This is a genomic window from Streptomyces sp. NPDC004788, from assembly GCF_053601115.1.
The window spans coordinates 1-57,671 of record NZ_JBSGBF010000020.1 but is presented as its reverse complement, the minus strand read 5'-3'; the positions used below and the strand labels follow the sequence as shown (position 1 = coordinate 57,671).

The 57,671-nt window shown below is 73.8% G+C and carries 45 protein-coding genes and 1 pseudogene (1 of these 46 running past the window's edge); 24 read left to right on the top strand and 22 right to left on the bottom strand.

Annotated elements, in window-relative coordinates; all coding sequences use genetic code 11:
- The 3 genes in view from ACWEJX_RS11975 to ACWEJX_RS11965 are tightly spaced (at most 3 nt apart) and all read left to right on the top strand, a layout consistent with a single transcriptional unit that may run on beyond the window.
- A protein-coding gene (locus ACWEJX_RS11975; protein ID WP_451607357.1) for a ferritin-like domain-containing protein crosses the window boundary here: on the top strand, positions 1-2,773 show its 3' portion. The gene continues 422 nt to the left of window position 1, outside the view; only the last 2,773 of its 3,195 coding nucleotides appear in the window; the start codon falls outside the window, past its left edge; its stop codon occupies positions 2,771-2,773.
- A gap of 3 nt (positions 2,774-2,776) precedes the next feature.
- Positions 2,777-4,669: an FAD-dependent monooxygenase gene (locus tag ACWEJX_RS11970; RefSeq protein WP_451607356.1), complete on the top strand. Its 1,893-nt coding sequence runs from the start codon at positions 2,777-2,779 to the stop codon at positions 4,667-4,669.
- A complete protein-coding gene (locus tag ACWEJX_RS11965; RefSeq protein WP_451607355.1) occupies positions 4,666-5,922 on the top strand; it encodes a cytochrome P450 in 1,257 nt (418 codons plus the stop codon). Before ACWEJX_RS11970 ends, ACWEJX_RS11965 begins: the two co-directional genes overlap by 4 nt.
- Here the strand turns inward: ACWEJX_RS11965 and ACWEJX_RS11960 are convergent.
- Positions 5,909-6,130, bottom strand: a complete 222-nt coding sequence (locus ACWEJX_RS11960; protein ID WP_451607354.1) for a hypothetical protein — start codon at positions 6,128-6,130, stop codon at positions 5,909-5,911. The genes ACWEJX_RS11965 and ACWEJX_RS11960 overlap by 14 nt on opposite strands.
- A gap of 300 nt (positions 6,131-6,430) precedes the next feature.
- Between ACWEJX_RS11960 and ACWEJX_RS11955 the strand changes: the two genes are divergently transcribed.
- On the top strand, positions 6,431-8,386 hold the full coding sequence (locus tag ACWEJX_RS11955; protein ID WP_451607353.1) for an amino acid transporter: 1,956 nt from the start codon (positions 6,431-6,433) through the stop codon (positions 8,384-8,386).
- Between the two features lie 40 nt (positions 8,387-8,426).
- Positions 8,427-9,242 carry an SGNH/GDSL hydrolase family protein gene (locus ACWEJX_RS11950; RefSeq protein ID WP_451607352.1) on the top strand — a complete coding sequence of 272 codons (816 nt, stop codon included), beginning with the start codon at positions 8,427-8,429 and terminating at the stop codon, positions 9,240-9,242.
- A gap of 140 nt (positions 9,243-9,382) precedes the next feature.
- On the opposite strand, the gene ACWEJX_RS11945 is transcribed toward ACWEJX_RS11950, so the two are convergent.
- Genes ACWEJX_RS11945 through ACWEJX_RS11925 form a run of 5 tightly spaced genes read right to left on the bottom strand, consistent with a single transcriptional unit; the run spans position 9,383 to position 14,727 of the window.
- Positions 9,383-10,195: an ABC transporter ATP-binding protein gene (locus ACWEJX_RS11945; protein ID WP_451607351.1), complete on the bottom strand. Its 813-nt coding sequence runs from the start codon at positions 10,193-10,195 to the stop codon at positions 9,383-9,385.
- Positions 10,192-11,205 carry an ABC transporter ATP-binding protein gene (locus ACWEJX_RS11940; RefSeq protein WP_451607350.1) on the bottom strand — a complete coding sequence of 338 codons (1,014 nt, stop codon included), beginning with the start codon at positions 11,203-11,205 and terminating at the stop codon, positions 10,192-10,194. The genes ACWEJX_RS11945 and ACWEJX_RS11940 overlap by 4 nt, the downstream gene beginning before the upstream one ends.
- A 5-nt stretch (positions 11,206-11,210) precedes the next feature.
- Positions 11,211-12,119: an ABC transporter permease gene (locus ACWEJX_RS11935; RefSeq protein WP_451607349.1), complete on the bottom strand. Its 909-nt coding sequence runs from the start codon at positions 12,117-12,119 to the stop codon at positions 11,211-11,213.
- Positions 12,116-13,069 (bottom strand): ABC transporter permease, encoded by a 954-nt coding sequence (locus ACWEJX_RS11930; protein ID WP_451607348.1) that lies wholly within the window; start codon positions 13,067-13,069, stop codon positions 12,116-12,118. The genes ACWEJX_RS11935 and ACWEJX_RS11930 overlap by 4 nt, the downstream gene beginning before the upstream one ends.
- A gap of 44 nt (positions 13,070-13,113) precedes the next feature.
- Entirely contained in the window at positions 13,114-14,727 is a 1,614-nt protein-coding gene (locus tag ACWEJX_RS11925; RefSeq protein WP_451607386.1) for an ABC transporter substrate-binding protein, read from the bottom strand.
- Between the two features lie 167 nt (positions 14,728-14,894).
- Here ACWEJX_RS11925 and ACWEJX_RS11920 point away from each other — a divergent pair, with 167 nt between their 5' ends.
- Positions 14,895-15,920 (top strand): LacI family DNA-binding transcriptional regulator, encoded by a 1,026-nt coding sequence (locus ACWEJX_RS11920; RefSeq protein ID WP_451607347.1) that lies wholly within the window; start codon positions 14,895-14,897, stop codon positions 15,918-15,920.
- Positions 15,921-15,956: 36 nt separating this feature from the next.
- Here ACWEJX_RS11920 and ACWEJX_RS11915 read toward each other — a convergent pair whose 3' ends face one another.
- Positions 15,957-17,591 carry an amidohydrolase gene (locus tag ACWEJX_RS11915; protein ID WP_451607346.1) on the bottom strand — a complete coding sequence of 545 codons (1,635 nt, stop codon included), beginning with the start codon at positions 17,589-17,591 and terminating at the stop codon, positions 15,957-15,959.
- Positions 17,592-17,715: 124 nt separating this feature from the next.
- Between ACWEJX_RS11915 and ACWEJX_RS11910 the strand changes: the two genes are divergently transcribed.
- The 3 genes from ACWEJX_RS11910 to ACWEJX_RS11900 all read left to right on the top strand — a co-directional run bounded on the left by ACWEJX_RS11910 (position 17,716) and on the right by ACWEJX_RS11900 (position 21,294).
- Entirely contained in the window at positions 17,716-18,426 is a 711-nt protein-coding gene (locus ACWEJX_RS11910; protein ID WP_451607345.1) for a TetR/AcrR family transcriptional regulator, read from the top strand.
- A gap of 144 nt (positions 18,427-18,570) precedes the next feature.
- Positions 18,571-19,968 carry an NAD(P)/FAD-dependent oxidoreductase gene (locus tag ACWEJX_RS11905; protein ID WP_451607344.1) on the top strand — a complete coding sequence of 466 codons (1,398 nt, stop codon included), beginning with the start codon at positions 18,571-18,573 and terminating at the stop codon, positions 19,966-19,968.
- Positions 19,969-20,094: 126 nt separating this feature from the next.
- On the top strand, positions 20,095-21,294 hold the full coding sequence (locus ACWEJX_RS11900) for a sialidase family protein (RefSeq protein ID WP_451607343.1): 1,200 nt from the start codon (positions 20,095-20,097) through the stop codon (positions 21,292-21,294).
- Between the two features lie 6 nt (positions 21,295-21,300).
- On the opposite strand, the gene ACWEJX_RS11895 is transcribed toward ACWEJX_RS11900, so the two are convergent.
- The 4 genes from ACWEJX_RS11895 to ACWEJX_RS11880 form a co-directional block, all read right to left on the bottom strand.
- Positions 21,301-21,507, bottom strand: coding sequence for a cold-shock protein (locus tag ACWEJX_RS11895; protein WP_451607342.1), 207 nt, complete (start codon positions 21,505-21,507; stop codon positions 21,301-21,303).
- Positions 21,508-21,596: 89 nt separating this feature from the next.
- The gene (locus ACWEJX_RS11890) at positions 21,597-22,640 is read right to left on the bottom strand and encodes a M4 family metallopeptidase (RefSeq protein ID WP_451607341.1); all 1,044 of its coding nucleotides are present in this window, start codon (positions 22,638-22,640) and stop codon (positions 21,597-21,599) included.
- Positions 22,641-22,765: 125 nt separating this feature from the next.
- The gene (locus tag ACWEJX_RS11885) at positions 22,766-24,184 is read right to left on the bottom strand and encodes a glycoside hydrolase family 6 protein (protein WP_451607340.1); all 1,419 of its coding nucleotides are present in this window, start codon (positions 24,182-24,184) and stop codon (positions 22,766-22,768) included.
- A gap of 135 nt (positions 24,185-24,319) precedes the next feature.
- Complete coding sequence (locus tag ACWEJX_RS11880) at positions 24,320-25,198, bottom strand: glycosyltransferase family 2 protein (protein WP_451607339.1); 879 nt, start codon at positions 25,196-25,198, stop codon at positions 24,320-24,322.
- A 517-nt stretch (positions 25,199-25,715) separates the two neighbouring features.
- Between ACWEJX_RS11880 and ACWEJX_RS11875 the strand changes: the two genes are divergently transcribed.
- From ACWEJX_RS11875 to ACWEJX_RS11840, 8 genes are all read left to right on the top strand, one after another.
- Positions 25,716-27,095 carry a sugar transferase gene (locus ACWEJX_RS11875; RefSeq protein ID WP_451607338.1) on the top strand — a complete coding sequence of 460 codons (1,380 nt, stop codon included), beginning with the start codon at positions 25,716-25,718 and terminating at the stop codon, positions 27,093-27,095.
- A gap of 34 nt (positions 27,096-27,129) precedes the next feature.
- Entirely contained in the window at positions 27,130-28,239 is a 1,110-nt protein-coding gene (locus tag ACWEJX_RS11870; protein ID WP_451607337.1) for a Gfo/Idh/MocA family protein, read from the top strand.
- Positions 28,236-30,380: an aminotransferase class I/II-fold pyridoxal phosphate-dependent enzyme gene (locus tag ACWEJX_RS11865; RefSeq protein ID WP_451607336.1), complete on the top strand. Its 2,145-nt coding sequence runs from the start codon at positions 28,236-28,238 to the stop codon at positions 30,378-30,380. The genes ACWEJX_RS11870 and ACWEJX_RS11865 overlap by 4 nt, the downstream gene beginning before the upstream one ends.
- Positions 30,377-31,093: an acetyltransferase gene (locus ACWEJX_RS11860; RefSeq protein WP_451607335.1), complete on the top strand. Its 717-nt coding sequence runs from the start codon at positions 30,377-30,379 to the stop codon at positions 31,091-31,093. The genes ACWEJX_RS11865 and ACWEJX_RS11860 overlap by 4 nt, the downstream gene beginning before the upstream one ends.
- Positions 31,093-32,208, top strand: coding sequence for a DegT/DnrJ/EryC1/StrS family aminotransferase (locus ACWEJX_RS11855; RefSeq protein WP_451607334.1), 1,116 nt, complete (start codon positions 31,093-31,095; stop codon positions 32,206-32,208). The genes ACWEJX_RS11860 and ACWEJX_RS11855 overlap by 1 nt, the downstream gene beginning before the upstream one ends.
- Before the next feature lie 71 nt (positions 32,209-32,279).
- Positions 32,280-35,534 carry a DUF4082 domain-containing protein gene (locus tag ACWEJX_RS11850; protein WP_451607333.1) on the top strand — a complete coding sequence of 1,085 codons (3,255 nt, stop codon included), beginning with the start codon at positions 32,280-32,282 and terminating at the stop codon, positions 35,532-35,534.
- Positions 35,535-35,565: 31 nt separating this feature from the next.
- Positions 35,566-36,612, top strand: coding sequence for a glycosyltransferase family 2 protein (locus ACWEJX_RS11845; RefSeq protein WP_451607332.1), 1,047 nt, complete (start codon positions 35,566-35,568; stop codon positions 36,610-36,612).
- Between the two features lie 47 nt (positions 36,613-36,659).
- The gene (locus ACWEJX_RS11840) at positions 36,660-37,268 is read left to right on the top strand and encodes an acyltransferase (RefSeq protein ID WP_451607331.1); all 609 of its coding nucleotides are present in this window, start codon (positions 36,660-36,662) and stop codon (positions 37,266-37,268) included.
- 24 nt (positions 37,269-37,292) lie between these two features.
- Here ACWEJX_RS11840 and ACWEJX_RS11835 read toward each other — a convergent pair whose 3' ends face one another.
- Positions 37,293-37,928 carry a hypothetical protein gene (locus tag ACWEJX_RS11835; protein ID WP_451607330.1) on the bottom strand — a complete coding sequence of 212 codons (636 nt, stop codon included), beginning with the start codon at positions 37,926-37,928 and terminating at the stop codon, positions 37,293-37,295.
- Between the two features lie 77 nt (positions 37,929-38,005).
- Between ACWEJX_RS11835 and ACWEJX_RS11830 the strand changes: the two genes are divergently transcribed.
- Together ACWEJX_RS11830 and ACWEJX_RS11825 are read left to right on the top strand one after the other, a co-directional pair.
- The gene (locus ACWEJX_RS11830; RefSeq protein ID WP_451607329.1) at positions 38,006-40,027 is read left to right on the top strand and encodes an O-antigen ligase family protein; all 2,022 of its coding nucleotides are present in this window, start codon (positions 38,006-38,008) and stop codon (positions 40,025-40,027) included.
- A complete protein-coding gene (locus ACWEJX_RS11825; RefSeq protein WP_451607328.1) occupies positions 40,027-40,977 on the top strand; it encodes a glycosyltransferase family 2 protein in 951 nt (316 codons plus the stop codon). Before ACWEJX_RS11830 ends, ACWEJX_RS11825 begins: the two co-directional genes overlap by 1 nt.
- Here the strand turns inward: ACWEJX_RS11825 and ACWEJX_RS11820 are convergent.
- From ACWEJX_RS11820 to ACWEJX_RS11780, 9 genes are all read right to left on the bottom strand, one after another.
- Entirely contained in the window at positions 40,956-41,747 is a 792-nt protein-coding gene (locus tag ACWEJX_RS11820) for a glycosyltransferase family 2 protein (protein ID WP_451607327.1), read from the bottom strand. The two genes, ACWEJX_RS11825 and ACWEJX_RS11820, sit on opposite strands and share 22 nt — an antisense overlap.
- Complete coding sequence (locus tag ACWEJX_RS11815; protein WP_451607326.1) at positions 41,747-42,409, bottom strand: class I SAM-dependent methyltransferase; 663 nt, start codon at positions 42,407-42,409, stop codon at positions 41,747-41,749. Before ACWEJX_RS11815 ends, ACWEJX_RS11820 begins: the two co-directional genes overlap by 1 nt.
- A gap of 94 nt (positions 42,410-42,503) precedes the next feature.
- Positions 42,504-43,586, bottom strand: coding sequence for a hypothetical protein (locus ACWEJX_RS11810; protein WP_451607325.1), 1,083 nt, complete (start codon positions 43,584-43,586; stop codon positions 42,504-42,506).
- A gap of 1 nt (position 43,587) precedes the next feature.
- Complete coding sequence (locus tag ACWEJX_RS11805; protein WP_451607324.1) at positions 43,588-45,129, bottom strand: oligosaccharide flippase family protein; 1,542 nt, start codon at positions 45,127-45,129, stop codon at positions 43,588-43,590.
- 15 nt (positions 45,130-45,144) lie between these two features.
- A complete protein-coding gene (locus tag ACWEJX_RS11800) occupies positions 45,145-45,996 on the bottom strand; it encodes a chain length determinant protein (RefSeq protein WP_451607323.1) in 852 nt (283 codons plus the stop codon).
- Between the two features lie 192 nt (positions 45,997-46,188).
- Positions 46,189-47,313: a non-hydrolyzing UDP-N-acetylglucosamine 2-epimerase gene (wecB, locus tag ACWEJX_RS11795; RefSeq protein WP_451607322.1), complete on the bottom strand. Its 1,125-nt coding sequence runs from the start codon at positions 47,311-47,313 to the stop codon at positions 46,189-46,191.
- 5 nt (positions 47,314-47,318) lie between these two features.
- Complete coding sequence (locus ACWEJX_RS11790; protein WP_451607321.1) at positions 47,319-48,575, bottom strand: nucleotide sugar dehydrogenase; 1,257 nt, start codon at positions 48,573-48,575, stop codon at positions 47,319-47,321.
- Complete coding sequence (locus ACWEJX_RS11785; protein WP_451607320.1) at positions 48,575-49,354, bottom strand: WecB/TagA/CpsF family glycosyltransferase; 780 nt, start codon at positions 49,352-49,354, stop codon at positions 48,575-48,577. Before ACWEJX_RS11785 ends, ACWEJX_RS11790 begins: the two co-directional genes overlap by 1 nt.
- Positions 49,351-50,532 carry a hypothetical protein gene (locus ACWEJX_RS11780; RefSeq protein ID WP_451607319.1) on the bottom strand — a complete coding sequence of 394 codons (1,182 nt, stop codon included), beginning with the start codon at positions 50,530-50,532 and terminating at the stop codon, positions 49,351-49,353. The genes ACWEJX_RS11785 and ACWEJX_RS11780 overlap by 4 nt, the downstream gene beginning before the upstream one ends.
- Before the next feature lie 454 nt (positions 50,533-50,986).
- On the opposite strand from ACWEJX_RS11780, the gene ACWEJX_RS11775 reads away from it, so the two are divergent.
- From ACWEJX_RS11775 to ACWEJX_RS11755, 5 genes are all read left to right on the top strand, one after another.
- Positions 50,987-52,273: an MFS transporter gene (locus ACWEJX_RS11775; RefSeq protein WP_451607318.1), complete on the top strand. Its 1,287-nt coding sequence runs from the start codon at positions 50,987-50,989 to the stop codon at positions 52,271-52,273.
- The gene (locus ACWEJX_RS11770; protein WP_451607317.1) at positions 52,270-53,313 is read left to right on the top strand and encodes a TolB-like translocation protein; all 1,044 of its coding nucleotides are present in this window, start codon (positions 52,270-52,272) and stop codon (positions 53,311-53,313) included. The genes ACWEJX_RS11775 and ACWEJX_RS11770 overlap by 4 nt, the downstream gene beginning before the upstream one ends.
- 265 nt (positions 53,314-53,578) lie before the next feature.
- Entirely contained in the window at positions 53,579-54,244 is a 666-nt protein-coding gene (locus ACWEJX_RS11765; protein ID WP_451607385.1) for a response regulator transcription factor, read from the top strand.
- On the top strand, positions 54,244-54,888 hold the full coding sequence (locus ACWEJX_RS11760; protein WP_451607316.1) for a DUF4255 domain-containing protein: 645 nt from the start codon (positions 54,244-54,246) through the stop codon (positions 54,886-54,888). Before ACWEJX_RS11765 ends, ACWEJX_RS11760 begins: the two co-directional genes overlap by 1 nt.
- Positions 54,881-56,905, top strand: a complete 2,025-nt coding sequence (locus ACWEJX_RS11755) for an ATP-binding protein (protein WP_451607315.1) — start codon at positions 54,881-54,883, stop codon at positions 56,903-56,905. The genes ACWEJX_RS11760 and ACWEJX_RS11755 overlap by 8 nt, the downstream gene beginning before the upstream one ends.
- 75 nt (positions 56,906-56,980) lie before the next feature.
- Here ACWEJX_RS11755 and ACWEJX_RS11750 read toward each other — a convergent pair.
- Positions 56,981-57,671 (bottom strand): annotated as a pseudogene (locus ACWEJX_RS11750) (hydrolase); the annotation flags it as partial.

Here is a 57,671-nt window from a genome sequence, read left to right as displayed (position 1 = left end):
CCGGGGCCGCTCGCACGACTCGGGTCATGTGTGCCTGGGTGACGTGACCGGCTTCCAGCCGCCGCGCTGGCATGCCTTCGGCCCCTCGCCCGCCGTGCTGCACCAGTTCGCGGTCCCGGCGGGTCCCGCACTCGACTGGCCCGAGGGCCCGGGCCCCGGCGGCTGCTCCCCGGCGGCGACGGCGCTGCGGGCCGCCGCCGAGGCGTACGGCGGGCTCCTGGTGCAGTTCACCCTGGAGGCCGCCGGTGAGCCGGGGAGCCCGGGGCACGGGTACGGGGGGCCCGGCGACGCCCCGCAGCAGTGGCGGCTGCGCGGGGTGATCGCCCCCTGGCGGCCGGAGGAGCCGCGCACGCATCCGGCGGGCCGGCTGCTCGTCCCGTACGGCGGGGCGCGGCGGGACGCGCGGATCTGCTCCGTGCGCGTGTCGGACGGCGAGGCCGTGTTCAACCTGCCGTTCGGCCGGCCGGGGAACGGTGGCGGCGGGGAGCTCGCGCTGCGTACGGCCGGCACGGACGAGCTGGTCGCCGTGCTGCCCGCTGCCGGACCGGACGATCCGCTGGTCGTGGCGGTGCCGGTGACCGGGCCCGGCGGCTCCCGGGCCGCCGACGAGGGGCTGTGCCTGGTGGGCACGGACGGCACCGGCGAGCACGTCGTGTGGCTGCGGGAGCGCGAGCGGGTCGTCGTCACCGACGAGGCCGCGCTGCTGGTCGAGCACCCGGACCGGGAGCGCGGCGAGGACCATGCCGTGGAGGTCGCGGTGCGGGCGAGCGTACGGGGCCGGCCGGCGGCTCACGAGACCGTCGTCGTCCGCCAGTTCGCCAACCCCCGGGCCCTGCCCGGCGCGCGGAGCGAGGACCTGGTGATCGTGGAGCTGCGCCCGGGCCGGCTCACGGACGGAAAGGACGGCGATCCGGAGGCGCAGCCGGCGGAGTTCGAGGACGTGTGCCGGCTCGTGACCGACGAGCGGGGGCGGGGCTGGTTCACGCTGCGCGGAGCGCGCGCCGGGACGGCGCGCCTGCTGCTCACGGCCGACGCCGGCGAATTGCCGCCCTGCCCGGGCGAATCGTCCGGCGCATCGCCGGCCTCGGTGGCGTACGACGACGGGGACGCGCTCGGCTGGTGGGCGGGGGCGGGCGGGGCGCACGTCCGGGTGCTGCCCGACGACTGGCAGCTCGACGCCGTACTGAAGGAGGAGGCGACCTTCGAGCTGCTGCACCGGGAGGTGTTCGCGGTCTACGAGCAGCTGTACCCGTTCATGCGCGACGAGGTGTTCAGCCTCGCGGACCGGTGCAAGGTCGAGACGTACGCGAAGCTGATCTGGCAGATGTGCGATCCGGCGAACCGGGACCGCACGTACTACATGCCGCCGACCCGCGACCTCACCCTGCCGAAGGCCCGGCTGCTCCTGAAGTACCTGAGGGCGCGCTCGGCCGCCGACGCGGTGCTTCCGGTCACCACTCCGTCGCCGGCCGCGCCGGTGCCCCGGATCACGACGCGGGCCCAGCTGCGGGCGGCGCTGTGGCAGGCGGTCACGGTGGAGCTGGCGACCTCGCTGCAGTACCTGTACGCGGGGTACTCGCTGCCCACACACGGCGCCGGTTTCGCGTACGTGCGGCGCGGGGTGTGGACGCCCCGGCAGCTGCGGCTGGCGTGCGGCGACGGCGGGGAGACGCTGAGCAAGGGGATCCGGGACAGCCTGTTCGAGGTGGCCCGCGAGGAGATGATCCACTTCCTGGTCGTCAACAACATCCTGATGGCGATGGGCGAGCCGTTCCACGTCCCCGCCATCGACTTCGGCACGCCGGGGCGGCTGCCGCTGCCGCTGGACTTCGCGCTCGAACCGCTCGATCTGGGCAGCGTGCAGCGGTTCGTCGCGATCGAGCGGCCCGAGCGGCTGGCCGGTGGCTCCGGAAGCGGCTCCTGCGGTCCCGAAGGCGAACGCGGCTGCGGAGGCGCCCCGTTCGGCTCGCCGAGCGAGCTGTACGCGGCGATCCGCGACGGGCTCACCCGGGTGCCGGACCTGTTCCTGGTGGACCGGGGCCGGGGCGGCGGCGAGCACCACCTCTTCCTGGGCCGGTCGGTCGACGCCCGCCACCCCGACTACCAGCTGGAGGTCGACGACCTGCCGAGCGCGCTGTTCGCCGTCGACTTCGTCACCGAGCAGGGCGAGGGCGGGGTGCTCGACGCGCCCGGTCCCGTACCCGAGTCGCACCACGACACCTTCGTACGGCTCGGCGAACTCCTCATGACCGAACGGGCGGACGGCCCCGGCGGGCAGGGCGCGCCGTGGAACCCCGCCTATCCGGCGCTGCGCAACCCGACCCTCGATCCGGCGCACCCGGGCCGGGCGGCGGTCCGCGACCCGCACGCCCGGGAGGTGATGCGGCTGTTCAACCGCTGCTACTTCCTGATGCTCCAGCTGATGGTGCAGCACTTCGCGGAGAGCCCGGACGCGAGCCTGCGCCGGTCGCGGCTGATGAACGCGGCGATCGACGTGATGACGGGGATGATGCGGCCGCTCGCCGAGCTCCTGGTGACGCTCGACTCGGGCTGGCGGGGCCGCACGGCCGGCCCGTCCTTCGAACTGGAGGAGCCGCCGGTGGCGCTGGCCCGGCCCGATGTGGCCCGGCGGGCGTTCGCGCTGCGCTTCGGGCATCTCGCGCGGATGGCCGGGGAGTGCGCGGGGGTGCCCGACCGGGTGCCGGAGTTGATGACCTTCTACGCGGAGCAGTTCCGTGCCGGGTGGGGCGGACGGGCCGAGGGAGAGCGCTGAGCGATGAGCACGTACGAGAGGGACGCGGCGTGCGAGACGGGCGCGGCGTGCGAGACGGGCACGCCGCAAGGAACGGGCACGCCGTACGGGACGGGCGCACCGTACGGGACCGGCCGAGGGTCCCCCGTCCGGGAGACGGACGTCCTGGTGGTGGGCGGCGGCCCGGTCGGTCTGGCGCTCGCGCTCGATCTCGCCTACCGCGGAGTGGACTTCACGCTGGTCGAGGCGGGTGACGGCACACCGGCCGAGCCACGGATCACGACGGTGGGGCCGCGCGCGATGGAGATGTTCCGCCGCTGGGGCATGGCCGACGTGCTGCGCGGCGCGGGCTGGCCGGACGACCACGCCCTGGACATCGCCTGGGTGACGGCGGTCGGCGGCCACGAGCTGCACCGGCTGCCGTTCGGCACGGTCGCGACCCGCCCGGAGCCCGAGCACACGCCGGAGCCGGAGGCGATCTGCCCGCAGCACTGGATGGCGCCGCTGCTCCTCGACCGGCTCGGCTGTCATCCGGACGGGCCGGTGCGGATCCACAGCCGGCTGCTCGGTTTCGCCACCGGGCCGGGCGGGGTCACCGCCACGGTGGTCTCCGGCGGCGGCGTCCCCGTCGAGGTGCGGGCGCGCTATCTGGTCGGCTGCGACGGCGCCGGGTCGTTCGTGCGCAAGGCGGCCGGGATCGGGACGCCCGAGCTGCACCCGCCGCGGGTACTGCGGAACATCCTCTTCCGGGCGCCCGAGCTGCCCAAGCTGCTCGGGCCGCGCGCCCCGCTCGTCCACTTCCTCACCTCGCCGACCGGGCTGCGCTATCCGCTGCGCGCGATCGACGGCCGCGGCGTCTACCGGCTGACCGCCCCGCCGAACGGCGAACCCGCGCTGAGCGTCGTACGGCGCGCGGTGCCGCTCGACACCCCGCTGGAGATCGAGGCCGACGACGAGTGGCACCTGACCCACCGGGTGGCCGACCGCTACCGCTCCGGGCGGGTCTTCCTGGCCGGGGACGCGGCGCACACCCTGTCGCCGTCCGGCGGCTTCGGCATGAGCACGGGCGTCTGCGACGCGGCCGACCTCGGCTGGAAGCTGGCCGCCACGCTGGCCGGCTGGGCCGGACCCGGGCTGCTCGACTCGTACGAGACCGAGCGCCGCCCGATCGCCGTGGCCGGGGTCGACGAGGCCAACCGGAACCTGCGCCGCACCCAGGAGCGGCGGATCTCGCCCGCGCTGCTCGACGACACGCCTCTCGGCGAGCGGGCGCGGGCCGCACTCGGCCGGGAGCTGGCGGTCTCGGACGTGCGGCGCGAGTTCGACCGGCCGGAGATGCACTTCGCGTACCGGTACGCGTCCCCGGTCCTCGCGGTCGAGCCGGCCGGGCCGGCCGGGCCGGTCCGGCCGGGGACGGGCGACGGCGGGACGCTGAACCGCTCCACCGCGCCGGGGACGCGGGCGCCGCACGTCTGGCTGGCCCCCGGGCGCTCCACGCTCGACCTGTTCGGGCGCGAGTTCGTCCTGCTCGACCTCGGCGACGGTGAGGACGGCGGCCCGGAGCCGGTGGTACGGGCGTTCGCGGAGCGCCGGGTGCCGCTGCGGGTGGTGCGGTGCGCCGACCCGGAGGCCGCACGGCGCTACGAGAAGCCGTACGTGCTGGTCCGCCCGGACGGGCACGTGGCCTGGCGGGGCGTCCGGCCACCCGTCGACCCGGCGGCACTCGCGGACCTGGTGCGGGGAGCGGGCTCGCGGCGGGGGACGGGCTCGCCGCTGGAGCCGGGCCCGGTGCGGGGACCGGCCTCGATGCGGGGACCGGGCCCGGTGCGGGGAGTCGACGCGCCGCGCGATGCGGACCTGCCGCGCGAGGCCGACTCGCCCCGCGATGCGGACCTGCCGCGGGGAGCGGGCGGATGAGCGTCGAGGAGCTGGACGACGGGGCGCGCGGGCTGCCCGCCTTCGAGCCGGCCCGGCTCGACCTGGCCGACCCGTACCCCGTCTACCGGCGCTACCGGGAGGCCGGGCCGGTGCACCCGGTGCGGGGCGCGCGGGGGCCGACGACCTGGTACGTCTTCGGGTACGCGGAGGTGGCGCGGGTGCTCGCCCGCCGGGAGTTCGCGCGGGTGGCCCCGGGCTCCGGGTCGGCGGCGCCGCTGCCACCCGGGTACGCGGTCCTCCGCGAGGTCGTCGAGAACTGGCTGGTCTTCCTGGACCCGCCCCGGCACACCCGCCTCCGGGCCCTGGTCACGCCGCCGCTCGGCGCCGGTCCGGTGGCGGAGCTGCGGCCGCGGATCCGGCGGATCGCCCGGCGGCTCGCCGCGCCGCTGGCGGCGCGGGAGAGCGTCGACCTCGTCGCGGAGTTCGCGGCGCCGTTCCCGCTGCTCGTGATCTCCGGCGTGCTCGGCGTGCCCGAGGAGCGGCAGGCGTGGTTCCGCGCGCAGGCGCTGGCGCTGCAGCGGGCGGGCGGCACCCGGGTGGACCGCAGTGCGGCGGGGATGGCGGCGGCGGAGCGGGCGGCCGGGGAGCTCAGCGGCTTCTTCCGGCGGGAGCTGGACGCCCGGCGCGGGCCGGGGCGGGACCGGGGGGACCTGCTCTCGGCGCTCGTCCGGGCCGCGGACGAGGGGACCTCGCTGTCGCCCGAGGAGCAGTCGGCGACCTGCATCCACCTCCTGACGGCGGGCCACGAGACCACGACCGGGCTGATCGGCAAGGCGGTCCTGGCGCTGCTCGCCCGGCCGGAGCTGCGGGCCGGGCTGAGGGCGGATCCGGGGCTGTGGCCGGCGGCGGTGGACGAGCTCCTGCGGTACGACCCGCCGGTCCAGATGGTGACCCGCTGGGCACTGCGCGACACCGTCCTCGCCGGGCACCCGGTCCGCGCGGGCGACCGGCTCGTCCTGGTCCTCGGCGCGGCCGGCCGTGACCCGGCGCGCTTCCCCGACCCCGACCGCCTGGACATCCACCGGGACGCGGCGCGGCACTGCGCGTTCGGCCTCGGCATCCACTACTGCGCCGGCGCGGCGCTCGCCCGCGCGGAGGCCGAGACCGGCCTCGCGGAGCTGCTCGACCGGCTCCCGGCCCTCCACCCCGGGGCCCGGCCGCGGGTGGCGGTGCGCTACGCGCCGGACTGGGTGTTCCACGGGCCTGAGCGGCTCATGGTCACGGTGCGGTAGTGAAGGTGTAGGTCGGGGCCGAGGGCGTGGGGCCGGGCTCCGAGGGCTTGCCGCGGTGTTCCATGGTGCCGAGCATCAGGACGGCGAAGAGCACCGAGCCGATGATGAGCGCGAGCCCGATCGGGTTGTCGGGGTTGTACGTGTAGCGGTTGGTGCCCCACCGGCTCTTCTTGAAGACCGGCTCGTGGTCGCGCCCGTCGTAGCCCATCCTTGTGCTCCCCCGACTCCGTGCGTCCGTGTGCCCGTATATCCGTGTATCTGTACGTGGTGTCCGTACATGCGCCGGTCCGACCGACGCACGTCCGTTCGGCTCGGCGCGGTCGGGACTCCGTACACCCCAGGCTGCGCCCGGTGTGACGAGCGCAACGCCCGGCGGAGGGATCTTGACGATTTCCTGACGGCTTTCGGCGCGACCCATATGAGTCCTTTGCTTACGCTGGCTCGACCGCCGTCCGTGCGATGGCCGAAACCCGACCACAGCAGTACAACGGACAGCAGGAGTCCCCCGATGGCCACCCCACCCGACACCCGTACCAGCCGCCTGCGCGCGTGGATGCTGGAAGGCCTGTCCGACATGGGCAAGGGGCGGCCCTCGCAGGTCGCGCCGAAGCCCGCGCACGAGGAACACAAGGGCCAGCCCTGGTGGCGGGTCATGTGCCTGACCGGTGTCGACTACTTCTCGACCCTCGGTTATCAGCCAGGTATCGCAGCCCTGGCGGCCGGCCTGCTCTCGCCGGTCGCCACGGTCGTCCTGGTGATCGTGACGCTGGCGGGCGCACTGCCGGTCTACCGGCGCGTGGCGGAGGAGAGCCCGCACGGCGAGGGCTCGATCGCGATGCTGTCGCGGCTGCTGTCCTTCTGGAAGGGCAAGCTGTTCGTCCTGACCCTGCTGGGCTTCGCGGCGACCGACTTCCTGATCACCATCACCCTGTCGGCCGCGGACGCCTCCACCCACCTGGTGGAGAACCCGCATCTGGAATCGGCGCTGCAGGACAAGCAGGTGCTGATCACCCTGCTGCTGATCGCACTGCTGGGCGCGGTCTTCCTCAAGGGCTTCCTGGAGGCCATCGGGGTCGCCGTCGCGCTCGTCGCCGTCTATCTCGGCCTCAACGCCGTGGTCGTCGTCAACGGCATGTACCACGTCCTGACCGAGGGTCACGTGGTCACCGACTGGACCGCCGCCATGACGACCGAGCACGGCAACGTCTTCGTCATGGTCGGCGTGGCTCTCATCGTCTTCCCGAAGCTGGCGCTGGGCATGTCCGGCTTCGAGACCGGCGTGGCGGTGATGCCGCACGTGCAGGGTGAGCCCGACGACACCGAGACCGCGCCCGCCGGCCGCATCCGGGGCACGAAGAAGCTGCTCACCACGGCCGCGCTGATCATGAGCGTGTTCCTGATCGCCACGAGCTTCATCACCACCGTGCTCATCCCGCACCAGGAGTTCGAGCCGGGCGGCAAGGCCAACGGCCGCGCGCTGGCCTATCTGGCCCACGAGTACCTCGGCGGCGCGTTCGGCACGGTCTACGACATCTCGACCATCGCGATCCTGTGGTTCGCGGGCGCCTCCGCCATGGCCGGTCTGCTGAACCTGATGCCCCGCTACCTGCCGAAGTACGGCATGGCCCCGCACTGGGCCCGCGCCGTGCGCCCCATGGTGATCGTCTTCACCCTGGTCGCCTTCCTCGTCACCTGGGTCTTCGACGCCGACGTCGACGCCCAGGGCGGCGCCTACGCGACCGGTGTCCTCGTGCTGATGTCGTCCGCGGCCATCGCGGTGACCATCGCCGCCCGCCGCGCCGGCCAGCGCGGCTGGGCGATCGGCTTCGCGACCATCTCGGCGGTCCTGCTGTACGTCACCGTCGTGAACGTCATCGAACGCCCTGACGGCGTGAAGATCGGCGCCTGCTTCATCGCCGGCATCATCCTCATCTCCCTGCTCTCCCGCCTCGGCCGCGCCTTCGAGCTGCGCGTCACCCACGTCGAGCTCGACGACATGGCCGAGCGGTTCATCCGCGACATCTCCAACCGCACGCCGCGCTTCATCGCGAACGAGCCGGGCAACCGCGACGCCGACGAGTACCGGGCCAAGAAGGACCAGATCCGCGCCGACAACGACCTGCCGGGCACCGAGGACTTCGTCTTCGTCGAGGTGACGGTCACCGACCCCTCCGAGTTCGAGGCCGGCCTCACCGTCCGCGGCGAGGTCCTCCACGACCGCTACCGCGTCCTGACCGTGGAGAGCTCCTCCATCTCCAACGGCCTCGCGGCCCTCCTGCTCCACTCGCGCGACCTCACCGGCGTCCGCCCGCACATCTACTTCGAGTGGACCGAGGGCAACCCCTTCGCCAACTTCCTCCGCTTCTTCCTCTTCGGCCAGGGCGAGATCGCCCCGGTCACCCGCGAGATCCTGCGCGAGGCCGAGCCCGACCGGGAACTGCGCCCGCGCGTCCACGTGGGCTGACTCCCTGGGATCCCCGCTCCACAGCCCTATACTCAACAATATGAATACTGAACGGCGCGAGCAGGTGGCGCCGCCGAGGGCCACGTACCGGCGGTACGTGGCCCTCGGCGACAGCCAGACGGAGGGCGTCGGCGACGGGGACGACGTCCGGGGCCTGCGCGGCTGGGCCGACCGGCTCGCCGAGGCGGTCGCCCGGTCGAGCCCGGAGCTCCACTACGCCAATCTGGCGGTACGGGGCCGGCTCGCCGGTCAGGTACGGGCCGAGCAGCTCGGGCCCGCGCTCGCCCTGGAGCCCGATCTCGCGACGGTCGTCGCCGGCGTGAACGACCTGCTGCGGCCCCGCTTCGACGCGGACGAGGTCGCCGGCCACCTGGCGGCGATGTTCGCCGCGCTCACCGGGCGGGGTGCCCGGGTCGCGACGCTCACCTTCCCCGACCTCACCCGGCTGATCCCGGCGGCACGCCCGGTCGCGCCCCGGATCACCGCACTCAACGCGGGCATCCGCGAGGCCGCCCGGGCCCACGGCGTCACCGTCGTCGAGACCGCCGACCACCCGGCCGTCACCGACCCGCGCCTGTGGAGCCACGACCGCCTCCACGCGGCCCCGCCCGGCCACGCCCGGATCGCCGCCGCCTTCGCCCACGCCCTCGAACTGCCCGGCACCGACGGCTCCTGGTCCCGCCCCCTCCCCCCGCCCGGCGTCCCCGCGGCCACCGGTCTGCGTCGCGCGGGCGTCGAACTCGCCTGGGCGGCCGCCTTCCTCGGCCCCTGGATCGCCCGCCGCCTGCGCGGCCGCTCGTCGGGCGACGGCCGCACGGCCAAACGCCCGACGCTGCTGCCGGTCACCTCCGGCTGACTCCCGCGCCCGCGTCGCCGCGCGCGGGACGCCGGAGCCGGACCGGCTGCCCGGACCCGGCCGCCACCGCATGGTGCGCGGCCCGGTGCCGTACGAGGACGTGTCCGAGCCGCCGCTTCACGCCGTCCGCCCAGAGCGGCTCAGCCAGTGACCGCCGCGCGGGCCGCCGCGATCCGGGCCGGGTCCCAGCCCCGGCGCGGGACGGAGTCCAGGAGGAGGCGGGTGTAGGGGTGTTCGGGGTGGTCGAGGACTCGGGCGGTCGGGCCCGCCTCGACGATGCGGCCGTGGCGCAGCACCACGATCTCCTCCGTGATGTGCCGTACGACCCCGAGGTCGTGGGTCACGAAGAGGAAGCCGACGCCTGCCTCGCGCCGGATGCGGGCGAGGAGTTCGAGGATCTGGGCCTGGATGGAGACGTCGAGCGCGGCGACCGCCTCGTCCAGGACGAGGACCCGCGGCTCGGCGGCCAGGGCGCGGGCGATGGCGACGCGCTGGCGCTGGCCGCCGGAGAGGCGGCGGGGCAGTGCGGCGGCCTCGCGCGGGCCGAGGCCCACCTGGTCGAGGAGTTCGGCGACGCGGGCCCGGCGGGCGGCCGGGTCGAGGCGGAAGTGCAGCCGCAGGACCTCGTCGACGCTGTCGCCGACGGGGATCCGGGGGTCGAGGGAGAGGTACGGGTCCTGGAAGACCATCTGGATCTCGCGGGCCCTGGCGAGCCGTTCGGCCCGGCCGCGCGGGCGGGCGGAGCGGTCTCGGCCGTCGAGGGTGACCGTGCCGGCGTCGGCGCGTTCGAGGCCGACGAGCATCCGGACGCTGGTGGTCTTGCCGCTGCCGGACTCGCCCACGATGCCGAGGGAGGAGCCGGGCGCGAGGGAGAACGACACGTCGTCGACGGCGGTGTGGTCGCCGTACGTCTTGCGCAGTCCGCGCACCACGAGGCCGGAACGGGCGGTCACAGCTGGATCCCTTCGTCGGCGCGGTGACAGGCGGCGAGTCCGTCGCCGTGCGCCACCAGCGCGGGCACCTCGTCCGTGCAGCGCGCCACGGCGTGGGCGCAGCGGGCGGCGAAGGCACAGCCGGGCGGGGCTTCGGCGACGGAGACCGGGCGGCCCTCGATGGGGCGGGGCGCGGGCGCGCCGGGGTCGATGCGCGGGGTGCAGGAGAGCAGTCCGGCCGTGTAGGGGTGGCGCGGGCGGTCGAACAGCTCGGTGGTGGTGCGGGTCTCGACGATGCGGCCGGCGTACATCACGTACACCCGGTCGCAGATGGCGGCGGCGAGTTCCAGGTCGTGGGTGACGAAGAGGAGTCCGGTGCCGCGTTCGGCCTGCAGGCGGGTGAGGATCGCGATGATCTCGGCCTGGGTGGTGACGTCGAGCGCGGTGGTGGGTTCGTCGGCGACGATCAGGGCCGGGTCGCCGGCGAGGGCGGCGGCGATGACGACGCGCTGGAGCATGCCGCCGGAGAACTCGTGCGGGTAGCGGCGCAGGGCGCCGCGCGGGTCGCGGATGCCGACGGCGTCGAGGAGTTCGGCGGCGCGGGCGGTGGCCTTGGCGGCGGGGGTGCCGGCGGCGCGCAGGCCCTCGGTGACGAAGTCGCCGACGCGGCGCAGCGGGTTGACGGAGGCGCGCGGGTCCTGGAAGACCATGGCGGCCTTGCGGGCGCGCAGGTCGGCGAGGGCTCCGCGGTCCAGGGTGAGGACGTCCTGTCCGGCGACCCTGACCTGGCCGGTGGTGCGGGCCCTGGCGGGGAGGAGGCCGAGGACGGTTCGGCAGGCGACGGACTTGCCGGAGCCGGACTCGCCGACGAGGCCGACGGTCTCGCCGGGGGCGACGGTGAGGGTGACGCCGTCGAGGAGGGGGCGGGCGGCCTGTCCTGCGGGGAGCCGGAGGGTGAGCCGGTCGATCTCCAGGACGTCGGCGCCGGAGGCGCCACTGGGGCTGTGGTCGGTCATGGTGGTCCCGGTCATGGTGGTCACCGCTCCCGCTTCGCGATCCGGTCGGCGATGCCCTCGCCGACGATGCCGAACGCGACGACCGCGAGGACGATGCAGAAGGAGGGCGCGAGCGCGGGCAGCAGGGCGCCCTGCTGGAGCGCCGACTGGCCGTCGTTGATCATGGCGCCCCAGTCGGCGGTGGGCGGCTGGACGCCGAAGCCGAGGAAGGAGAGGGCGGCCAGGTCCATCAGGGCGTAGCCGAAGTTCATCGCGGACTGCGCGAAGACGGTGGGCGTGATGTTGGGCAGCAGGTGGCGCAGGCAGATGGTCCAGCCGGACCAGCCCTGCACGCGGTACGACTCGATGTACGGCCGGGCCTTCTCCTGCCGTGCGATGCCGCGGACCAGGCGTCCGACGTACGGGGTGTAGGCGACGGCCATGGCGATGACGGGCGCGGTCATGCCGGAGCCGAGCACCGCGACCAGCATGATCGCGAGGAGCAGCCCGGGGATGGCGAAGACCAGGTCCATGGAGCGGGAGAGCAGCGCGTCCGCCCAGCCGCCGCGCCAGCCGGCGAGCACGCCGAGCGCGGTGCCGAGCACGGTGGAGACGACCACGACGAGCAGCGGGCCGAGGAGTCCGGTGCGGGCGCCGTGCAGCAGCCGGGACAGGATGTCGCGGCCGGACTGGTCGGTGCCGAGCAGGTGGTCGCCGCCGGTGCCGACGAGGCTGGAGGTCAGGTCCAGGGCCTCGGGGTCGTACGGCGCGAGCAGCGGGGCCAGGGCGGCGACGAGGACGAGCGCGACGAGCACGAGGACGGCGGCCGTGAACAGGGGGCCCTGGCCGAGGGCGCGCAGTCGGCGCAGGCCGGGGCGGCGGCTCAGCGGGGCGGCGTCCGCGTCGGCCCCGCCCGGGCCGGCTGCCCCGGGGTGTGCGGTGAGGGTCATGAGGTGCCTTCCCCGTGGAGGGTGAGCCGGGGGTCGATGAGGGGGGCGAGCAGGTCGACGACGAGGTTGACGAGGACGAAGGCCGCGACGCTGAGCAGGGTGACGGCCTGCACGACGGCGAAGTCCTGGGCGCTGACGGACTGGACGAGGAGGTTGCCGATGCCGGGCACGTCGAAGGCGGTCTCGACGACCGAGGTGGTGACGAGGAGTCCGGCCAGCATGGTGCCGCCGACGGTGACGACGGGGCCGAGGCTGTTGCGCAGCACGTGCCGGCGGATCACGGCGCGCCCGGCGACACCGCGGGCGCGGGCCACGTCGACGTGTTCGCGGCCGAGTTCGTCGAGCATCGCGGAGCGGGTGACGCGGGCGAGGAGTCCGGCGAAGGTGGTGGCGAGGGCGAACGCGGGCAGCGTGAGGTGGTAGAGCCGGTCGCCGAATCCGTCGGGGGTGCCGCCGGGACCGGGGAACCAGCCAAGCTGTACGGAGAAGAGCGAGACGAGCGCGATGGCGCTGACGAACGACGGGGTGGCGGTGGCGACTCCGGTGCCGATGAGCACGATCCGGTCGACGAGGCCGGGGCGCAGCGCGGCGAGCACGCCGGCGGCGACGCCGCCGGCCGCGACGAGCACCGCCGAGTAGCCGACGAGCAGGAGCGTGCCGCCGAGCCGGGAGCCGAGCAGCGTGGCGACGTCCTGGTGGTACTGGGCGGAGCGGCCGAGGTCGCCGTGGAGGACGCCGCCGAGCCACTTCGCGTACTGCACGAGCAGCGGGTCGTCGAGGTGGTACTCGGCGCGCAGCGCGGCCACCGTCTGCGGGGTGGCGGGGCGGCCGTGCAGCAGGAAGGTGACGGGGTCGCCGGGCGCGAGGTGGACGGAGGCGAAGACGACGAAGGAGGTGACGAGCAGGACGCCGAGGAGTCCGGCGAGCCGGCCGAGACCGTAACGGAGCACGGGGTGGCGCAGTATCGGGCTGCGGGGCTTCGGGTTGGGCTTCATCAGGACGCGGCGCCGATCGTCGCGGCCCAGGGGTAGTAGAGCTGGGCGATGCCGGTGGGGGCGCCGGTGACGCGGCTGCCGAGGAAGACGGAGAACGGGGCCTCGTAGACGGGGATCACGGGCAGTTCGCGCATCGTGATCCGCTGCAGTTCGGCGGTGAGGTCGGTGCGGGCGCCGGGGTCGGCGGCGGCGTTGGCGCGGTCGAAGGCGTCGTCGTAGACGGGGTCGGACCAGTTGCCGTAGTTCCCGAAGTCGCCGGTGCGCAGGTACTGGTAGAACTCCAGCGGGTCGGGCGTGTTGTCGTATCCGTTGGTGATGACCAGGTCGAGTCCCTTGCGGGCGTTCTTGTCGACGAAGATGCTGCTGTACGCGTCGGGTGCGACGGCCTTGAGCTGGACGTCGAGGCCGATCTGGCGGCCGGCCGCCTGGACGGCGTTGGCGACGACGCTGATCTCGGGGGCGAGGCTGCTGGTCACCAGGGTGACCTTCTTGCCGGTGGCGCCGGCGTCCTGGACGAGCTGCTTGGCCTTGGCCACGTCGTACACGGGCTCGGGCAGTTCCTTGAAGATCTCGTCGGTCTTCTCCGGGACGAGCGCCCAGGCGCCGCGTGCGGCGGGGGCCTTGGCGGGGATGCCGATGCCGCCGGCGGCGGCCTTGATGATGTTCTTGCGGTCGAGCGCCATGGACAGTGCCTGACGGACCTTGAGGTCGCCGAGCGTGCCCTGGAAGTTCAGGACGGCGAGGTTGGCGGCGGCGGTGTTGGGGCCGAACCAGAGCTTGCCCTTGGGGGTGGCGCGCAGCCGGTCCAGGGAGGACGAGGGGACCATGTAGCCGCCGTCGGCGGTGCCGGAGAGGAAGGTGTTGGTGCGGGCGGCGGAGTCCTCGACGAAGGTGAAGCGGACGGCGTCGGTCTTCGGCGTGAGCTTCTTGTCCCAGTAGCCGGGGAACTTCTTGAGGGTGATGGACTCGCCCTGCTGCCACTTGTCGAGGGCGTAGGGGCCCGAGCAGTTGACCTTGCCGCCCGGGACGCCGTACTCCTTGCCGGCCTTGGCGAGGAAGGCGGCGCTCTCGATGGTGCCGGGCGAGGCGGCCATGAGCTCGCCCAGCAGGACGTCCGGCTTGGTGAGCTTGAGGGTGACCTGGAGGGGACCGGTCTTCTCGACGGTCTTGACGTTCTTGAAGGCGGAGCCCCAGGGCGAGCCGGTGGCCGGGTCCATCTGGCGCTTGAGGGAGGCGACGACGTCGTCGGCGGTCATGACCGTGCCGTCGTGGAACCTCACGCCCGAGCGCAGGTCGTACACCCAGGTCAACGGATCGGGGTTCGCCCACTTCACGGCCAGTCCGGGCTCGATCTTCAGGTCGGGGGTGACCCGGAGGAGCTGCTCGCAGACGTTGGCGAGGACGGTGTTGGGCGGGTAGTCGTACGCCTGGGCGTAGTCGAGGGTGTACGGCTCCGCGTAGAGCGACCAGGTGAGCGAGGGCAGCGGGCCCTTGGCCGCGGGCGAGAGCGGGGTGACGGTGTAGCCGCCGGCCGCGCCCGCGGGCTTGGTGGCGCCGGAGCAGGCGGTGGCGGTGACGGCGAGCGCGGCGAGGAGCAGACCGAGTCTGGGCATGCGCAAGGAGACCCACCCCTTTACGGGTGTCGTGACGGGCACTGGGGATGGTGGAGCCAGGTGGGGGAATGGAGCGAGTATTGATGCGGGAACGTTCCCGCACAAGACTCTGCGGCGACTTTGCGGGAACGGTTTTGCAGAGGTCACGGAGGTGGCAGCATCTCCGCATGACCACACGTGAAGGGCAGGCGGGACCGCCCGCTGCGCGGGTGCGGCTCGTCGACGTGGCCCGGGAGGCGGGCCTGTCGAAGACCACCGTCTCGGCGGCGCTCAACGGCACGGGCCGGCTCTCCCCCGCCGTTCGGGAGAAGGCCGTCGAGACCGCGCGCCGAATGGGCTACCGGCCCAACGCCACCGCGCGCCAGCTGCGCGCCGGACGGGCCCGGCTGATCGGCTACGTCGTCGGCGAGTTCGCCGGCGAGCCCTGGGCGTATCTGGACTCGCCGTACTTCGCGCGGCTCACCAGCGCGACGGCGTCCGCGGCGCTCCGGCACGGGTACGCCCTGGTGATGCTGCCCGCGGGAACGCTGCAGCGGGAGTGGGCGGACCTGCCCCTGGAGGCGGTGATCGTCGCCGATCCGGTCGAGGACGACCCTCTCGTGGAGGACTTCCTCGCCGCGCGCATCCCGGTCTTCAGCGACGCCTCGGTCGCGGACCGGCCGGGCGCCCACTGGGTCGACCTGGACGCCGACGCGGCGGTACGGGAGTCACTCGACCATCTGCGCGGGCGCGGCGCCCGGCGGCCCGCGCTCGTCCTGCCCGACAGCACGACCCGCTTCCACCGCCAGATGCTCGCCGCCTACCGCGCGTGGTGCGCGCGACACGGGGCCGAGGAGCTGGTGACCCTCGTCCCCGAGCCGGGCAACGGTCCGGTGGTCCGGGCCGTCGAGCGGGCGCTGGCGGGCGAACCGCGGCCCGACGGCCTGTTCGTGGTCGCGGAGGCCAGCCCGCCGCTGGTCATGGACGCGGCCCGGCGGGCCGGCCTGGCCGTGCCCGGCGAGCTGCGGGTGGTGTGCGTCAGCGAGGACGAGTCGGCCGCGCACGCCGATCCGCCGGTGAGCACGCTGAGCCTGCGCCCGGCGGACGTCGCCGAGGAGGGGATAGCGCTGCTCGTGGCGGCCCTGGAGGGCGGGGGCAGCACGCCCCCCGGCGTGCTGCTCACCGCCCGGCTCCAGGTGCGGGCCTCGTCCTGACCCGGCCATGACGCCCTGACACGCGCACACCGGAGTTCAGGCCCCGTGGACCCTGGTGCCGCCGACGAAGGTCTGCTCCACGCGGGCCTCGGCGATCTCCTCCCGCGGCGCGGTGAGGATGTCGCGGTCGAGGACGACGAGGTCCGCGAGGTGGCCGGGGCGCAGGCTGCCCGCGTCGTCGTGGCCGTTCACGTGCGCGGAGCCGGCCGTGTAGGCGGCGAGGGCGGTGGGGAGGTCGAGGCGCTGCTCGGCGAGGAAGACCCGGCCGTCGGTGGCGCCGGGCTCGGCGCGGTTGACCGCGACGTGGATGCCGGCGAGCGGGTCGGGGCTGCTGACCGGCCAGTCGCTGCCGGCGACCAGGGTGGCGCCGGCGCGTACGAGGTCGCCGAACGGGTACTGCCAGGCGGCGCGTTCGGGGCCGAGGAAGGGGATGGTCAGCTCGTCCATCTGCGGCTCGTGCGCGGCCCACAGCGGCTGGATGTTGGCGAGCGCGCCGAGCCGGGCGAAGCGGGCGATGTCGTCGGGGTGCACGACCTGGAGGTGCGCCAGGTGATGCCGGTTGCCGCGGCGTCCGTTGGCGGCGATCGCCGCCTCGACCGCGTCCAGGGCCTCGCGTACGGCGCGGTCGCCGAGCGCGTGGAAGTGCACCTGGAAATCGAGGGCGTCGAGCGCGGTGACGTGGCCGCGCAGCGCCTCGGGGTCGACGAAGCTGAGGCCGGTGTTGGCGGTGGCGCAACCGCAGCCGTCGAGGTAGGGGCTGGTCATCGCGGCGGTGAAGTTCTCGGCGATGCCGTCCTGCATGATCTTCACGGAGCCGGCCCGGAACCGTCCGAGGCTCAACTCCTTGCGCAGCGCCACCAGTTCGGGGATCTGCTCGGCGCCGCGCGCCCGGTCCCACCACAGCGCGCCGGTGACCCGGGCGGTGAGGGTGCCGTCGGCGGCGGCCGCCATGTAGGCGTCGGAGGGGTCGGGCTTGCCGCTGAACTCGCCGAGGAGGGCGTCCTGCCAGCCGGTGACGCCGAGCGAGTGCAGCAGGGCCTGGGCACGCAGCAGCCCGGCGACGCGGTCGGCCCTGGTGCCGGCCGGGACATGCCGGGAGACCAGGGCCGCCGCGCCCTCCTGGAGGACTCCGGTGGGGTTGCCGTCGGCGTCGCGCTCGATCCGGCCGTCGGCCGGGTCGGGGGTGTCGGCGGTGATCCCGGCGAGTTCCAGGGCGCGGGAGTTGACCCAGGAGCCGTGGTGGTCGCGGTTGACCAGGCAGACGGGGCGGTCGGCGACGAGCTCGTCGAGCAACTGCCGGGTGGGCAGGCCGCCTTCGAAGCTCTCCATCGACCAGCCGCCGCCGGTGATCCACTCGTGGTCGGGGTGGGCGGCGGCGAAGCCGGCGATGATCCGGCGGTAGTCGTCGACGCCGGTGGTGCCGCTGAGGTCGCACTCGGCCAGCTCCACGCCCCCGTACACGGCGTGGATGTGCGAGTCCTGGAAGCCGGGGATCAGCAACTTGCCGGTGAGGTCGACGACTTCGGTCGACGGGCCGACGAGATCGCGCACCTCGTCGTGGCCGACGGCGGTGATCCGCTCGCCGGTGACGGCGAGGGAGGTGGCCCGGGTGCGGGCGGGGTCGCCGGTGAAGACGGGGCCACCGGTGAAGACCAGGTCGGCCGTGCTCATGTGCGTACTCCTGGAAGGTGAGGGGGCCCGGCACGGGGGCCGAGGCGAGGTGCGTCATGGAACAGCCGCCCCCGTCAACACGTCAAGGGTGTTGTCGTAAGGCGTCCCCGGGTAGGGTCCGGCCATGGCCGAACGAGTTGTTCCGGAGGACCGGCGGCAGCGCCGCCGCCCCACCAAGCAGGGCACCGTGCTCTCCGAGCGGGTGATCGTCGAGACGGCGCTGCGGCTGGTCGCCCAGCACGGCGCGGAGGCGTTGTCCGTACGGCGCCTGGGCGCCGCCCTCGGCGCCGACCCCAGCGCGCTCTACCGCTACTTCCGCAACACCGACGACCTGCTGCTCGCCCTCGCCGACGAGATGGTCGGGCTCGCACAGGCGGGCTGGCGGGCGACCGGTGACTGGCGCGCCGACCTGCACGCGATCGCCTCGCGCATCCACGCCGCCTACCTCGCCCACCCGCAGGTCGCCGCGCTCGCCGCGCACCGCACGACCGGTCGCACGCACGAGGCCCGCGCCGTCGAGGCGATCCTCGGCGTGCTGCGCCGCGCCGGCTTCCCGGACGCGGAGGCGGTCCGGATCTACCACGCCTTCGTCGACCAGGCCCTCGCCTTCGCCGCGCTCGACGCCGCCGCCCAGGCCCTCCCGGAGCCGGCCCGCGAGGCCGACGAGCAGGTGTGGCACGCCGCGTACGGCAAGCTCCCCGCCGACACCCACCCGAACGTGGCGGCGACGTTCCCGCTGCTGGCGGCGGACATGCGGGACAGCGGCCACCCGTTCGCCCTTGAGCTGATGCTGGACGCGGTGGGGGCGAGGCTGGCGGCGCTCGGGGAGGGGTAGGGGCGCCCGGATCCGGTACGGGGACGGGCGGGACCGCTTACGTCAACACCATTGACGGTAATCCGTCCGGCCCGGTCTCATGACGGCACTTCGTCAGGCCCGTGGCCCGCAGGCCCGCCTCCGCGATCCGAAGGAGCACCGCCCATGGACCCCGTACACGCGCTCCGGGACGCCTCGCCCACCCCCTTCTGGCTGGACGACGCCGACCACCGGCCGCCCGCCGCGCCCGCTCTCGTGGGCGCTGTCGACTGCGATCTGCTCGTGGTCGGCGGCGGCTACAGCGGGCTGTGGACCGCGCTGATCGCGAAGGAGCGCGATCCGTCCGCCGATGTGGTGCTCATCGAGGCCGGCGAGGTCGGCGCCGCCGCGTCCGGGCGCAACGGCGGCTTCTGCGAGTCGAGCCTCACGCACGGGCTCGGCAACGGGATCGCCCGCTGGCCCGGTGAGATCGCCCGGCTCGAACGGCTCGGCCGGGAGAACCTCCAGGCCATCGAGGACACCGTCACCAAGCACGGCATCGACTGCGACTGGGAGCGCACCGGCTCGCTGGTCGTGGCGACCGAGCCGTACCAGCTCGCCGGCCTGAAGGAGGAGGCCGAGGCCGCCGCGCGGTACGGCGCCGAGGTCGCGCTGCTCGACGAGGCGGCCGTGCGCGCCGAGATCGACTCGCCGTCGTTCCTCGGCGGCGTGTGGAACAAGGACGGTGTCGCCATGGTCAACCCGGCCCGGCTCGCCTGGGGACTCAAGCGGGCCTGCCAGGAGCTGGACGTCCGGGTGTACGAGCACACGCCGGGCACCGGGCTCACTGAGGACGGCGCGCGGATCGCGGTGTCCACACCGTACGGCCGGGTGCGCGCGCGGCGGGTGGCGCTGGCCACCAACGCGTACCCCTCGCTGCTCCGCCGGCACCGCCCGTACACCGTTCCGGTCTACGACTACGCGCTGATGAGCGAGCCCCTGACGGCCGATCAACTCGCCGCCGTGGGCTGGCGGAACCGGCAGGGCTTCGCCGACTGCGCCAACCGCTTCCACTACGTCCGGCTGTCCGCCGACAACCGGATCCTGTGGGGCGGCTTCGACGCCGTGTACCGCTACGGCGGCGGCGTGCGCGCCGAACGCGACCAGCGCCACCAGACCTTCGCGACCCTGGCCCGGCACTTCGCCGAGACCTTCCCGCAACTGGCCGGCGTCCGGTTCAGCCACGCGTGGGGCGGCGCCATCGACACCAGCACCCGTTTCTGCGTCTTCTTCGACAGCAGCCACCGCGGCCGGGTGGCGTACGCGGCCGGCTACACCGGCCTCGGCGTGGGCGCCACCCGCTTCGGCGCCGAGGTCATGCTCGACCTGCTGGCCGGCGAGCGCACCGAGCGCACCTCGCTGGAGCTCGTACGCCGCAAGCCGCTGCCGTTCCCGCCCGAGCCGGTGCGCGCCCTCGGCATCGGCATCACCCAGTGGTCCCTCGCCCGCGCCGACGCGCACGAGGGGCGCCGCAATCTGTGGCTGCGCGCCCTGGACCGGGTGGGCCTCGGCTTCGACAGCTGATCCGTCGTCCGGTTCCCCGGCTCACCGGTTCACCGGTTCGCCGGTTCACCGCGGATTCGGCCACCGACTCCCGTCCGTTGACGCGCTGTTGGGCCCCGCGCCGGGTGGCCGATGTGCGCTGTGCGCATGTCCGGCAAGCGAGCGAATCACCGGTGGCACGCGGCGGCACTGGCCGCCGCCCTGGTCGTCGGTGCCTGCGTCACCCGCGGGGACGCGGCCCGGGGCGGCTGCGCGTCCTCCGTCCCGTACGTCTCCGGGACCGGCGGCCACGCCGCGTACCGCATCCCGGCCGTCGTCCGCACACCCGCCGGCACCCTGCTCGCCTTCGCCGAGGCCCGGCTGCGGGGCACCGGGGACGCGGGCGCCGTGGACATCGTGCTGCGGCGCTCGACCGACGGCGGCTGTACGTGGGGGCCGCAGCGGGTGGTGGCCGCGGGGCACGGGAACACCCGGGGCAATCCGGCGCCGGTCGTCGATCCGGCGAGCGGCGACGTGGTCCTGCTCTCGACGGGCAACGCCGGCGCGGTGACGGAGTCGACGATCCTGGCGGGACGGGCGTCGGCGGCGCGGGGGCGCCGGGTGTACGTGCAGCGCAGCGCGGACGACGGGCGCGGCTTCTCGGCGCCCCGGGACATCACGTCCACCGTGAAGCGGGCCGGCTGGCGCTGGTACGCGACGGGGCCCGGCCACGCGATCGCCCTGACCCGCGGCCCGCACGCCGGCCGGCTCGTCGTGCCCGCCGACCACTCGGCCGCTCCCCCGCCGGGCTCGCCCGGCACCGGTCGCGAGCCGCGCTGGTACGGGGCGCACGCGCTGCTCAGCGACGACGGCGGGCACAGCTGGCGGATCGGCTGGGCGGACGAGTCGTACGAGGGCACGGTCGACACCAACGAGACGGCGGCGGCCGAACTCCCGGACGGGCGCGTCTACTTCACGGCCCGCGACCAGCTCGGCAGCAGCCCCGGCAACCGGGCCGACAGCACGTCGAGCGACGGGGGCGCGAGCCTCGACCGGCCGTTCGCGCCACAGCCCGCGCTCGGCGCCGTGCCGGTGGTGGAGGGCGGTCTGCTGGCCCTGGACTCCGGCCGGCTGCTCTTCTCCGCGCCCTCGGTGCCGACCGCCCGCCGCGACCTCGTCCTCTGGACCGGCACGGACGGCGGCCGCACCTTCGCCCCGGCGCTCACGCTGTCGCACCGCCCGGCCGGCTACTCGGACCTGGTCCGGGTGGACGCGCGGACGGTGGGGGTGCTGTACGAGACGGGCGAGCGCGGCCCCTACGAGACGATCGTCTTCCGGCGCGTGCCGCTCGCGGCGCTCACCCCGTGAGGGGGCTCACGGACGGATCTCCCGGGCCTCGAACCGGCCCTCGCCCAGGACCAGGACGAAGGAGACCTGCTGCCCTTCGGAGAGGGCGGGCCCGCCCTCGATGTCCTCGGCGCGGAAGTACACCGGTTCCTCGGAACCGACGGCGAGGACGAAGCCGTAGCCGGCCCCGCGGTCGTAGGTCTGGACGAACCCGACGCTCCTGCCCGTTTCCATGGGGGGATCCCTTCCGTCGCGAGGGGGTGTCCGGTATCGATACCCCCCGCGACGGCCGGGATCCCACCCTGTCGCCTGGACGCCTCGGACTAGATGCCCGGGATCTGGCGGGCGTGGAAGGCCGCGCGGACCGCGTCGGCGGCGCCCTGGCCGTACATCTTCTGCGCGGTGGCGATCGTCTGCTTGGCCGCGTCCTCGAAGGAGGTGTCCGGCTTGAAGCCGAACTGGGCGTTCACGATGATCCGGTCGGCGGTCCGGGCGCCGAGCGCGCCACGGATGTCCCACAGGGCGCGGGACCAGATCTCGCCGTCGGCGTGCACCTCGCCCACCCGGTCGGCGTAGACCTTGGTGCCGTCGACCCGGCGCAGGCAGTGCGGGGCGGTGCTGTACGTGACGGAGTCCCAGTCGGCGACGCAGGCGAGGTCCGTCTTCACGGGCCAGCCGTAGCGGGCGGCGGCGTTGCTTCCGACCTCGACGGCCAGGTAGTCGCCGAACGCCTCGCCGATCGCACCGGCCTCCGGCGAGCTGCCGAAGCCGGGCACCTGGGCCTCGTGCACGGAGTGGCCGTACTCGTGGACGACGACCTCGGCGTCCTCGGCGTCGTCGACGCCGCCCTTGCCGAAGCGGATCTCGTCCTTCTTGTCGGTGAAGAAGGAGTTGTCCGCGCCCCACTGGCTGATCCGCACCGGCATCGGCCGGTTGTTGGCGCCCGGCAGCTCGCTGCCGAAGCCGAGGCCCTGCAGGTACTCCTGGGCCTCGTTGACCCAGAAGTACGCCATGACCTGCTCGAACTGGTCGTCGTGCCGGTTGTACGAGGCGGCGTCGGCGACCTTCGCGGGCGCGCCCGTCTCGGAGCGGACGTAGGCCCAGCGGCCGGAGAGACCACCGCTGCCGTCCAGGTTGCGCAGGGCGACGGTGGTGTACGCGGACGCGGGGACCGCGTCGGCGGCGTCCTTGTTGTCGGTGAGCGTCTGGTCGCCCGAGGACTGCACGGGGTTGACCATGAAGATGCGGGCCTGCGGACCGGCGGCGGCCGGGGCCGCGCCGGTGGCGGAGGCGAGACCGGCCGGGGCGATCAGCGCCACGGTGGCGGTGGCCGCGGCGATCAGGCCGCGGGATGTGCGGCGTGCCATCAACGTCCTCCCGTTGGGTGGGATGTGAGGGTCGTGAGGGGGGTGGTGTGGTGCGGCCGTGATCATCGCGCAGGGACCGGGCCCGCGTCGAGGGTTCGATCGTTCAGGGTTTCGAAAGCGCCGGTTCAGGGCAGCAGGGCCGGCTGGGCGTTGCGGGCCAGCGTGTGGGCGAGCTCAGGCCACCAGGCTCCGGCCGGCGGGTCGACGATGCCGTACTCGGGGTCGGTCGTGCCGCCGGTGCCGCGGGTGCAGCTGCCGTCGGACTCGCCGACGACCTTCAGGTACAGATAGGCGTCGGCGAGCGCCACCCCGGTGTCGGCGGTCGGGCGCGGGCCGATGCCGCGGCCGGGCGGGTTGCACCAGGTCTCGGGGTCACCGGAGTACGCGCCCGGGGCCGGGGTCCAGGGGCCGAGGCCGTTGCGGCTGGTGTCGACGACGAAGTGGGGCAGGTCGGTGGTGGGCGGGTTTCCGACGGCCTGGTCGTACCAGGCGTCGGTCCAGTGCCAGGTGCTCGGGTCGTCGGGGTCGACCGCGTTGCCCGGCCGGCCGTCGTTGGGCGCGGCGGAGGAGTAGTACTGGCTCGCGCACCAGTCGGTGTGGCCGCGGGCCCACTCCGGTCCCCGGGTGGCGAACCAGACGCACTTCGCGACCCAGGTGCCGTAGTGGTCGAGGTGGTCGGTCGGCAGGAAGTTGGAGACGTTGAGGGAGAAGCCGTCGGCGTGCCCGACCCCGGCGTCGACGAGGCGCCGGGCCATGTCGCCGACGGCCCGCCACTTGTTGTTGCCGCCGTCGAGGTAGACGGCGGTGCCGGGGCCCGTCGCCTTGAGGGCCGTCACGGCGTAGTCGAGGTCGGCGAGGCGGGCGGCGGTGAGCGCGCCGGTCGGGTCGACGGATCCGGCGCAGTCCTTGGGCAGCAGGGCCAGCCCGTCGGGCTCCAGGACGACGAGGGCGGGGCCGGTGCCGATGCCCGTGGCGAGCCCGTCGATCCACTCCCGGTACGCGGCGGAGGACGGGGCCCCGCCGGCGGAGTAGCTGCCGCAGTCGCGGCCGGGGATGTCGTACGCGACGATCACCGGCACCTGGCCGGCGGCCCTGGCCCTGCCGAGGAGCGCGGCGGCTTCGTCACGGACCTGTGCGGCGCTGCCGCCGGTGAACCAGGTGGCCTGCGGCAGTTGCGCGAGCCGCGCCATGGTGGCGGCATCGGCCGTGTCGCCCGCCTGCTCGTCGGCGGCGGCCTGCCGTGCGGCCCGGCTGTCGGGGTCCACGTAGAAGCGGGTCGCGGCGGTGAGCGGCCCTGCGGTGGTGGCGATGGCCGTAGGGGTCGCTGTGGCGGTGGCCGTGGCCGTCGGGGTGGCCGTGGCCGTGGCCGTGGCGGTCGCCGTGGCCGTCGCCGTCGCCGTCGCCGTGGGGGTGGCCGTGGCGGTGGCCGTGGGGGTGGCCGGTTCCTCGGCCCGGGCCGTCGGGCCCGTGGCCAGCCAGGCTGCGCAGACGGCGAGCGCCGCCGCCAGAGTGGCGGAGCGCCGCCCCCGAATCCGGTACGTCATCAAGACCCTCCTTGGCGTGATCATGAGCAGCCTAAGCGGCCTTGATCATCAAGGGACCGGAACGGGTGCATCCGGTCGGACGGCGCGCCCCGCGCCGGGGCGCGCGCCCGGGGCAGGGAAGCACGGAGCGGGCGCTCAGCCCTCGCGGCTACTCTCGTCCCTGAGCCAGGTGTCGAAGTCCCGCGCACGGATCGCCTTGCGCGCCCCCCGGCGCGCCACGAGCGCCGCCGTGACGAAGACGATCAGGGCGGGCAGCAGGGTGGGGTCGGTGCGCAGCAGGGCGCGCAGGTCGCCCAGGCCGGTACGGGCCGTGGGGGCGTCGCCCCGGCCCGGCGTCCCGGCCGCCTCGCGCTGCTGTTCCTCCAGTTGGGCGGTGGAGGTGGCGGCCCTGATCCGGCGGCGGATCAGGTCGGGCCAGGTCCGGGGCGGACGGACCACGACCCGGGCGGCGCGGACCACGGCGCGCTCGGCCGGACCGAAGGCGAGGGAGGCGGCCAGGTCGTCGGCCATCAAGGGCGGCAGGGCGGCGATCCGGGCGTGCCCCTCACCTGACATGGCGATCACCCCGCGCCCGAACAGCCCTTCACGCACCGCGGGAAGCCGCTGCCACACCTTGTAGTAGGCGCGCACGGGCCAGGAGCAGCCGCTCATCGGCAGCTGCCGCTCCGGCGCGGCCGCCAGCACCGGGCCCGGGCCGGCGAGAGCGGCCGCCAGGGCCCGCACGTCGGCTGCGCCGAGCTCCACGTCGGCGTCCACGTAGATCCGGGGGAAGCCGCGGGCGTGTGCGTCGCCGAGCCGCAGGGCCTGGTGCTTGGAGGGGACGGGGGTCTCGACGACACGCACGCGCGGGCCGTATCCGGCGGCGACGGCCGCGGTGGCGTCCGTACAGCCGTTGCACACGACCAGGACGTCGAACTCGCCGTCACGCGCGCCGCCCAGGAGGCCGTCGAGGAGCCGGGCGAGGGTGCGTTCCTCGTTGTGGGCGGGGATCACGATGCTGGGACCGTCGGGCATACGGTCAGTATGACCAACCCGTCCGACTCTTACAGTTCCTTCAACTATCGGTAGGAGTTTCACACAACTCCTGGATGGCCTGCCCCAGTTGGTCTAGATTGAGCGTCGCCGGATCCGCTCGGTCGCGAACACATCGTGTCCCGGGCGGATTCTGCGTCCTGTGCGGACCCGGCCGTGGCTGGGGAGACTTGCGACTCGGTCCGCACCGTTCAGTCAGGCGGAAGAGCCGCGTACCCTCGCCGACCGTCGCCGACCTTCCCCTGTCCGCTGTCCGCGAGCCGTGCGCTCCTGGGCGCGTCGGGGGGCAGGTGCGTCGGGGGCCCGTGCCGGGGTGCGTGCGAAGCGCCCTTGGGGGGAATGGATGACCGTCCTGCCGGTCACGCATGAGCGGCATCGTGTCGAATCCACACACATCGACCACTCAGATCACGCAGACCACACCGATCACGCTGATCATTCGGAACTCTCCGGCCGTTCCGATGTCCGCCGCCTGTGGTGGCGGAGGAGACATCAGCTCGTGCTGCTGGCCGCCGACCTCGTCGGGGCCGTGGCCGCGGCGCTGCTCGTGCTGCGCGCGGGCGGTCACTGGCCGGTCGTGCCCGGACTGCCGGTGGCCTGGCTCCTGGCGACGGCCGCGCACCGCGGCTACGCGACGGCGTCGTTCGGCTCCGGGAGCGAGCTCTATCTGCGGGTGCTGCGCGCCGCGCTGGTGCTTCCGGCGCTGGCCGCGGGGCTCGGCTGGGGGCTCGCGGGGGATCCGGACCTGCTGCACGAGATGATCCTGGCGGCACCGCTCGCCGCCGCGCTGTCCCTGGCCGCCCGGTGCGCGCTGCGGCGCCGGCTGCGGACGCGCTGGGCGCGCGGCCAGGGCCGTACGACCGCGGTGCTCGTGGGCCCGTCGGCCGGGGTCGCCGAACTGCTCGCCGCGCTGCTCCGCGACAGCCGGCCGGGCGCGCCCGCGGCGGCCGTGCTCCAGGGCATGGAGCTGGCCGGGGTGTGCCTGACCGATCCGCGCACCACGGACGACCTGGACGCGTTCGGGGTCCCGGTGCTCGGCGGTGTCGACGAAGTGCCGGGCGCGATACGGGCCTTCGGCGGCGGGACCGCCGTCGTGGTGCTGCCGGCGCCGGAGATCGACGCGGGGCTGCTGCGCCGGCTCGCCTGGAGCACGGCGGCCGCCGGCGGCGACTTCCTGATCGCGCCCTCGTTCGGCGACGTGGCGGCCGCCCGGCTCGACGTGCGGACGATCGGCGGCGTCCCGCTGATCCACGTCCGGGCGCCCCGGCTGTCCCGGCTCTCGCGGCTGCCCAAGGAGGTGGCGGAGCGGCTGATCGCGGCCGTGCTGCTGCTCCTGCTCTCTCCGCTGATGTGCGTGGTCGCGCTGACCGTGCGGCTCGGCAGCCGCGGCCCGGCGCTGTTCCGGCAGGTGCGGGTGGGCCTGCACGGCAAGCACTTCACCATGCTGAAGTTCCGGACGATGCGGCCGGACGCGGAGGCCCGCCGGGCGGAGCTCGCGCACGCCAACCACAACAGCGACGGGCTGCTGTTCAAGGTCCGCGACGACCCGCGGGTCACCCGGGTCGGCGCCACCCTGCGCCGCTACTCGCTCGACGAACTGCCGCAGCTGATCAACGTGCTGACGGGCCGTATGTCGCTGATCGGGCCACGCCCGCCACTGCCCGAGGAGGTCGCCGGCTACAGCCACGAGGTGCGCCGCCGGCTCCTCGTGAAGCCGGGCCTGACCGGTCTGTGGCAGGTCAGCGGCCGCTCCGACCTGCCGTGGGAGGAGGCCGTGCGCCTCGACCTGGCGTACGTGGACAACTGGTCGCTCGGCCTGGACACGGTGATCCTGCTGCGCACCGGCCCGGCCGTGCTGCGCGGGACGGGCGCCTACTGAGATGGCAAAGCACATCCACAAGAGGGGGAACACCTTGAACGACGCCGACCGACCCGACGAGCGGCTGGGAGTCGCCGTCATAGGCGCCGGCTACTGGGGTCCCAACCTCGTCCGCAACTTCCAGTCCAGCGACCGCTTCCGGCTGCGCTGGCTGTGCGACCTCGACGTCACGCGCGCCGAACGGGTCCTCGGCGGCTACTCCACCGTCCGGGCCACCGACGACTACGCGGCCGTGCTCGCCGACCCCGAGGTGCACGCGGTGGCCGTCGCCACCCCGGCCGGCACCCACCTGGACGTGGCGCTGGCCGCGCTGCGCGCCGGCAAGCACGTGCTCGTCGAGAAGCCGCTCGCCACCACCTACGCCGACGGCGCGCGGCTGGTCGCCGAGGCCGAGGAGCGCGGCCTGACCCTGATGTGCGACCACACCTACTGCTACACCCCGGCCGTGGCGAAGATCCGCGAGCTGGTGCACGAGGGCGCGCTCGGCGACATCCACTACGTGGACTCGGTGCGGATCAACCTGGGCCTGGTGCAGAAGGACATCGACGTGCTGTGGGACCTCGCCCCGCACGACCTGTCCATCCTCGACTTCATCCTGCCGGAGCACGTCGAGCCGGTGGCGGTCGCCGCGCACGGCGCGGACCCGATCGGCGCGGGCCAGGACTGCATCACGTACCTGACGCTCCAGCTGAGCACGGGTGCCATCGCGCACGTGCACGTCAACTGGCTGTCCCCGACCAAGGTCCGCACCACCATGGTCGGCGGCGCCAAGCGCACCCTGGTCTGGGACGACCTCAACCCGGCGCAGCGGATCGCGGTGTTCGACCGCGGGGTGGACCTGGCGACGCCGCAGGACCTGGGCGCGGACGAGCGCCGGGCGGCCCTCATCTCGTACCGCAGCGGCGACATGGTCGCGCCGGCGATCGGCGAGAAGGAGGCGCTGCGCAGCATGGTCGACGAGTTCGCGGCGTCGATCGCCGAGGGGCGGGCGCCGCTGACCGACGGGCGGGCGGGCCTGCGGGTCCTGGACATCCTGGAGGCGGCCTCGCGGAGCCTGGAGTTCCGTGGCGCGGTCGTCGGCCTGCGGACCGGTGCCGAGCGGTCCCTCAAGAACATGAACGAAGCGGCGGGAGAGCGGCGTTGAGCGACTTTCGGGGCAAGCGGATCCTGGTCACCGGCGGGGCCGGCACCATCGGGTCCCATGTGACGGACCTGCTGGTCGAGGGTGGTGCGGACGAGGTCGTCGTGCTCGACAACCTGGTGCGCGGCCGCCGGGCCAATCTGGCGCGGGCGACGGGGTCCGGGCGGGTCCGGCTCGTCGAGGGCGACATCCGGGACGCCGCGACCGTGCGCAGGGTGACCGAGGGCGCGGACCTGGTCTTCCATCTGGCGGCGATCCGCATCACCCAGTGCGCGGAGGAGCCGCGGCTCGCCAACGAGGTGATGGTGGACGGCACGTTCAACGTCCTGGAGGCCGCGGCGGCGGCCGGGGTGGGCAAGGTGATCGCCTCGTCCTCGGCCTCGGTGTACGGCCTGGCCGAGTCCTTCCCGACGGACGAGCGCCACCACCCGTACAACAACGACACGTTCTACGGCGCGGCCAAGGCGTTCAACGAGGGGATGCTGCGCAGCTTCCACGCCATGTACGGCCTGGACTACGTGGCGCTGCGCTACTTCAACGTGTACGGGCCGCGGATGGACATCCACGGGCTCTACACCGAGGTGCTGATCCGCTGGATGGAGCGGATCGAGGCGGGCGAGCCGCCGCTGATCCTCGGGGACGGCACGCAGACGATGGACTTCGTGGACGTCCGGGACATCGCCAGGGCCAACATCCTGGCGGCCCGCGCGGACGTGACGGACGAGGTGTTCAACGTGGCGAGCGCCACCGAGACCTCGCTGCGCGAACTCGCCGACGCGCTGCTCGACGTCATGGGCTCCGACCTGGAGCCGGTGCACGGCCCGGCCCGTGCGGTCAACGGGGTCACCCGGCGGCTGGCGGACACCACGCGGGCGGAGGAGCGGCTCGGTTTCAAGGCGGAGATCGATCTGCGGACGGGTCTGCGGGACCTGGTCGACTGGTGGCGGGCCGAGAAGGGCGCGACCGCGACGGACGCCGAGCAGGCCGCCGCGCAGGCCGCCGCGGAACCGGTGCGGATCCCGGTGATGGTGCCGTGGCTGGGCGAGGAGGAGGCGACGGCCGCCGCCGACGCCGTACGGTCCGGCTGGGTGGCCCAGGGGCCGCGGGTCGCGGCCTTCGAGGAGGCGTTCGCGGCGCGGGTCGGCGCCGCGCACGGCGTGGCCGTCAGCTCCTGCACCACCGCCCTGCACCTGACGCTCGTCGCGCTGGGCCTGGGTCCGGGCGACGAGGTGGTCGTCCCGTCGCTGTCGTTCATCGCCACCGCCAACGCCGTAAGGTACGTGGGCGCCGAACCGGTCTTCGCGGACGTCGACCTCGCCACCGGCAACCTGACGGCGGCCACCGTGGAGGCGGTGCGCACCGAGCGCACCAGGGCGGTGCTCGTCGTCCACCAGGCCGGCGTGCCGGCGGACGTCGCCGCGCTGCGGGCGGCCTGCGACGGCTGGGGCCTGCCGCTGGTGGAGGACGCGGCCTGCGCGATCGGCTCGACCGTCGACGGCGGGCCCGTCGGGCGGGGCGCGCTGCTCGCCGCCTGGTCGTTCCATCCGCGCAAGCTGCTCACCACCGGCGAGGGCGGCATGATCACCACCGACGACGCCGAGTGGGCGGCGCGGCTGCGCCGGCTGCGCGAGCACGGCATGAACGTGTCGGCGGCCGACCGGCACGCGAGCGGCAAGCCGGTCCTGGAGAGCTATCTGGAGACCGGGTTCAACTACCGGATGACCGACATCCAGGCCGCGGTCGGCCTCGCCCAGCTGGACCGGCTCGACGCGCTGGTGGCACGGCGCCGGGAACTCGCGGCGCGTTACGCGGAGTTGCTGGCGGACGTACCCGGTCTCCGGCCGGTGCGCGACCCGGCGCACGGCGAGGGCAACTTCCAGTCGTACTGGGTGCTGCTCGACGGGGACTTCCCGGTGGGCCGCGACGAGCTGCTCGCGCTGCTCGCCGAGGCCGGGGTCTCGGCCCGCCGCGGCATCATGGCGAGCCATCTCGAACCGGCCTACGAAGGCCACCCGGCGGCTCCGCTGCCGGTGACCGAGCGGATCAGCCGCGACTCGCTGATCCTGCCGCTGTTCCACACGATGACCGAGGAGCAGCAGGACCGCGTGGTCGCCGTCCTGCGGGAAGCGGCGGCGGGTCGGTGACCGCGCGGCTCGTGATCATCGGTGCGGGCGGCTTCGCGCGGGAGACCGCGCAGGCCGCCCGCGCCGCCGGCCTGCCGCTGGCGGGCCATCTGGACGACGACCCGGCACTGCAGGGCTGCACGGTCGACGGCGTGCCCGTGCTCGGCGGCACCGAGCGGATCCGCAAGCTGAAGGACGCGTCGTTCGTGGTGTGCGTGGGCAGTCCGCGCGACTACGCCTCCCGGGCCCGGGTGGTGCGGCGCCTCGGCCTGCCCGAGCACCGCTACACCACGGTGGTGCATCCGACCGCCGTGGTGTCGGCGAGCTCGGTGATCGGCCCCGGCACGGTGCTGCTCGCCCACACCGTGCTCACCGCGGCCGTGCGGGTCGGCCGGCACGTCGCGGTGATGCCGCAGACCGTCCTCACCCACGACGACGAGGTCGGCGACTTCGCCACCCTCGCCTCGGGCGTACGGCTCGGCGGCACCGTCCGGGTCGGCCGCGGCGCCTATCTCGGCGCCGGCGCGCTGGTCCGCGAAGGCACGGCGATCGGCCCCTGGTCGCTCGTCGGCATGGGCTCGGTGGTCCTCGGCGACGTGCCGCCCGGCGAGGTGTGGGCCGGGTCCCCGGCCCGCCGGCTGCGCACCGCCGCGCCCACCGCCCTCGATCAGCTCGAACAGGACACCACCACCCAGGGGGACCGGCTGGTCCCGGTACGAGGAGCGAAGGCCTGATGAACCACATTCCCCTGGTCGACCTGAAGGCGGCCCACGCCGAGGTCGACGCGGAGATACGCGCCGGCTTCGACCGGGTCCTCGCGAACACCGCCTTCATCGGCGGGGAGGAGGTCGCCGCCTTCGAGCGCGAGTACGCGGAGTTCGGCGGCGTCGCCCACGTGGTCGGGGTCGCCAACGGCACCGACGCCCTGGAGCTGGCGCTGCGGGCGAGCGGGGTCGGCGCGGGCGACGAGGTGGTGCTGCCCGCGAACACCTTCATCGCGACCGCCGGGGCCGTGCACCGCACCGGTGCCCGCCCGGTCCTGGTCGACTGCGAGCCCGACACTCTGCTGATCGATCCCTCGGCCGCTGTGGCCGCGGTCGGCGGGAACACCCGGGCCGTGGTGCCGGTCCACCTGTACGGGCAGTGCGCCGACGTCGCCGCCCTTACGGCCGCGCTGCCCGGGCACGTACGGATCGTGGAGGACGCCGCCCAGAGCCAGGGCGCGAGCCGGCACGGCCGTACGCCCGGCAGCGCCGGCATCGCCGCCACCAGCTTCTACCCGGGCAAGAACCTGGGCGCCTACGGCGACGCGGGCGCGGTCCTCACCGACGACGCGGAGGCCGCCGCGCTGGTGCGGGCGGTCGCCAACCACGGCGGGGTGGCCAAGTACCGGCACGACGTGCCCGGGTTCAACAGCCGGCTCGACGGCCTCCAGGCCGTCGTGCTGCGGGCGAAGCTGCGCCGTCTCGCCGCCGGGAACGAGGCCCGGCGGCAGGCGGCGGCCCGCTACGACGAGCTGCTCGCGCCGCTCGCCGACACCGGCCGCGTGGTCCGCCCCACGACGGCCGACGGCAACACCCCGGTGTGGCACCTGTACGTGGTGCGCGTCCCGGGCGCGGACCGCGACGCGGTGGTCGGCAAGCTGAACGCGAGCGGCATCGGGGCCGGGGTGCACTATCCGGACCCGGTCCACCTGACGCCCGCCTACCGCGAACTCGGTTACGGGCGCGGGGACTTCCCGCACGCCGAGCGCGCGGCCGCCGAGATCCTGTCGCTGCCGCTGTTTCCCCAGATCACCCACGACCAGCAGCGCCAGGTCGTGGCCGCGTTGGTGAACGCCCTCGGCTGAGGGCCCCCACCCCGGCCCACTCGTGAGAGCGCTGGGCCGGGACCTCTGTACTGCCCGTGAAAGGTACAGCCATGCAAAACCCGTATCGCCGTGTCAGAGGCGCCGTGTTCGCCCTTGCCGCGGCGCTGACCGCGATATTCCTGCCACCGGCCGGCGAGGCGAGCGCCCTCACCGATCCGTGCGGCGCGGGCAGCAACCCGATCGTGTGCGAGAACTCCAAGCCGGGCACGCCCATGTCCGACTGGTTCTCCGGGAACAACTACGGCGACATCGCCGGGTTCGCGACGAAGATGAGCGTGCAGCCCGGCGAGACGATCCAGTTCAAGGTCCAGTCCCCCGCCGCGTACCACGTCCGGATCTTCCGGCTCGGCTGGTACGGCGGCGACGGCGCCCGGCAGGTCTCCACGGACGCGCAGGCCGCCCAGATCTACCCGGCCAACTACCTCACCAAGCGGCTCGACTGCCTGAAGGACTCCGGCACCGGTCTGCTCGACTGCGGCAACTGGCCGGCCACGGCGTCCTGGAGCGTGCCGAGCGACGCCGTCTCGGGCCTCTACATCGCCAACTTCGACCAGGACGACGGCAACGGCGTCATGCCGTACCCCTTCGTCGTGCGCAACGACTCCAGCACGTCCGACATCCTCGTGCAGACCTCGGACCAGACCTGGCAGGCGTACAACAAGTGGGGCGGCGCCAACCTCTACGACGGCAACGGACCGGCGCCCGACGGGCGGGCGTACAAGGTCAGTTACAACCGTCCGATGGACATCAGCGGCGACAACGGCGTCTACGGCTCCGAGTTCGAGATGATCGCCTGGCTGGAGCGCAACGGCTACGACCTGAGCTACGCCTCCGGCGTCGACGTCGCCACCCGGGGCGCCACCATCCTGCCGAAGCACAAGATGTACATGTCGCAGGGGCACGACGAGTACTGGACGGGCGAGCAGTTCACCAACGTGCTCAACGCCCGCAAGGGCGGCCAGCACCAGACGTACTTCGCGGGCAACGAGGTCTTCTGGAAGACCCGGCTCGAACCGAGCCTGGACCTCGGCCACACCGCCGACCGCACCCTGGTCTGCTACAAGGAGACCAAGCTGAAGTTCCCGACGCCGAACGGCGTCCCGGACCCCAGCGACCAGTGGACCGGCACCTTCATGGACCCGGACAGCACCAAGGCCGGCGCTCCCTACCGGCCGGAGAACATCCTCACCGGCTCGATGTTCCAGGTGAACGGCTACCGCAGCGACGCCATCACCGTGCCGGCGGCGTACGGGAAGATGCGGCTGTGGCGCAACACCTCGGTCGCGGGCCTGACCGGCGGCCAGGTCGCCACCTTCCCCAAGGGCACCCTCGGCTACGAGTGGGACGCCGACATCGAGAACGCCACCCGGCCGGCCGGCCAGATCCGGATGTCGTCGACGTCGGTCGACGTCCAGGACGGCAAGTACCTGCAGGACTGGGGCAACAACTACGGCAACGGCACCGCCACGCACAGCCTGGTCGCCTTCCGCGACCCGACCTCGAAGGCGCTGGTCTTCGGCACCGGCACCGTGCAGTGGTCCTGGGGTCTCACGAACGTGCCGACGGCCGACCCGGGCGGCGCCGTGGTCACCGAGGACAAGCGGATGCAGCAGGCGACCGTGAACATCCTCGCCGACATGGGCCTGCAGCCGAAGACCCTGCAGACGGGCCTGGTCCCGGCCACCGCGTCGACCGACACCACGGGCCCCGCCGTCACCGTCACCAGCCCGGCGCCGAACAGCTCCGTCCCGGCGCTGCAGCAGGTCACCGTCTCCGGCACCGCCTCCGACGCGGGCGGCGGCGTGGTCGCCCGGGTGGAGGTGTCCACGGACGGCGGCACCACCTGGCACGCCGCCGACGGCACCACCTCCTGGAGCTACACCTGGACCCCGATGGCCCAGGGCCCGGTCACGCTGAAGGTCCGCGCCGTCGACGACAGCGTGAACATCGGCGCGGAGACCTCCGTACCGCTCACCGTCGACGCGCAGAAGTGCCCGTGCACGGTGTGGCCGGCCTCGGCGACGCCGGGCCAGCCGAACGGCGGCGACGGCAGCTCCGTCGAGCTCGGCGTGAAGGTCCGCAGCTCCGTGCCCGGCACGATCACCGGCGTCCGCTTCTACAAGTCGAGCGTCAACACCGGCACCCACAAGGGCAGTCTGTGGTCGTCCTCCGGCCAACTGCTCGCCACCGGCACCTTCAGCGGCGAGACCGCGTCCGGCTGGCAGCAGCTGAAGTTCGCCAGCCCCGTGCCGGTGAAGGCCAACACCACCTACGTCGCCTCGTACTTCGCGCCGAACGGCGGCTACGCCTACGACGCGGACTACTTCGCCGCCAAGGACGCGGGCCTCGCCCCGCTCACCGCGCTCAAGTCGGGTACGGACGGCGGCAACGGCGTCTACAAGTACGGGTCCACCAGCGGCTTCCCGTCGCAGGCGTCGAGCGGCGCCAACTACTGGGTGGACGCCATCCTGGAGACCGGCTCGGCCAGCACCGCACCGCCGACCGTGACCGCCCGCACGCCCGCCGCGGGCGCCACGGGCGTCTCGCCCACCGCGCCGCTGTCGGCGACCTTCAGCGAGAGCCTGGACGGCGACAGCCTGGTGTTCACGGTGAAGGACCCGAACGGCACCGCCGTCCCGGGCCGGGCCACCCTGAGCAGCGACGGCAAGACCGCCGCGTTCACGCTCTCCTCGCAGCTCGCGCTCGGCACCACGTACACGGCGTCCGTGCAGGCCGCCGACCTGTGGGGCAACGCGATGGCGGCGCCGGTGACCTGGACCTTCACCACCGGCACCACCCCGCCGCCGGCGAACTGCCCGTGCACCCTGTGGAGCGCCGACGCGGTGCCCGCCCGGGCCTCGGAGACCAGTGACGCCAACTCCCTGGAGGTCGGCACCCGGTTCGAGTCGGCCCTGGCCGGCAAGGTCACCGGAGTCACCTTCTACAAGGGCGCGGGCAACACCGGCACCCACACCGGCAGCCTGTGGACCGACAGCGGCACGCTGCTCGCCACCGGCACCTTCACCGGCGAGACGGCCTCCGGCTGGCAGAAGCTCACCTTCGCCACCCCGGTCAGCATCACCGCCGGCACCCGCTACGTGGTGTCGTACCACGCGCCCAACGGCAACTACGCCTCGGACGGCGGGTACTTCGGCAGCGCCCACCTCGAATACCCGCTGACGGCGCCCGCCGACGCCTCGGGAAGCGCCAACGGCGTCTACCGGTACGGCACCGCGAGCGCCTTCCCGACCAGTTCCTACAACTCGACCAACTACTGGGTCGGCCCGGTCTTCACGACCGGCTGACCCCCTTCAGGAAACACGGGGAACGCACCACATGAGTTCAGTAAGCGTCGTCATCCCCTGCTACAAGTACGGCCACTTCCTGGCCGACTGCGTACGCAGCGTGCTCGACGAACAGCCCGGCCTCGACGTGCGGGTGCTGATCATCGATGACGCGTCCCCCGACGACTCGGCGGAGGTGGCCAGGAAGCTGGCCGCCTCCGACCCGAGGATCGAGGTGCGGGTCCACGAGACCAACAAGGGCCACATCGCCACCTACAACGAGGGCCTGCTCGAATGGGCCGACGGCGACTACGTCGTCCTGCTCTCCGCCGACGACCGGCTCGTCCCGGGCGCGCTCGTGCGGGCCGCGGCGCTGCTCGACGCCCACCCGGACGCGGGCTTCTGCTACGGCAGGCCGCTGCGCTTCCGGCACGGCGGGCCGCTGCCGGCGGCCCGCACGCACAGCACCGGATCCGTCGTCTACCCGGGCCACTGGTGGCTGGAGCGCCGCTTCCGCGAGGGCACCGGATGCATCACCTCGCCCGAGGTGATGGTGCGCACCAGCCTGCAGCGGAAGGTCGGCGGCTACGACCCGGAGCTGCCCCACGCCGGCGACATCGAGATGTGGATGCGGCTCGCCGCCCACGCCGACGTCGGCTACGTCCAGGGCGCCGACCAGGCGTACTACCGGGTCCACGGCGACAACATGTCGACCACCGACTTCGGCGGCCAGCTCGACGACATCCGCCAGCGCAGGGCCGCCTTCACCGCCGTCCTCGACAAGTGCGCCGACCTGCTCCCGCAGGCCGACCGGCTCGCCGCCCTCGTCGACACCCGGCTCGCCCGCCAGGCCCTCAGGCGTGCCTACCGGGCGTACGACCGGGGCCGCACCGGCGTGGTGCCGGTGGACGAGCTGGTGGCCTTCGCCCGCGAGTGCAGCCCGGACGCCGAGACGCTGCCGGAGTACCGCGCGCTGCGGCTGCGCCGCCGGATCGGCGCGCGGACCATGCCGTACCTCCAGCCGCTGATCCTGTCGGCGGTGGTGGAGCGGGGCCGCGAGTGGCTGTGGTGGCGGTCGTGGAAGCGCCGCGGCATCTAGGAGACACCACCCCCTCGTATTCACCCCATCGACAGAAAGGCACGTCAGTGAACTACCGGGTCCAGCCCACCGCCCAGGTCGACGAGAAGGCCGTCGTCGGCGCCGGCAGCAGCGTGTGGGAGCTCGCCCAGATCCGCGAGGACGCCCGCCTCGGCGAGAACTGCGTGGTGGGGCGGGGCGCGTACGTCGGTCCCGGCGTGACCATCGGCGACAACTGCAAGCTGCAGAACCACGCCCTGGTGTACGAGCCCGCGGTCCTCGGCGACGGCGTGTTCGTCGGCCCGTCCGTGGTCCTCACCAACGACCACAACCCGCGGGCCGTTGACCCGGACGGGAAGCTGAAGCGGGGCGGCGACTGGGAGCCGGTCGCCGTCGTGATCGGCGACGGGGCCGCCGTGGGCGCCCGCTCGGTGTGCGTCGCGCCGGTCACCATCGGGCGCTGGGCGCTGGTCGCGGCCGGTTCCGTGGTGACCTCCGACGTGCCCGATTTCGCCCTGGTGATGGGCGTTCCGGCCCGGCAGACCGGCTGGGTCGGCAGGGCGGGCGTGCGGCTCACCGCGCACCCGGAGCGGCCCGGGGTGTGGGAGTGCCCGGAGACGGGCGCGCTGTACGAGGAGCGGGACGGCCGGCTCACGGAGCACGGTGCGGCGCACTGACCCGCCGCCCGGCCGCCCGCGATGTCAGTCCCCGTGCTGCCTCCGGCGCCGCCGCGCCGTCGCGTACCGCTCGGTCCACAGCGCCGTCATCACGCCCGCGAGGGTGCCGAGCGCGCCCACCCCGGCGACCGCCCGGGTCCGGTTGGGCGGCAGCGCGACGGTGCCGGGGCGGTTCACCAGGTCGACGGTGAGCAGGGTCGAGTCCGGCACGTGCTGCTGCGTCTGGAGGGCGGTCAGATGCCGGCTGTAGACCCCGATGATCGCCTGGACGACCCGGTCGGCCTCCTCGGGCGCGGACTGCTCGGCCTCCACCTGGAGGGTGGGGATCGAGTAGTACGGGGTGGCGCTGGTGCCGCTGTTGCGGGGGGTGAGCCGGTAGGTGCCGTGCACCCCGGCCTCCCGCAACTCGTCCCGCCCGGCGGGCGACTGCAGCTGCTGGACCACCGCGAAGGACACCATGGCCAGCGAGGGCTGGAGGTTGGTCAGCTGGTTGGGCTGACTGTCGGTGCGCGGCGGCTTCACCACGAGCACCGCGGAGCTCTGGTAGCGCGGCGCGGGCCGCAGCGCCGGGTAGCAGCCGGCCCCGGTGAGGAGCGCGGCGAGCAGCAGGACGTACCAGCGGCGCAGCAGCACGCGGGCGAGTCCCTCGGGAGTGAGCACGTCTTTGTCCGTGTTTTCCGGCAGCGGTTCCATCAGGACCGATACTGGCAGCACCGAGGGGAACCGGGGGAGGGTTCGTGAGCATCGCCGAGATCTTCCGCGTCCTGCGCGGGCGTTGGTACGTCATGGTGCCGCTGACCCTGCTCAGTCTGGTCGCGGGCGGCTACCTCTACTCGACCGTCCCCGTGACGTACGAGTCGCAGAGCCAGCTGGCGCTGCTGAACTCGACGAAGGTCGCCAAGCCGGCGCCCAGCTACGGCAATCCGCTCGCCTATGTGAGCGGTTCGCTGATCAGCACGGCCGACGTGCTGATCCGGGCGCTGCAGTCGCCCGAGACGGCGCAGGTTTTAGTCACCAGGGGCATCACCGACGAGTACGCGGTCGACTTCGCCGCCCAGGCCGAGGGGCCGCTGCTCACGGTCACCGTCAAGGGCGAGGACCGGGCCAAGGTCCTGGACGAGACCCGGCAGATCACCGACTACGCGGCCGAGCAGCTGCAGTTCCTGCAGCGGGAGGCGAAGGTCCCGGACGGCTACTACGTGCAGTCGGCGCGGATCGTACCGCCGCAGCGGCCGGTGTCGGAGCCGAAGTCGCGCTACCAGAAGACGGCCGCGGTGGTGGTCTTCGGTCTCACGGGCGCGTTCCTGACGTCGTTCGTGGTGGAGACGTGGGCGGCGGCCCGGCGGCGTACGAAGGGGCTGCCGCAGCCCGCTCCCCCGGCGCCCCGGCCGGGCGCGGGCCGGATCCGCAGGCTGCTCACCCGGCCGCTCGACGCGACCGCGGTCCTCACCGGCTATCTGGCGCTCGCGCTCTTCCTGCCGTCGAACCTGGCGCTGCCCGCGCTCGGCGGCGCGGGCACCCCGGCGAACGTGTTCGCGCTGCTCGGCCTGTTCTGGTACCTGGCGACCTGGTGCAGCGGGCGGCTCGCGCCGGCGCCCGGGACCCGCACCATGCGGACGGTGATGTTCGTGGTCGCCGTCACGGTGCTCCTCTCCTACGTCGCCAACCAGGACCGGATCAGCTCGCAGAAGGAGATCCTGGCGGCCGACCGGGGTCTGATCGTGCTCCTGGTGTGGGTGGCCCTGGTGGTGCTGACCACGGCCGGCATCCAGGACCGGGACCGGCTGGACGTGCTGCTGCGCCGGCTGGTCGTGATGGGTTCGATCGTGGCCGCGCTCGGCCTGTACGACTTCTTCACCGGCACCAACATCGCCGACTCGCTGCGCATCCCGGGCCTCAGCTCCAGCACGGCGAGCGTCAACGTGATGGACCGCGGCTCCTTCACCCGGCCGCGCTCGCTGACCGCGCATCCGCTGGAGTTCAGCGGCATGCTGGCGATCCTGCTGCCGTTCGCGGTCTGGCACGCCTTCGACCCGGCGCGCCGGCACCTGGGGAACTTCAAGCGCTGGGCGCCGGTGGTGCTGCTCGGCGGCGGGCTGCCGCTGACGGTGTCGCGGACCTCGATCATCGGCATCGCGATCGTGGCCCTGGTGATGGTGCCGCGCTGGAAGCCGGAGCGGCGCTGGACGACGATCGGCATCCTGTTCGGCTCGGTGGCGGTGTTCAAGGTGCTGGTGCCGGGGCTGATCGGCACGATCACCGGTCTGTTCTCGGGCAGTCTGAACAACGCCGACAGCAGCACGCAGGCCCGCACCATCAAGTACCCGAAGATCTACGAGTACTTCCTGCAGGACCCGGTCCTCGGGCGGGGCTTCGGCACCTTCACGCCGGAGCGGTACTTCTTCACCGACAACCAGTACCTGCTCACGCTCGCCGAGCTGGGCGCCCTCGGGGTGGCGTGCCTGCTGCTGCTCGGGCTGACCGGCGTGCACCAGGGCGGGTCGATCCGGCGGCTCGCCCGGACCGAGTCGGACCGCGAGCTCGGCCAGGCGTTCTTCGCCTCGGCGATGGTGGCCCTGGTGATCGGCGCGACCTTCGACACGCTCAGCTTCCCCATGTTCGCGGGGGTGTTCTTCCTGCTGCTCGGCGCGGGCGGCAGCTGTCTCGGCTTCGTACGGCGGGAGGCGGCCGCTGAGCATCCGCCGCTGCCCGTGCCGCCGGCCCGTACCCCCGACTCGCCTCGTCTCGCGGAGATCTGATGACCGATCAGCACAGCAGCGACGTCACCGGCGGCCCGGTCGCCGTCGTCGTCGTCACCTGGAACAGCGCGGAGGTGCTGCCCGGCTTCCTCGACTCGCTCCCGGCGGGCATGGCGGGTCTGGACTGGCGGCTCGTCGTCGCCGACAACGACTCCGCGGACGACACGGTCGCCGTGGTGCGCAAGCACGCGCCCGAGGCCACGGTCGTGGAGACCGGTCGCAACGGCGGCTACGCCTTCGGCGTGAACGCGGCCCTGCGCGCCGCCGGCGCCTGGCCGGAGGGCTACCGCGCGGTGCTGATCTGCAACCCGGACATCCGCATGGCCGAGGGCTGTGCCGCGACGCTGGTGGCGGCGCTCGGCAGCCCGCTGTCCGACGGCACCCGCGTCGGGATCTCCGTGCCGCTGCTTTACGAGGAGGACGGCGGGCTCGTCCACTCGCTGCGCCGGGAGTCCAGCCTGACGCGGGCGCTCGGCGAGGCGGTCGTCGGCAACACCCGGGCCGGCCGCTTCCCGCGCTGGAGCGAGCTGGTCACCACGCCTGCCGCGTACGCGGGACGGACGACGGCGGACTGGGCGACCGGGGCGCTGATGGCGCTGTCCCGGGAGTGCGTGGCGGAGTGCGGGCCGTGGGACGAGTCGTTCTTCCTGTACTCGGAGGAGACCGAGTACTGCCTGCGGGCCCGGGACCTCGGCCATCGCACGCGCCTGGAGCCCGGGGCCCGCGCCACGCACCTGGGCGGCGACTCACGGGTCTCGCCGCGCCTGTGGTCGCTCCTGGTGACCAACCGGGTCCGGCTCTACCGGCGCCGCCACGGCCTGGCGGCGACGGCGGCCTTCCGTGGCGCGGTGCTGCTGCGGGAGGCGTCCCGGGCGGCGCTGAGCCGCCCGCCGGCGCGGGCGGCCGTGGGCGCGTTGCTCCGTCGGCCTCAGTCGCCCCACGAGGTGTAGAAGCTGCCGGGGTTCACCAGATAGCGCACGGTGGGCCGGGCGAGGTGGGCGACCCGGTGGGTGCGGGCGTAGCGGCGGATCAGCTCCCAGTCCTCCCGGGGCAGCACCGCCGGGGTCCGCCGCAGCCGGCTGAAGTGCAGGGCCGGGGTGCGGCGGGCGACGAAGGCGTTGGTGTCGAGGAACGCCTGGTGTGCGGCCCGGCGCCGGTCGAAGGGCACCGACAGGACGTCCATGTCGGTGCCGTCGGGCCGGACCCGCCGCAGCGCGGTGTAGACGGCGTCGGGGCCGCCGGGCGCCTCCAGGGCGGCCAGGGCCTCCTTGAGGTGGTCGGGCTCCCACAGGTTGTCGTCGTCGAGGAAGGCGACGTACGCCGACGAGGTGAGGCGGACGCCGACGTTGCGCACGACGCCCGCCACCCCGGTGTTGCGGGCCAGCGAGACGGCGAAGAGCCGTGGGTCGTCCGGGAGTTCGGGCAGACCGGCGCCGTCGTCGACGACCAGGACGACCTGGTCGCGTACGGACTGCTCCAGGGCCGAGCGGACGGCCCGCAGGAGCGCCTCCGGGCGCCGGTGGGTGGCGATGACGGTGGCGACCTTCGCCGCGGGCGGGCGGCCGAGGACCTTCGCGAGCCGCGCGGTCTCGGCGTCCTCGAAGCGGCGCAGCCGCCAGGCCGTCGGCGCGAGCAGCACCTTGTTGCGCAGCTCGTGGAGGACCAGCCAGCCGAAGCGCAGCTTGAGGAGTTCCCAGGGGGCCCGGAGGAGCCGGCGCATCAGAGGCGGTTGCGGACGGCCGTCAGGGACTTGGTGAGCCCGGCGACGCGCTCGCTGATGATCACGGACCGGGGGAAGAGGTAGCGCATCTCGGCGCGGGTCAGCAGCTCGATGTTGATGACCGCGTCCATGCCCTCCTCGGGCGTGGAGGGCTTGCTGTGGGTGAGCGGCCAGTGCCGGACGAGCTTGGCCTGGGCGGCGAGCGGCAGGAACTGGAAGCCGGGGGCGAGGAAGTGCGGCTCGACGGGGAAGTAGCGGTAGGGGGTCTGCACCCAGTGCAGCGGGGCCAGTTGCTCGATGGCGCTGACGAAGCGGCGGCGCTGGCTGGGGCCGCCCACGTGCTCGATGGTGGAGTTGGAGACGACCAGGTCGAACTCGCCGAGCTTGGCGGGGATCTCCGGGTCGGTGACGTCGGCGACCTCGGCGGTGATCCACTCGGGCAGCTCGGCCGGGTGCTCCTCCAGGTTCACCAGGTGCACGTGCCTGGGCCGGAGCGGCGAGCGCGTCCAGTTCGAGGCGGTGCCGCCGAGGTCCACCACCCGCATGTCCTCGATGCCGGGGAAGCAGGAGCGGAACCGCTCCCAGCGGGCCGCGCGGAATCGTTCGCCGAGGGAGTCGGGAGCGTCGACGAGACGATTGCGGAGGGCACGGAGGCCGGACATCGCATCAACCACCTGATGTTCGAAAAGCGTGAGGTGAGGTCGGCTCAACCGTAGCCGTCGCAGGGGGTGTTATCAGGTGATCTCAGGATTTGTCTCACGGTTGGGCGGGAACGACGGGCGTCCCGTCCGCCATCCGGTTGCCGCGCCACACGTTCCCCTTTCCCGCGGCGTTCCAGTAGGCGACGGTCCCGTACCTGCCGCCCGCCGGGTAGTACTGGGGCGAGAAGACGTTGTCGGTCACTTCGACGCCGGTCGAGTCCTTGCCGCCGGCGTAGAGGCTGTACGCCCCGCCCGCGAGCCAGTTGTCGTCGACGACGGTGTTGGTGACGGGCGCGCTGTCGGCGAAGAGGCCGACGGCGGCGGAGGCGCCCTGCTCCACCGGGACCGGGTTGAGCAGCGTGTTGTGCCGGATGATCAGCTTGCCCTGGCCGCCGCCGTTGCTGATGACGGCGTTGGTGTGCTGCCACTGGCCGTCCAGGTTGTGGTAGGCGGCGATGTCGTGGACGTAGTTGTCGTGCAGGTTGCCCTGGCCCATGGACAGGGCGTCGCCGAAGCCGGAGACGTCGCAGAACGCGACCTCGACCGAGCTGGTGCTCATGTTGGAGACGGCGTAGTCGGAGCCGCCGTTGTCGGGTCCCTTGCCGGGGACGGCGGTGATGGTGGTGTGCAGGACGCGCAGCCCGGAGAAGCCGGGCCGCAGGTTGATGCCCCACCAGTTGGTGGAGGTGATGCGGCTGTCGACGACGGTGACGTTGTTGGCGTAGATGTCGAGGGAGCCGGTGATGTCCCAGCCCTTGATGAGGGTGCCGTCGGTGCGGATGGAGGCGTTGCCGGTGGACTGCGGGGTGAGGGCCGCGATCCGCGGGCCGGTGGTGGAGGCGTCCGGGTAGCCGCAGGCGCGCGGGCTCGCGCAGCCCTTCGGCGCGCGCGGCTTGCCGTCCGTGCTGCCGCCGCCGGGGCCGGTGGGCGTGCCGCCGGCGCCGGGCGCGGTGATGGCGCGCGAGTCGCAGAGCGCCGCGCCGCCGAGGCAGAGCGCCTGCTGGCCGAGCCCCGTGAAGGTGAACAGGGAGAACAGCAGTACGGCGGCGAGCAGCGCCGCGCCGAGCAGCTTGCGGCGACGGGCGGGGCGGCGGCCGTCTCGGGCGCCGGATCGGTCCAGCGGGTCCAGGGGACTCACCTCATCGTTCGTGCGCCGGGGCGGCCGGCTGCTTCTGTGCCGGTACGGAGGGGACCGCGGCGGCCCCCTCCGGCGAGGCCTCGGGTCCCCGGCTCCGGCGGCGCCGGGCGAGTGCGCCGCGCACCAGTGTGCGGGCGGGCAGGGCGCAGAGCCCGTAACCCACGAGCCCGGCGACGCTCGTGGCGCACAGCGCGACGAGCCCCTCACCGAGCCGCTGCCGCAGCAGCACCAGGAGCGCGGCCATCACCAGGCCGCCGAGCACCGGCCGTACGCAGACCGTGGCGAGGGCGCGGGCCGCGATGCCGCCGCGCCGCAGGGCGACCAGGAAGGCGGGCGCGACGACCGCCACGGCGACCAGGACGTGCCCGGCGGCGACGGTCGCGATGCCGCCGGCGCGGGCGGCGAGGATCAGCACCGGGACCAGGGTGACCAGCCACAGGCCCTGGATGAGCAGCAGCGAGCGGCGGCGGCCGACGGCCACCAGGCAGTCGTACGTGAGCTCGGCGGCGATCCGGGCCAGGCCGAGGGCCATCAGCCAGGGCAGCGCCTCGGCGGCCGGCCGCCATCGCGCCCCGTACACCAGCTCGACCAGCGGGCCGGCGAGCGCGCCGAGCAGGACGCAGGCCGGGACGGTGGTGGTCATCAGGGCGCCGAGCGCGCGGGCGAAGCCGTCGGAGAGCGCCTTGGGGTCGTCGGCCAGGCGGGAGAAGCCCGCGAAGGAGACCCGGCGGGCGGTCTCGGAGATGACCCGGACGGGCCAGCCGGCCATGTTGAAGGCGAGCATGTAGTAGCCGAGGGCGACATGGCCGAGGACCGCGCCGACGATCATGGCGTCCGCGTTGACCACGGCGAGGGCCAGCAGGCTCGCTCCGGCGAGCGGCAGGCCGAACCGGAGCAGCGCCCGGGCCTGGCCCGCGTCCCAGCCGAAGCGGAGCATGCCGGGCGCGGCGATCGCGCAGCCGGCGAGGGCCACCACGTTTCCGGCGACGGCGCCGCAGGCGAAGCTCATGGCGCCCCAGCCCTGCAGGGCGAGGACCAGGGTCACGGAGGTGCTGACGACGAAGTTGAGCGCGTCGACGACCATCCGGCGGCCCTGCCGGAACTCCCGGGTGAGCACCCCGGCCGGGACCTGGGAGAGCCCGTCGAGGATCAGGCACAGGCACATCACGCGCAGCACGGCGGTGGCCTCGGGCGCGCCGAGGAGCGCGGCGACGCCCGGCGCGGCGGCGAACAGGGCCAGGTAGAGCAGGCCGCTGGAGAGGGCGCTGAGGCTGAGCACCGTGGGCGCGAAGCGGCGTACGTCGCCCTCCCAGCGGACCACGGCGAGCGTGACACCGAGTTCGTTGGCGGAGAGCAGCACCATCAGGACGGTCTGCGCGACGCCGTACACGCCCCAGGCGGCCGGGTCGAGGACGTAGCGGACGAGGGCGATGCCGGTGGCGAAGTTGCCGAGCCGCATCACCATCGTGTTGACGAGGCTCCAGCGGGTGGCGGAGCGGACCTTGGTCCCCAGGGACGCCTGGTCGGGGGCGTCGGATTCCACGTGGAGGACTCCTCGTCACTTCACCCAGGACGGGGGGCGCTTGGCCGGGCGGCGCTCGGCGGGGGGGTGCACGGGCAGCTGGACGGTGGGCTGGTCGCGGGGCTGGTCGACGGACGGCTCGACGGACGGCTCGGGCCCGGCGCCGAACGACTCCTCGACGAGATCGGACGCGGGCCGGGCCTCCGGGAGCGGCTGGGACCGGGGCTTCGTCCCGGGCTCCGTTTCGGCGGGCTGGCGGGTCTCCGGCTCCTGGCGGTGCCTGCGCGGCTTCGCGCCCCGGCGGCGGGCCTCCGCGAAGAAGGTCGCCACGAGGCTGAGGACGACGCCGAGGCCGGCGGCCATCACCAGGTACTGGATCTTGTTCTTGAGCTGGGGCTCGGGCGTTTGCGGCGGGACGATCGTGGTGATCCGGATCATGGAGTCCGCAGACACCTTCTGGTCCGCCTGGAGCTCCTTGAGGCGCCGGGCGGTGAACGCCATCAGCGTCTTGTTGCCCTTGAGGACGGCGGCCCTGTCCTCGCCGGTGACGGTGAGCCAGAGCAGCGGCCCCTGCGCGTTGTCGGCGATCTTCGCCTCGTACTTCAGGCTCATCCCCTCGGCCTTCAGATCCGCCTTCGACGCGTCGGAGTTGACGTTGCGGGCGAGGCTGTCGGCCATGCCGGTGAGCGAGGGCTCCATGCTGAGGAACGGATTGCCGTCGGCGGCCGCGCCCTTGCGGGAGTTGAGCATGGCGACGGTGCTCTGCGACTGGTACGAGACCGGCACGAACAGCCAGGCGCCCACGGTCAGGCCGGCCGTGAGCAGCAGCCCGGGCACCAGCACGTACCAGCGCCGGCGCATGACCCGGAAGATCTCTGCGAGGTCCATGGCTCCCCCTTGCGCGCCCCCGTGCGGAGCGGCTGCTCAACTGCCTTGCCGCAGATGAGGATAGGTGGGATCGCGAGCGGACGTGAGCCCTTCGCGATCACCACGTTCGGCGGTCTGCGGTGTTCTGCGGTGTCGGTGCGACCGGTGACTTCAGGGCGGCGACGGCCGGTGGGGCGGCCGTCGCCGATGACGTCAGCGGTGGTCGGTGGGACGGGGGCGGTGGTCGGTCGGACGGGGGCGGTCGGCCGCCGTGCCGCCGTCCAGGAGCACCCCGGCGATCCGCTCGCCGGCCCGGCCGTCCCAGAGTTCGGGGCGGCGGGGCGGCGGCGGGTCGTCCAGGAGCCGGACGGCGGTGGCGACGATGCGGGCGGGGTCGCGGCCGGCCAGGACGTTGGTGCCCTGCTCGACGGTGACGGGGCGCTCGGTGTTGTCCCGCAGCGTCACGCAGGGCACGCCGAGGGCGGTGGTCTCCTCCTGGACGCCGCCGGAGTCGGTGAGCACGATCCGGGCGTCGGCCTGGAGGGCGATGAAGTCCAGGTAGCCGGCGGGCGGCACGAGCCGGATGCCGCCGGGCACGCCGAGCGCGTGCAGCTTCTCGGCGGCCCGGGGGTGCACGGGCAGCACGAGCGGGCAGTGCCCGGCGACCTCGCCGAGGCCCTTGAGCAGGCCGGCGAGGATCTCCGGGTCGTCGACGTTGGCGGGCCGGTGGAGGGTGACGAGGCCGTACCCGCCGGCCTCGTAGCCGAGTCTGCCGAGGACGTCCGACTCCTTCGCCCGCTCCAGGTTGGCGAAGAGGGTGTCGATCATGACGTTGCCGACGAGGTGGACCTGGTCGTCGTGGTAGCCCTCGGCGCGCAGGTTGTCGACGGCGTCCTGCGAGGGGGCCAGCAGATAGTCGCTGAGCCGGTCGGTGGCGACCCGGTTGACCTCCTCGGGCATCGACCAGTCGCGGCTGCGCAGCCCGGCCTCGACATGGGCGAGCAGCGGGCCCGCCTTGGCGGTGACCAGGGCGCAGGCCAGCGTGGAGTTGACGTCGCCGACCACCACGACGGCGTCCGGCGCGAGTTCGTCGACGAGCGGCTCGAAGGCCGTCATCACCCGCCCGGTCTGGGCGGCGTGGCTTCCGGAGCCCACGCCGAGGAAGCGGTCGGGCGGGCGCAGTCCGAGGTCCTGGAAGAAGACGTCGTTCATGGCCGGGTCGTAGTGCTGACCGGTGTGGACGAGGAACACCTCGGCTCCCCGGGCCTCCAGGGCGTCCATCACCGGTTTGATCTTCATGTAGTTGGGCCGTGCGCCCGCGACGCAGATGATGCGCATACGGTTCAGAGCACCTCGATCCGGGGACCGCTCAGCCGGCGCCGGCAGTCGAGTACGTAGTCGGCGTGGGCCTCGACGAGCGCGTAGTCGAAGGCGTCGTGGTCGGTGACGAGCACCACCGCGTCGGCGGCGGCCAGTTCCTCCTCGGTGAGCTCGACGCGGACCAGCCGGGAGTCGACGTTGTGGCCTTCGACCACGTGCGGGTCGGCGGCCCGCACCTCCGCGCCCATGTCCAGGAGGAGCTGGGAGATGGGCAGGGCCGGCGACTCGCGGGCGTCGCCGGTGTTCTTCTTGTAGGCGAGGCCGAGGAGGAGGATGCGCGAGCCGTTGACGGCGCGCTTGCGGGTGTTGAAGGCGTTGACCAGGCGCCGGGTCACGTAGTCGGGCATGTGGTTGTTGATGTCGTTGGCGAGCTCGACGAAGCGGAAGGACTGGCCGAGTTCGCGCTGCACCCGCCAGGACAGGTAGGACGGGTCGATGGGCAGGCAGTGGCCGCCGACGCCGGGTCCGGGCGTGAAGCGCATGAAGCCGAAGGGCTTGCTGGAGGCGGCGTCGATGGCCTGCCACACGTCGATGTCGAGGTGACGGGCGAACATCGCTATCTCGTTGACGAGCGCGATGTTGACGTGCCGGAAGGTGTTCTCCAGGAGCTTCGCCAGCTCAGCCTCCTTGGGCGAGCCGACGGGCACGGTGGTGTCGACGAGCCCGTCGTAGAAGCCCTGGACGGCCTTGAGGGAGGCCGCGTCCACGCCGGAGACGATCTTCGGGGTCTGCTCGAAGCCCCAGACCGGGTTGCCTGGGTCGATCCGCTCGGGGCTGTAGCCGAGCCGGAAGTCGGCCCCGGCGACGAGTCCGGAGCCCTCTTCGAGGAGCGGGCCGAAGAGTTCCTGGGTGGTGCCCGGGTACGTGGTCGACTCCAGGATCACGGTCGCGCCGGGCCGCAGATAGCGGGCCAGCGAGCGGGCCGACTCCTCGATGTAGCGCAGGTCCGGGGTGCCCTCGTGCAGCGGGGTGGGCACCGTGACGACGGCGACGTCGAAGCCGCCGCAGTCCCGTACCGAGTCGGTGGCCCGGTAGGTGCCGGCGTCCAGGGCGGCGCGGATCCGCTCGGCGGACACGTCCTCGACGTACGACTCGCCCGCGGCGAGGCTCTTGACCCGCTCGGTGTCCACGTCGTAGCCGACCACCTCGTGGCCGACCTCGGCGGCCCGGATGGCCAGCGGAAGCCCGACGTAACCCTGTCCCACGACGACGACGCGCATCACGATTCCCCCCTGCTTGCGGTGCTGATCGACGGTGAGGCGGTAGGGCGGAGCAGCTCCCGTCCCGTCATGAGGGCGAAGGAGACGTTGGTGGTGAGGTAGCGGCGGCCGAGCCGGCGCGGTTCCTGCAGGGCGCGGTAGAGCCATTCGAGACCGAGCCGCTGCCAGCGCTCGGGGGCACGGCGGGTGACGCCGGCGAGGATGTCGAAGGAGCCGCCGACGCCGTGCACGAGCTTCACCTTGCTGCGCTCGCCGTAACCGGCGGTGAAGATCTCCTTCTTGGGCGAGGTCATCCCGAGGAACAGCATGTCGGCGCCGCTGGCGGCGATGGCGTCGGCGACGGCGGGCTGCTCGCTGTCGTCGAAGTAGCCGTTGCGGCTGCCGGCGACGCGCAGGCCGGGGAAGCGGACGGCGATCCGCCGGAGCATCTTCTCCAGGACGTCCTGCCGGGCGCCGAGGAGGTAGACGGAGTGTCCGGTGGTCTCGGCCTCGGCGAGCAGCCGCATGAACAGGTCGATTCCGGCGACGCGTTCGGGCAGCGGGCGGCGAAGGAGACGGGCGGCCCACACCACGGCCTGGCCGTCGGCGAGGACCAGGTCGCAGCCGGAGACGGCGCGGGCGAGGGCCGGGTCGCGGCGCATGTTGACGAGCTTGGCGGCGTTGACGACGCCGATCTCCAGGCGTTCGGCGGCCCGGACGGCGGCGAGGCAGCGGGCGACGGTCTGGTCCATGGTGAGGGCGTCGAGGGTGACGCCGAAAAGGTTCTGACGTGGCGTCATCTCGCGCTGGCCTCCGCCCCGTCGCGTCCGAGGGTGCCCAGCCAGGCGTGAAGCATCCAGCCGAACTCGTACGGGCGGCACTCGCGGTCCACGGCGACGGGCCGGAACACGGCGTCCAGCGGGCCGAGCCGCAGGCCGGGCACCAGGCGGGTGCTCACGCCGCGGGCGGCGCGCACGGCCTTCTTCGGGTCGCCGCGGTAGACCTTGCGCCAGGTGACGCCGAGGTCGTCGAGGATCAGCGGCGCGTGGCGGCCGGCGGCGGCGAGTTCGGGGACCTCGGTCATCCAGCGCAGGCCGCGGCGGACGGGCTCGGCGAAGTCGGTGCCGCCGGCCTCGGCGAGGTCGAGCAGCGCGGTGGGCGCCATGGCGTGCTGGTGGACGCTGTAGACGGGGTAGCCCTCGACGACGGTGCCCCGCCGGGCGTCGTAGTGCCACCACCACTGGCCGCCGTCGCCCTGGAGCGCGCAGATCCGGGTGGCGCAGGCGTCGGCGGCGGCGAGCGCCTCCGGGTCGTCGCCGCTCGCGTGGGCGCGGGCGAGGGCCTGCAGCGGGTACGTCTGGTCGGCGAAGCAGCCGATGTGCTCGCGGTACCAGGGGGTGAGGCCGGGACCGGTGGCGTGCGGGAAGAGCGGGCTGTCGCCGATCCGGGCGCGCAGCAGCCGGTTCCGGGCCGCGGCCAGCCGGTCCTCCACGTCGACGGTGGCGCGGGCGGCGGCGAGCGCGGAGAGCACCCAGGCGGCCTCCACCGTGTACTGCGAGCTCCCGGGCGGGTCCAGGGCGGCGACCCGGTCGAGCGCGTCGGACAGCTTGGGGTGGCCGGTCTCGGCGGCGGCCCAGGCGATGAGCGCGGCGTCGCCGAGGTTGCCCACTCCGGGCAGCCGCTCGACGAGCAGTCCGGTGAACTCCCCGGCGGTGCGCCCGCCGAGGACGGCGCGCTGCCGGTCCTCGGGCAGGAAACGGACACCGAGCGCGGTGATGGCGGAGTAGCGGACGCTGGTGCCGCGCTGCTCCAGCGTGGTGGTGCCGGGCCGGGCGGCGCGGGTGAAGACGAAGCCGGTCCCCTCCGGCGTCAGCATCCGCGGCAGGCCGCGCTCGGCCACGTCGAGCAGTCGGACGGCGAGGTCGTGAAGCGGCCGGTCCGCTTCCGCGAGCCGCGTCATCCGTGAACTGCGTGGCATGTCGGGTGTGTTGGCAGGACGATCGGACACACCCACCCCCCTCGGGTCGGTCCCGGACCAGAGCGGCTGGCCCGGATCGGCTGGCTGATCGGCGTGCGCGCAGGACGACATCGCGGCACGGCACCGGTGGTGCCGGGCCGCGCGAAAGGTCGGCGCGCCTAGCTGTTGACGAGACTGATGAGCATGACGAGAAGGGCAGTCGGCCTCGAAGCGTCGACGCCTCGGCCTCCTGCCGGTGAAACCCCCACGAACACCCCCTGCGCACAGCGCGAACGCCGTGCTCAACTCGCAGCGTACAACGGGAAGATAGGCGCACAACACGGTGACGAAGGCGCCTTTCGCGGAATTGGTGGCAAGCAGTCGCGAAGCCGCACCGATCGCGCCCTTCCGCCGGGGGCCGCCGGTTACAGTGGCCCCGCGCTCACCCGCTCGACGAGGCTGGAGTCCGAATCACGTGTATCTGGCCGACCGCTCCGCACCGCAGGGACCGCGGAGCCCACAGGAGACGTCGTCCACCGCGCCGGACCGCGAGGGCCGGGCGCGCGGCGCGCTCCGCGCCGTCTCCCCGACCGTCCTCGCGCTCGGCACGGTCAGCCTGATCACCGACGTGTCCAGCGAGATGGTCGGCGCGGTGCTGCCGCTGTACCTGGTGATGGGTCTCGGGCTCAGTCCGCTGGGCTTCGGCATGCTCGACGGCGTGCAGAACGGGGTGTCCGCCCTGGTGCAGCTCGCCGGCGGCCATCTCGCCGACCGGGTGCGGGGCCACAAGCTGGTGGCGGGGCTCGGGTACGGCGTGTCGGCCCTGGTGAAGCCGCTGCTCCTGGTCCACCACCTGGGCGCGATCGGTGCGGCCCTCGCCCTCGACCGTACGGGAAAGGGCCTGCGCACCGCCCCGCGCGACGCGCTCATCTCGCTGTCCGCGCCGCCGGAGCGGCAGGGCCGGGCGTTCGGCCTGCACCGGGCGATGGACACCACGGGCGCACTGCTCGGTCCGATGGCCGCGTTCCTCATCCTGGGCGTGGCGGCCGGCGGTTACGACGCGGTGTTCGCGGTCAGCGGGTGCGTGGCGGCGCTCGGGGTGCTCGTACTGCTGCTGTTCGTGCCGAGCGGCCGCAACGCGGCGGAGACGGCGCCGCCGGGGCAGCCGAAGGTGGATCTGCGGGCGGCCTTCGGCCTCCTGCGCACCCGCCGCCTCCGGGTGCTGTTCGGCTGCGCGGTGCTGCTGGGACTGACCACGGTCAGCGACGCGTTCCTCTACTTGCTGATGCAACGCCGCACCGGGCTCGACGAGCAGCTGTTCCCGCTGCTTCCGCTCGGCACCGCGACCGTGTTCCTGCTGCTGGCGCTGCCCGCCGGACGGCTCGCGGACCGGGTCGGGCGCCGCGCCGTGTTCCTCGCCGGGCACGCCGGGCTGCTCCTCGCGTACGGGCTGCTGCTGTGGGCGCCGGCCACGCCCGCGCTGCCGTACCTGGTGCTCGCCCTGCACGGCGCCTTCTACGCGGCGACCGACGGCGTGCTGCCCGCGGCGGTCGCCGCCGTGGTGCCGGAGCGGCTGCGGGCCAGCGGCATCGCGCTGGTCGGCACCGGTCAGGCGCTGGCCCGGTTCTGCTGTTCGCTGGCCTTCGGCGCCGCGTGGTCCACGTGGGGCGACGGCCCCGCGCTCGCCACGGCCGCGGCCGGCCTCGCCTGCTGCGCGGCGGTCGCCGGCGTGGCCCTGCGCCCTTCGGGAGATCCGCGATGACCCTCACCCCGCTGCGCCGTCTGCTCGTCCTCGCCGCCGGGGTGCTGCTCCTCGCGGGTCTGGGCGCCTGGTCCGTGCTCTCCGCGGCCGACCGGGCCGAGGAGGAGAACAAGCCCCGTCCGGGCGGACCGGCGTTCGCGGACGGGAAGGTCACCCTGGACGCGCCGGGCCGTCTGGTGTTCCGCAACACGGCCGCGGGGCCGCGGCGCGACCGGCTGGTCTCCGTCCCGGTGACCGGGCCCGCCGGCGCGGTCCGCACCGCCTCGGACGTCAGCTGTCTGCGCTTCCACTCGGCGGCCGGCACCGGCGTCTGCCTCCAGTCCACCACCGTCCTGGGCCGCCCGGCCTACCGCGCGCAGATCCTCGACGCGGGCCTGCGCACCGTGCGGTCGTACCCGCTCGCCGGCATCCCGAGCCGCGCCCGGGTGTCGCCCAGCGGACACCTGGCCGCCTGGACGGTGTTCGTGAAGGGCGAGTCGTACGGCTCGGCGTTCTTCTCGACCCGGACCGCGATCCTCGACACCCGCGGCTGGCGGCTCGTCCCCAACCTGGAGGAGTTCCGGGTCGTCCTGGACGGGCGCCCTTACCGAAACTCCGACGTGAACTTCTGGGGCGTCACCTTCGCCACCGACGACGACACCTTCTACGCGACGCTGAGCACCGGCGAGCAGACGTATCTGGTGCGCGGTTCGCTCACCGCCCGTACGGTCACCACGCTCGCCGAGAACGTGGAGTGCCCGTCGCTGTCCCCGGACGGCACCCGCGTCGCGTACAAGAAGCGCGTGCTCGGCAAGACCGCGCTGTGGCGCGAACACGTCCTCGACCTGCGGACGTTGAAGTCCACACCGCTCGCCGAGCGGCGCAGCGTGGACGACCAGGCGGTGTGGCTCGACGACCGCACCGTCGGCTACGCCCTGCCCGCCGAGAACCGCGCCGACACCGACGACACCTGGACCGTACCGGCAGACGGCACGGGCGCTCCGCGGGTCCTCTTCGAGGACGGCTCGGCCCCGCCGCGGCCGGTGGGCGGCGCGAAGTGAGGGTCACCGTCGGCGACGGGTGGACCGCGACGGTGACGGACGAGCCGCCGGCCGTCACCCCGCGCCTCACCGGCGACGCCCTGCATTAGCGACGCGGCAGCGGAACGTTAGTGCGAAGCGGAATCCTGTCGGAACACCGTGGCCGTCTCGTCGCCGCGGACCGACGGAACCGGTGCGGCCGTCCGGCCCGGTGCCCCGACCAGGTGCCCGGCACGGCGCGGGTGGCCGCACGAGGGGGAAAGTGCAGGTAGCAGAGGTGCTCACCATGCGGGTGACGGTGACGGTGCACTCGTCAGATCCGCTCGCCAAGGCAGGGCTGATCAGCCACTTGAGGCATCAGCCGACCATCGACGTCCGCTCCGGGCAGGAGGACCGGAAGGCCGCCGAGTGCGGGCCCGCGGACCCCGGCGAAACGCGCATCGCCGTGGTCATCGCGGACCGCATCGACGAGCCCACCACGGCCGAACTGCGGCGGCTGGGTCGGGACATGGACCAGCGGCTCGTACTGGTCGCCCGCGAGCTGCGCGAACCCGACCTGCTGACCGTGGTCGAGTACGGCGTGCGCGCGATCATCTGGCGGCACCAGGCCACCGAGCAGCGGCTGCTGAGCGCGATCCACAGCGCGGCGAAGGGCGACGGAGAGCTTCCGCCGGACCTGGTGCGCCGGCTGCTCGACCAGGTGGGCCGCCTGCAGCGGGCGACGACGACGAGGGCGGCCGCCAACGGGGCCGTGCCGCTGTTCGGGATGGCGCCGCGCGAGGTGCAGGTGCTGCGGCTGCTCGCCGAGGGCTTCGAGACCCGGCAGATCAGCGAGCAGCTCGCCTACTCCGAGCGCACCGTCAAGAACATCCTGCACGCGCTGATGACGCGGCTCCAACTCACCAACAGGGCGCATGCCGTCGCGTACGCGCTCCGCGAGGGTTACATCTGATGTTCCACGAGATCGACGAGGCCCTGGGCCGGCTGCTGGGGACGGCGGTCACGGGCGAGGTGGCGTTCGACGCGCCGACCCGCGACTGGGCGGCCCGGCGCAGCGCGCCGACGCTCAACGCGTACCTCTACGACATACGCGAGGACGTGGCACGCCGGGAGCGCGGGTCGCTCGCCGAGCGGGACGCCCAGGGGATCGTGACGCGCAGGCTGCGGCCGCCCCGCTGGTTCCGGCTGTCGTACCTGGTGACCGCCTGGACCGCGCAGCCGAAGGACGAGCACCGGCTGCTCGCCGGGGCGCTGGCGGCCCTGCTGCCGCACGAGGCGCTGTCCGGTGAGGCGGTGCCCGCGTCGGTACGGCCGATCGCGCCGACGCTGCCGCTGTCGGTGGCGGCACCGCCCGCCGAGTCACGGTCGCTCGCGGACATCTGGTCGGCGCTCGGCGGCGAGCTCAAGCCGTCCCTGGACGTGGTGATCACCACGCCGTTCCCGGTCACTCCGGTGTACGGGGCGGCGCCGCCGGTCACCGAGGCGGAGTTCGTCGTGCGCGGAACCGACACGGCAGGCGGTTCCGACTCCCGGCCGCGCACGCTGCGCCGCCGCACCGGCGCCGCAGGCGCCCGGGACGGGGCCGGACGTGAGTGAGCTCCCTGAGCTGATCAGCGCGCTGCGGGCGCGGGTCGCCGCGCTCGTGGAGGCCCGCAGCGCGGGCGACCCGACCGCCGCCGACCCGATGCGCGGCCTGTACGTCACCGAGGCGACCGCCCGCCGGATCGCGGCCGAGCCGGTCCGTACGGCCGCGCCCGACGCGGGAGCAGTGCTGCCCGGCGAGGATGACAGTGACGGGTACGGGTACGGGTACGGGGGCGGTGGCGGGACGGCGCGGCTCGCCGCGCTGAGCCGGGCCTTCGGCCTCTCCGCGCTCGACGCGCACATCCTCGTCGCGGCCCTCGCGCCGGACGTGGACCGGGGCTTCGAGGCGCTGTACGGGTACCTCAACGACGACGTCGGACGGCGCCGCGCCACGGTGCAGCTCGCCCTCGACCTCGCGGGCACGGGCACCTTCGCCCCAGCCGCCCGCGACCGCTTCCACCCGGCGGCGCCGCTGCGCGCCGGGGCCCTGCTCGAAGTCGAGGACGAGGAACGGCCGCTGCCCGGGCGGGCGTTGCGGGTGCCGGAGCGGGTGATCGCGCACCTGCTGGGCGACGACGGCCGACTGGACTCGCAACTCCTCGACGCCGGGGTCGAGTTGCTGCCGCCCGGCGAACCCGCCGAGGGCGCTCACCCCCCGTTCGCCGCACGGGTCGCTACCGCCGGCCCCGTCACCGTCCATCTGCGGGAGCGGGTGCCCGGTGCCGCCACCGGCGCGGTGGTGGCCGCACTGCGCGCCGCCGGACGGCCCGTGCTGCGCTGCCGGCCGGAGTCCGCGACGGCAGTTGCGGCCCGCGCGCTGCTGCGGGAGGCCCGGCTGCGCGGGGCGGCCGTGGTGGTCGAGCCGCTGCCGCCGGAGCCCGGGCCGCTGGTGCGGGCGCTCGCCGGGCACGGGGTGACGGTGGTCCTGGCCGGCGTCGACGCGCCCGAGCCGGGGTGGCTGCCGGACGGGGAGCTGGTGGCCCTGGAGGCGCCGGGCGACACGGCCGCCGCCTCCGGCGCGCTGTGGCACCGCGAACTCGGCGGAGCGGACGTCGAGTTCGACCTGGACGAGGCCACCGCGCCGTACCGGCTGAGCGGCGACCAGATCCGCCGGGCCGCCCGTACGGCGCGGGCACTCGCCGCGTTCGAGGGCACCGCGCTGACCCGCGAGCAGGTGCAGCGCGGGGCACGGCTGGTCTCGGCGCCGCTGCTCGACAGCCGCGCGCGCCGGATCCGGCCCGCCGTCGGCTTCGCCGACATCGTGCTCCCCGAGGAGCCGCTGGGGCTGCTGCGCGAGCTGACCGGCCGGGCCCGCGACCGGGACCGGGTGCTCGGCGAGTGGCGGCTGCGCACCGGTGGCGGCCGCGGGCGCGGGGTCGTCGCGCTGTTCGCCGGGGAGTCGGGCACCGGCAAGACGCTCGGCGCCGAGGTCGTGGCGGGCGAACTGGGCCTGGACCTCTATGTGGTGGACCTGTCGTCGGTGGTCGACAAGTACGTCGGCGAGACCGAGAAGAACCTGGAGCGGATCTTCGTCGAGGTGGACCGCACCGACTGCGTGCTGCTCTTCGACGAGGCCGACGCCGTCTTCGGCAAGCGGTCGGAGGTGAAGAGCTCGCACGACCGCTACGCCAACCTGGAGAGCGCGTATCTGCTCCAGCGTCTGGAGGCGTTCGACGGCATCGCCGTCCTCACCACCAACCTCCGGGCCAACATCGACGAGGCGTTCACCCGCCGGCTCGACCTGGTCGTGGAGTTCCCGTTCCCGGACCCCGAGCAGCGGATCGTGCTCTGGCAGGCCTGCCTGGCGGGCACACCGCGGGAGGCGGGGCTGGACGAGGAGATCGCCCGCTGCGCCGAGGAGTTCGAGCTGGCGGGCGGCGCGATCCGGTCGGCGGCGACGACGGCCGGCTATCTGGCGGCGGCCCGGGGCTCGGCGGTCACCGCCGAGGACGTACGGGCCGGGGCGCGGCGCGAGTACCGCAAGGCCGGGCGGCTGGTGCCGGACGCGGGAACACCCTGGGCGCCGTGACAGCCCGTACGACGGAGGAGGGGGGCCACCCGTGCGGGTGGCCCCCCTCCTCTCGTCCGTCCGCCGCGGCTCCCTCTACTTCACGCTGCCGCCGAGCATCTTCCGCAGCGTCGGCCAGTCGGCGGTACCGCTCGCGGTCAGGCCGACGGCCGTCTGGTAGTCGGCGATGTGCCCGGAGACGTTGCTGCCGTAGCGGGTGGGCGTCTGCCGGCCCGTACGGAAGTAGTCGGCGCCCTGACGGGAGTAGGTACGCATCCGGTCGAGGTCGGCGTCGCTGAAGTCGCGGTTCATCGCCCACCAGAAGGCGGCCATCACCTGCGTCGTCTGCATACTGGTCGTCCCCGCCTCGACCTGATCGGGCCGCACGCCCTGCACCCAGAGGGAGGTGAGCGTGGCGCGGCCCAGGGTGCCCTCCTCGTCCGTGTCGAAGATCGCGGCCGAGTTCTTGCCCTGCTCGGTACCGGACTTGACGACGGCGCGCTGGTAGCAGACCAGGGAAGCACGGGTCGGAGCGTCGATCACCCCGCGCGTCCACCGCTGCGTGAGCGTGCACGGGTTGTCCGTGCCCAGCGTCGCGAGGCGCTCCTGCGCGAACTCGACGACCACGTCGGGCTGGTTGCCGTAGCGCCACGGCGGCACGGACCGCGCGGCGGGCGGCGCCGCGGGCTGCTGTCCGCCGCCGTCACCCGGCGGGTTGCCGCCGCCCGCTCCGGCGTCCCCGCCGCCTCCGCCGGCGGGCGGGCGTGCTCCGCCGCCGGAGGGCGGG

Bases quoted from the DNA above. Each gene is read 5' to 3' on its own strand.
- ACWEJX_RS11970 (WP_451607356.1), top strand. From the start codon at position 2,777: ATGAGCACGTACGAGAGGGACGCGGCGTGCGAGACGGGCGCGGCGTGC.
- ACWEJX_RS11965 (WP_451607355.1), top strand. From the start codon at position 4,666: ATGAGCGTCGAGGAGCTGGACGACGGGGCGCGCGGGCTGCCCGCCTTC.
- ACWEJX_RS11960 (WP_451607354.1), bottom strand. From the start codon at position 6,130: ATGGGCTACGACGGGCGCGACCACGAGCCGGTCTTCAAGAAGAGCCGG.
- ACWEJX_RS11955 (WP_451607353.1), top strand. From the start codon at position 6,431: ATGGCCACCCCACCCGACACCCGTACCAGCCGCCTGCGCGCGTGGATG.
- ACWEJX_RS11950 (WP_451607352.1), top strand. From the start codon at position 8,427: ATGAATACTGAACGGCGCGAGCAGGTGGCGCCGCCGAGGGCCACGTAC.
- ACWEJX_RS11940 (WP_451607350.1), bottom strand. From the start codon at position 11,205: ATGACCGGGACCACCATGACCGACCACAGCCCCAGTGGCGCCTCCGGC.
- ACWEJX_RS11935 (WP_451607349.1), bottom strand. From the start codon at position 12,119: ATGACCCTCACCGCACACCCCGGGGCAGCCGGCCCGGGCGGGGCCGAC.
- ACWEJX_RS11925 (WP_451607386.1), bottom strand. From the start codon at position 14,727: ATGCCCAGACTCGGTCTGCTCCTCGCCGCGCTCGCCGTCACCGCCACC.
- ACWEJX_RS11920 (WP_451607347.1), top strand. From the start codon at position 14,895: ATGACCACACGTGAAGGGCAGGCGGGACCGCCCGCTGCGCGGGTGCGG.
- ACWEJX_RS11915 (WP_451607346.1), bottom strand. From the start codon at position 17,591: ATGAGCACGGCCGACCTGGTCTTCACCGGTGGCCCCGTCTTCACCGGC.
- ACWEJX_RS11910 (WP_451607345.1), top strand. From the start codon at position 17,716: ATGGCCGAACGAGTTGTTCCGGAGGACCGGCGGCAGCGCCGCCGCCCC.
- ACWEJX_RS11905 (WP_451607344.1), top strand. From the start codon at position 18,571: ATGGACCCCGTACACGCGCTCCGGGACGCCTCGCCCACCCCCTTCTGG.
- ACWEJX_RS11900 (WP_451607343.1), top strand. From the start codon at position 20,095: ATGTCCGGCAAGCGAGCGAATCACCGGTGGCACGCGGCGGCACTGGCC.
- ACWEJX_RS11895 (WP_451607342.1), bottom strand. From the start codon at position 21,507: ATGGAAACGGGCAGGAGCGTCGGGTTCGTCCAGACCTACGACCGCGGG.
- ACWEJX_RS11890 (WP_451607341.1), bottom strand. From the start codon at position 22,640: ATGGCACGCCGCACATCCCGCGGCCTGATCGCCGCGGCCACCGCCACC.
- ACWEJX_RS11885 (WP_451607340.1), bottom strand. From the start codon at position 24,184: ATGACGTACCGGATTCGGGGGCGGCGCTCCGCCACTCTGGCGGCGGCG.
- ACWEJX_RS11880 (WP_451607339.1), bottom strand. From the start codon at position 25,198: ATGCCCGACGGTCCCAGCATCGTGATCCCCGCCCACAACGAGGAACGC.
- ACWEJX_RS11855 (WP_451607334.1), top strand. From the start codon at position 31,093: ATGAACCACATTCCCCTGGTCGACCTGAAGGCGGCCCACGCCGAGGTC.
- ACWEJX_RS11850 (WP_451607333.1), top strand. From the start codon at position 32,280: ATGCAAAACCCGTATCGCCGTGTCAGAGGCGCCGTGTTCGCCCTTGCC.
- ACWEJX_RS11845 (WP_451607332.1), top strand. From the start codon at position 35,566: ATGAGTTCAGTAAGCGTCGTCATCCCCTGCTACAAGTACGGCCACTTC.
- ACWEJX_RS11825 (WP_451607328.1), top strand. From the start codon at position 40,027: ATGACCGATCAGCACAGCAGCGACGTCACCGGCGGCCCGGTCGCCGTC.
- ACWEJX_RS11820 (WP_451607327.1), bottom strand. From the start codon at position 41,747: ATGCGCCGGCTCCTCCGGGCCCCCTGGGAACTCCTCAAGCTGCGCTTC.
- ACWEJX_RS11815 (WP_451607326.1), bottom strand. From the start codon at position 42,409: ATGTCCGGCCTCCGTGCCCTCCGCAATCGTCTCGTCGACGCTCCCGAC.
- ACWEJX_RS11800 (WP_451607323.1), bottom strand. From the start codon at position 45,996: ATGGACCTCGCAGAGATCTTCCGGGTCATGCGCCGGCGCTGGTACGTG.
- wecB (WP_451607322.1), bottom strand. From the start codon at position 47,313: ATGCGCATCATCTGCGTCGCGGGCGCACGGCCCAACTACATGAAGATC.
- ACWEJX_RS11790 (WP_451607321.1), bottom strand. From the start codon at position 48,575: ATGCGCGTCGTCGTCGTGGGACAGGGTTACGTCGGGCTTCCGCTGGCC.
- ACWEJX_RS11785 (WP_451607320.1), bottom strand. From the start codon at position 49,354: ATGACGCCACGTCAGAACCTTTTCGGCGTCACCCTCGACGCCCTCACC.
- ACWEJX_RS11780 (WP_451607319.1), bottom strand. From the start codon at position 50,532: ATGCCACGCAGTTCACGGATGACGCGGCTCGCGGAAGCGGACCGGCCG.
- ACWEJX_RS11770 (WP_451607317.1), top strand. From the start codon at position 52,270: ATGACCCTCACCCCGCTGCGCCGTCTGCTCGTCCTCGCCGCCGGGGTG.
- ACWEJX_RS11765 (WP_451607385.1), top strand. From the start codon at position 53,579: ATGCGGGTGACGGTGACGGTGCACTCGTCAGATCCGCTCGCCAAGGCA.
- ACWEJX_RS11760 (WP_451607316.1), top strand. From the start codon at position 54,244: ATGTTCCACGAGATCGACGAGGCCCTGGGCCGGCTGCTGGGGACGGCG.